Source organism: Pseudonocardia sp., assembly GCF_050246655.1.
GTDB lineage: Bacteria > Actinomycetota > Actinomycetes > Mycobacteriales > Pseudonocardiaceae > Pseudonocardia.
Genome location: NZ_JBFWVQ010000030.1, coordinates 3,204 through 55,412 on the forward strand (window position 1 = coordinate 3,204; position 52,209 = coordinate 55,412).

Annotated in this window: 43 protein-coding genes, 4 tRNA genes and 1 riboswitch; of the genes, 29 read left to right on the forward strand and 18 right to left on the reverse strand. The window is 72.7% G+C overall.

Going from position 1 to position 52,209, the window contains the following annotated elements; genetic code table 11:
- On the reverse strand, positions 1 to 795 hold a 795-nt coding region (locus tag AB7J25_RS12445), incomplete at its 3' end, for a TolB family protein (RefSeq protein ID WP_428508362.1).
- A 6-nt stretch (positions 796 to 801) separates the two neighbouring features.
- Positions 802 to 1,065, reverse strand: a complete 264-nt coding sequence (locus AB7J25_RS12450; RefSeq protein ID WP_428508364.1) for a hypothetical protein — start codon at positions 1,063 to 1,065, stop codon at positions 802 to 804.
- A 267-nt stretch (positions 1,066 to 1,332) separates the two neighbouring features.
- Between AB7J25_RS12450 and AB7J25_RS12455 the strand changes: the two genes are divergently transcribed.
- Together AB7J25_RS12455 and AB7J25_RS12460 are read left to right on the forward strand one after the other, a co-directional pair.
- Positions 1,333 to 3,267, forward strand: coding sequence for a lysostaphin resistance A-like protein (locus AB7J25_RS12455; RefSeq protein ID WP_428508366.1), 1,935 nt, complete (start codon positions 1,333 to 1,335; stop codon positions 3,265 to 3,267).
- Positions 3,268 to 3,307: 40 nt separating this feature from the next.
- Positions 3,308 to 5,338, forward strand: a complete 2,031-nt coding sequence (locus tag AB7J25_RS12460; protein ID WP_428508368.1) for an alpha/beta fold hydrolase — start codon at positions 3,308 to 3,310, stop codon at positions 5,336 to 5,338.
- Positions 5,339 to 5,473: 135 nt separating this feature from the next.
- On the opposite strand, the gene AB7J25_RS12465 is transcribed toward AB7J25_RS12460, so the two are convergent.
- Both AB7J25_RS12465 and AB7J25_RS12470 read right to left on the reverse strand, forming a co-directional pair.
- Entirely contained in the window at positions 5,474 to 8,224 is a 2,751-nt protein-coding gene (locus AB7J25_RS12465; protein WP_428508370.1) for an ATP-binding protein, read from the reverse strand.
- Positions 8,225 to 8,326: 102 nt separating this feature from the next.
- The gene (locus tag AB7J25_RS12470; protein WP_428508372.1) at positions 8,327 to 9,328 is read right to left on the reverse strand and encodes a helix-turn-helix transcriptional regulator; all 1,002 of its coding nucleotides are present in this window, start codon (positions 9,326 to 9,328) and stop codon (positions 8,327 to 8,329) included.
- A gap of 236 nt (positions 9,329 to 9,564) precedes the next feature.
- Between AB7J25_RS12470 and AB7J25_RS12475 the strand changes: the two genes are divergently transcribed.
- The 7 genes from AB7J25_RS12475 (at position 9,565) to AB7J25_RS12505 (ending at position 13,778) form a co-directional block, all read left to right on the forward strand.
- On the forward strand, positions 9,565 to 9,855 hold the full coding sequence (locus AB7J25_RS12475; protein WP_428508374.1) for a WhiB family transcriptional regulator: 291 nt from the start codon (positions 9,565 to 9,567) through the stop codon (positions 9,853 to 9,855).
- A 37-nt stretch (positions 9,856 to 9,892) separates the two neighbouring features.
- Positions 9,893 to 10,708 carry a MerR family transcriptional regulator gene (locus AB7J25_RS12480; protein ID WP_428508376.1) on the forward strand — a complete coding sequence of 272 codons (816 nt, stop codon included), beginning with the start codon at positions 9,893 to 9,895 and terminating at the stop codon, positions 10,706 to 10,708.
- Positions 10,709 to 10,723: 15 nt separating this feature from the next.
- The gene (locus AB7J25_RS12485) at positions 10,724 to 11,563 is read left to right on the forward strand and encodes an alpha/beta fold hydrolase (protein ID WP_428508378.1); all 840 of its coding nucleotides are present in this window, start codon (positions 10,724 to 10,726) and stop codon (positions 11,561 to 11,563) included.
- 40 nt (positions 11,564 to 11,603) lie between these two features.
- Positions 11,604 to 12,056, forward strand: coding sequence for a RidA family protein (locus tag AB7J25_RS12490; protein ID WP_428508380.1), 453 nt, complete (start codon positions 11,604 to 11,606; stop codon positions 12,054 to 12,056).
- Entirely contained in the window at positions 12,053 to 12,541 is a 489-nt protein-coding gene (locus AB7J25_RS12495; protein ID WP_428508382.1) for a hypothetical protein, read from the forward strand. Before AB7J25_RS12490 ends, AB7J25_RS12495 begins: the two co-directional genes overlap by 4 nt.
- A 224-nt stretch (positions 12,542 to 12,765) precedes the next feature.
- Entirely contained in the window at positions 12,766 to 13,104 is a 339-nt protein-coding gene (locus AB7J25_RS12500; protein ID WP_428508383.1) for a hypothetical protein, read from the forward strand.
- A complete protein-coding gene (locus AB7J25_RS12505; protein WP_428508385.1) occupies positions 13,101 to 13,778 on the forward strand; it encodes a hypothetical protein in 678 nt (225 codons plus the stop codon). Before AB7J25_RS12500 ends, AB7J25_RS12505 begins: the two co-directional genes overlap by 4 nt.
- A 215-nt stretch (positions 13,779 to 13,993) precedes the next feature.
- On the opposite strand, the gene AB7J25_RS12510 is transcribed toward AB7J25_RS12505, so the two are convergent.
- From AB7J25_RS12510 to AB7J25_RS12535, 6 genes are all read right to left on the reverse strand, one after another.
- Positions 13,994 to 16,825 carry a BTAD domain-containing putative transcriptional regulator gene (locus tag AB7J25_RS12510; protein WP_428508387.1) on the reverse strand — a complete coding sequence of 944 codons (2,832 nt, stop codon included), beginning with the start codon at positions 16,823 to 16,825 and terminating at the stop codon, positions 13,994 to 13,996.
- Between the two features lie 392 nt (positions 16,826 to 17,217).
- A complete protein-coding gene (locus tag AB7J25_RS12515) occupies positions 17,218 to 17,598 on the reverse strand; it encodes a UTP--glucose-1-phosphate uridylyltransferase (protein ID WP_428508389.1) in 381 nt (126 codons plus the stop codon).
- Positions 17,599 to 17,740: 142 nt separating this feature from the next.
- Complete coding sequence (locus AB7J25_RS12520; RefSeq protein ID WP_428508391.1) at positions 17,741 to 18,136, reverse strand: hypothetical protein; 396 nt, start codon at positions 18,134 to 18,136, stop codon at positions 17,741 to 17,743.
- Between the two features lie 276 nt (positions 18,137 to 18,412).
- On the reverse strand, positions 18,413 to 20,191 hold the full coding sequence (locus AB7J25_RS12525; RefSeq protein WP_428508393.1) for a helix-turn-helix domain-containing protein: 1,779 nt from the start codon (positions 20,189 to 20,191) through the stop codon (positions 18,413 to 18,415).
- Between the two features lie 588 nt (positions 20,192 to 20,779).
- Entirely contained in the window at positions 20,780 to 21,751 is a 972-nt protein-coding gene (locus AB7J25_RS12530) for a PDR/VanB family oxidoreductase (protein WP_428508395.1), read from the reverse strand.
- 5 nt (positions 21,752 to 21,756) lie between these two features.
- Positions 21,757 to 23,163, reverse strand: coding sequence for a Rieske 2Fe-2S domain-containing protein (locus AB7J25_RS12535; protein ID WP_428508397.1), 1,407 nt, complete (start codon positions 23,161 to 23,163; stop codon positions 21,757 to 21,759).
- A 914-nt stretch (positions 23,164 to 24,077) separates the two neighbouring features.
- On the opposite strand from AB7J25_RS12535, the gene AB7J25_RS12540 reads away from it, so the two are divergent.
- On the forward strand, positions 24,078 to 24,590 hold the full coding sequence (locus AB7J25_RS12540) for a site-specific integrase (protein ID WP_428508399.1): 513 nt from the start codon (positions 24,078 to 24,080) through the stop codon (positions 24,588 to 24,590).
- 96 nt (positions 24,591 to 24,686) lie between these two features.
- On the opposite strand, the gene AB7J25_RS12545 is transcribed toward AB7J25_RS12540, so the two are convergent.
- Positions 24,687 to 24,758 (reverse strand) — tRNA-Val (locus AB7J25_RS12545).
- A 242-nt stretch (positions 24,759 to 25,000) separates the two neighbouring features.
- On the opposite strand from AB7J25_RS12545, the gene AB7J25_RS12550 reads away from it, so the two are divergent.
- The 4 genes from AB7J25_RS12550 (at position 25,001) to AB7J25_RS12565 (ending at position 25,829) form a co-directional block, all read left to right on the forward strand.
- Positions 25,001 to 25,432 carry an SsgA family sporulation/cell division regulator gene (locus AB7J25_RS12550; protein ID WP_428508401.1) on the forward strand — a complete coding sequence of 144 codons (432 nt, stop codon included), beginning with the start codon at positions 25,001 to 25,003 and terminating at the stop codon, positions 25,430 to 25,432.
- A gap of 112 nt (positions 25,433 to 25,544) precedes the next feature.
- A tRNA-Gly gene (locus tag AB7J25_RS12555) sits at positions 25,545 to 25,617 on the forward strand.
- A 64-nt stretch (positions 25,618 to 25,681) separates the two neighbouring features.
- A tRNA-Cys gene (locus tag AB7J25_RS12560) sits at positions 25,682 to 25,753 on the forward strand.
- Between the two features lies 1 nt (position 25,754).
- A tRNA-Val gene (locus tag AB7J25_RS12565) sits at positions 25,755 to 25,829 on the forward strand.
- Between the two features lie 167 nt (positions 25,830 to 25,996).
- Here the strand turns inward: AB7J25_RS12565 and AB7J25_RS12570 are convergent.
- Positions 25,997 to 26,947, reverse strand: a complete 951-nt coding sequence (locus AB7J25_RS12570; protein WP_428508403.1) for an alpha/beta hydrolase — start codon at positions 26,945 to 26,947, stop codon at positions 25,997 to 25,999.
- 54 nt (positions 26,948 to 27,001) lie between these two features.
- Between AB7J25_RS12570 and AB7J25_RS12575 the strand changes: the two genes are divergently transcribed.
- Positions 27,002 to 27,694 carry a GntR family transcriptional regulator gene (locus tag AB7J25_RS12575; protein ID WP_428508405.1) on the forward strand — a complete coding sequence of 231 codons (693 nt, stop codon included), beginning with the start codon at positions 27,002 to 27,004 and terminating at the stop codon, positions 27,692 to 27,694.
- 68 nt (positions 27,695 to 27,762) lie between these two features.
- On the opposite strand, the gene AB7J25_RS12580 is transcribed toward AB7J25_RS12575, so the two are convergent.
- Together AB7J25_RS12580 and AB7J25_RS12585 are read right to left on the reverse strand one after the other, a co-directional pair.
- Positions 27,763 to 29,406 (reverse strand): flavin-containing monooxygenase, encoded by a 1,644-nt coding sequence (locus AB7J25_RS12580; RefSeq protein WP_428508407.1) that lies wholly within the window; start codon positions 29,404 to 29,406, stop codon positions 27,763 to 27,765.
- Positions 29,407 to 29,440: 34 nt separating this feature from the next.
- A complete protein-coding gene (locus tag AB7J25_RS12585; protein WP_428508409.1) occupies positions 29,441 to 30,376 on the reverse strand; it encodes an alpha/beta hydrolase in 936 nt (311 codons plus the stop codon).
- Between the two features lie 470 nt (positions 30,377 to 30,846).
- On the opposite strand from AB7J25_RS12585, the gene AB7J25_RS12590 reads away from it, so the two are divergent.
- Both AB7J25_RS12590 and AB7J25_RS12595 read left to right on the forward strand, forming a co-directional pair.
- Positions 30,847 to 32,175, forward strand: coding sequence for a cytochrome P450 (locus AB7J25_RS12590; protein ID WP_428508411.1), 1,329 nt, complete (start codon positions 30,847 to 30,849; stop codon positions 32,173 to 32,175).
- A 119-nt stretch (positions 32,176 to 32,294) separates the two neighbouring features.
- A complete protein-coding gene (locus AB7J25_RS12595) occupies positions 32,295 to 33,311 on the forward strand; it encodes an alpha/beta hydrolase (protein ID WP_428508413.1) in 1,017 nt (338 codons plus the stop codon).
- 6 nt (positions 33,312 to 33,317) lie between these two features.
- On the opposite strand, the gene AB7J25_RS12600 is transcribed toward AB7J25_RS12595, so the two are convergent.
- Positions 33,318 to 33,767 (reverse strand): nuclear transport factor 2 family protein, encoded by a 450-nt coding sequence (locus AB7J25_RS12600; protein ID WP_428508415.1) that lies wholly within the window; start codon positions 33,765 to 33,767, stop codon positions 33,318 to 33,320.
- Between the two features lie 311 nt (positions 33,768 to 34,078).
- Between AB7J25_RS12600 and AB7J25_RS12605 the strand changes: the two genes are divergently transcribed.
- The 6 genes from AB7J25_RS12605 to AB7J25_RS12630 all read left to right on the forward strand — a co-directional run bounded on the left by AB7J25_RS12605 (position 34,079) and on the right by AB7J25_RS12630 (position 38,821).
- On the forward strand, positions 34,079 to 34,249 hold the full coding sequence (locus AB7J25_RS12605; RefSeq protein WP_428508417.1) for a hypothetical protein: 171 nt from the start codon (positions 34,079 to 34,081) through the stop codon (positions 34,247 to 34,249).
- Between the two features lie 18 nt (positions 34,250 to 34,267).
- Positions 34,268 to 34,981, forward strand: coding sequence for a 4'-phosphopantetheinyl transferase family protein (locus AB7J25_RS12610; protein ID WP_428508419.1), 714 nt, complete (start codon positions 34,268 to 34,270; stop codon positions 34,979 to 34,981).
- A 29-nt stretch (positions 34,982 to 35,010) separates the two neighbouring features.
- Positions 35,011 to 36,348, forward strand: a complete 1,338-nt coding sequence (locus tag AB7J25_RS12615) for a DNA polymerase IV (protein WP_428508421.1) — start codon at positions 35,011 to 35,013, stop codon at positions 36,346 to 36,348.
- 80 nt (positions 36,349 to 36,428) lie between these two features.
- On the forward strand, positions 36,429 to 37,106 hold the full coding sequence (locus AB7J25_RS12620; RefSeq protein WP_428508423.1) for a hypothetical protein: 678 nt from the start codon (positions 36,429 to 36,431) through the stop codon (positions 37,104 to 37,106).
- Positions 37,103 to 37,702: a hypothetical protein gene (locus AB7J25_RS12625; protein ID WP_428508425.1), complete on the forward strand. Its 600-nt coding sequence runs from the start codon at positions 37,103 to 37,105 to the stop codon at positions 37,700 to 37,702. The genes AB7J25_RS12620 and AB7J25_RS12625 overlap by 4 nt, the downstream gene beginning before the upstream one ends.
- A gap of 102 nt (positions 37,703 to 37,804) precedes the next feature.
- A complete protein-coding gene (locus tag AB7J25_RS12630; RefSeq protein ID WP_428508427.1) occupies positions 37,805 to 38,821 on the forward strand; it encodes an LLM class flavin-dependent oxidoreductase in 1,017 nt (338 codons plus the stop codon).
- A gap of 11 nt (positions 38,822 to 38,832) precedes the next feature.
- Here the strand turns inward: AB7J25_RS12630 and cobI are convergent, their stop codons facing one another.
- From cobI to AB7J25_RS12645, 3 genes are all read right to left on the reverse strand, one after another.
- Positions 38,833 to 39,570 (reverse strand): precorrin-2 C(20)-methyltransferase, encoded by a 738-nt coding sequence (cobI, locus tag AB7J25_RS12635; protein WP_428508429.1) that lies wholly within the window; start codon positions 39,568 to 39,570, stop codon positions 38,833 to 38,835.
- On the reverse strand, positions 39,567 to 43,307 hold the full coding sequence (gene cobN, locus AB7J25_RS12640) for a cobaltochelatase subunit CobN (protein WP_428508431.1): 3,741 nt from the start codon (positions 43,305 to 43,307) through the stop codon (positions 39,567 to 39,569). The genes cobI and cobN overlap by 4 nt, the downstream gene beginning before the upstream one ends.
- Positions 43,308 to 43,358: 51 nt before the next feature.
- A riboswitch (cobalamin riboswitch) is annotated at positions 43,359 to 43,462 on the reverse strand.
- Positions 43,463 to 43,478: 16 nt separating this feature from the next.
- Complete coding sequence (locus AB7J25_RS12645; protein ID WP_428508433.1) at positions 43,479 to 43,913, reverse strand: DUF2000 family protein; 435 nt, start codon at positions 43,911 to 43,913, stop codon at positions 43,479 to 43,481.
- A gap of 50 nt (positions 43,914 to 43,963) precedes the next feature.
- Between AB7J25_RS12645 and AB7J25_RS12650 the strand changes: the two genes are divergently transcribed.
- The 6 genes from AB7J25_RS12650 to metH form a co-directional block, all read left to right on the forward strand.
- A complete protein-coding gene (locus AB7J25_RS12650; RefSeq protein ID WP_428508435.1) occupies positions 43,964 to 44,746 on the forward strand; it encodes an AraC family transcriptional regulator in 783 nt (260 codons plus the stop codon).
- A gap of 52 nt (positions 44,747 to 44,798) precedes the next feature.
- On the forward strand, positions 44,799 to 45,266 hold the full coding sequence (locus tag AB7J25_RS12655) for a MarR family winged helix-turn-helix transcriptional regulator (protein WP_428508437.1): 468 nt from the start codon (positions 44,799 to 44,801) through the stop codon (positions 45,264 to 45,266).
- 73 nt (positions 45,267 to 45,339) lie between these two features.
- A complete protein-coding gene (locus tag AB7J25_RS12660) occupies positions 45,340 to 46,431 on the forward strand; it encodes an NAD(P)/FAD-dependent oxidoreductase (RefSeq protein ID WP_428508439.1) in 1,092 nt (363 codons plus the stop codon).
- Positions 46,428 to 47,354 (forward strand): LLM class flavin-dependent oxidoreductase, encoded by a 927-nt coding sequence (locus AB7J25_RS12665; protein ID WP_428508441.1) that lies wholly within the window; start codon positions 46,428 to 46,430, stop codon positions 47,352 to 47,354. Before AB7J25_RS12660 ends, AB7J25_RS12665 begins: the two co-directional genes overlap by 4 nt.
- A 143-nt stretch (positions 47,355 to 47,497) precedes the next feature.
- Entirely contained in the window at positions 47,498 to 48,685 is a 1,188-nt protein-coding gene (locus AB7J25_RS12670) for a phosphodiester glycosidase family protein (protein ID WP_428508443.1), read from the forward strand.
- Between the two features lie 114 nt (positions 48,686 to 48,799).
- Positions 48,800 to 52,209, forward strand: a 3,410-nt coding sequence (gene metH, locus AB7J25_RS12675; RefSeq protein ID WP_428508445.1) for a methionine synthase, incomplete at its 3' end; no start/stop codon positions are given.

The window sequence follows — 52,209 nt, forward strand, 5'->3', positions numbered from 1 at the left end:
GGGACCACGGGCCGCCGTGCACCAGCAGCACCATCGGCAGGTTCCGCGGCGCCACACCGATGGGCAGGGTGAGGTAGCCGGGCAGCTCGAGCCCGTCCCGGGCCGGGAAGCGCACCGGAGCCATCGGGGCCAGGTCGGCGGGGTCCAGGTCCGGGAAGGGCTGGAACAGTGATGCAGCGGTCGGACGGCCCCGGTGGTGCGGTCGATCCCCGAGATGGCGATCGTCCCGTCCTCCTCGGTCACGACCTGGAACGCGGGCTCACCCTGGCGGTCGAGCAGCGTGGCGGCCAGCGGATCGGCCTCCTCGTGGTGGAGCGCGACCTCGCCGGAGGCGATGTCGACCCGGAAGACGTCGATGTGGCCGACCCGCGGGTTCATCCAGACCAGGACGGTGCCCGGCTTCGAGGGCAGCGGCTCGACGGCGAACACCCGCGACCCGGGCCCCATCGGGGTGAGGTCGACGGCGGGGGCGGTGCCGTCCCCCGCCCACCCGTCGAGGTCGACGCGGTGCAGGTGCCAGTCCTCGTTGCCGTCGGTGTCCTGCTGGTAGAGCAGGAAGCGGGGATCGTCGGTCCAGTGGTAGGTGGTGATCCCGCGGCGGGTGTCGTGGGTGACGGGGACGGCGTCGTCGTGGCTCTGGTCGACGCCGCGGACCCAGACGTTGCGCCGTCCGCGGTGCGGGGCGAGGTAGGCGATCCGGGTGCCGTCCGGGGAGATCGTGGGCACGATGAACCCCGGGTCGGTGAAGAACTCCTCGACCGGGATGTGTCTCGGCCGCGGGTCCGGGGTGGTCATGGTGGGTCAAGCCCTGCCGACTCGGACCTGGCCCCGCCAGGGCATCCGGGCGGGCCGTGGACCGTCAGGCCGACGGAGCAGGCGCGTGCTGCTGCGCCGCCACGCCCAGACGACGACCAGCGCGGCGAAGACGACGACGGGGACGGCGGAGTGGACGAACCCCGTCGGGCCGCCCATCTGGTCGAGCAGTGTCGGCTGCGGTCCAGGAGCGGGTGCCGGGCCGCCCGGCTCCTCCCCGGCCGGGTCGCGGTGGGGATCGGTCGCGGTCACGTGTCCTCCCGGGTTGCGTGCTGTGCGCCCCAGGCAAGGCCGTGCCGTCACGGCACAGTCAAGCCGCTGTGGTCTGCGCCACGTGGGTTGACCCGGCCGCGACGGCACGGTGTCTCCTGCGGCACGACGACTGCAGATGGAGCGCCCGCTGTCCGCTCGACGGTCGCTGCGCTGCGCAACCCACCCACCGACACCCGCTACACCGTGTGGAGGAACGATGTTCAGCAGATACAGGCTGCCCGACGAGTCCGGGCGCCACCCCGCGGCGTGCTGATCCCCGCGACCGGGACTCCCGCGGCGCAGCCCGCCCCGTCCGCGGTCGACACCTCGCGGCCGTTCGGCGCCCACCTGCGCATGAGCTGGTGGAAGCCGCTCGTCCTCGTCCTGGCACTGCCGCTCGTCCTCGTGGTCCTCCAGGTGCTGGCCTACCGGCTCGTCGGTGTCGTCGAGGGCAGCGACGACCCGCTGTCCCCCGAGCTCACGCCGCTCAAGTCCCTGGCCGTCAACCTGACCACCGGCGCAACCGGCCTGGTCGCGGTCCTGATGCTGGTGTGGATGACCCGGGTGCCATGGCGCGCACTGTTCAGCTCGCGGCGGGCGTTCGACCGGCGGCGCCTGGCCCACTACGCGATCGGCGCAGCGCTGCTGGTGGGCGCCGGAGCAGGAGTGGTGGGTGCCGTCGCACCGGAATCCACGGGCTGGACGACCTTCGCGGTCAGCGGCACGACGATCGCCTTCCTGACGATCACTCTCCTCGTCACGCCCGTCCAGGCCGCCGGCGAGGAACTGATCTACCGCAGCGTCATGCTTCCGGCGGCCGCGAGCTGGGTGCGCCCGGTCCGGCCGGCCCTGGCCGTCGGGCTCGTGGTCTCCGCCCTGGGGTTCGCCGCGGTCCACGGCTCGACCGACCCCTGGCTGGCCGGCTACTTCACCGTGGTCGCCGTCAGCACCGGGCTGATGGCGATCCTCAGCGGCGGCATGGAGGCGCCGATCGCCTTCCACGTCGTCAACAACGTCCTCTTCGGCATCGTCGGCAACCTGATGTCCGGTGGCGGGAACACCACCATCGACCGCGCCACCGACACCGGCGACGCGTCCCTGCTGATCCTCGTCGCCGTCAACATCGGCATGGTCGCCCTCGTCGCGACCTACGAACGACGTCGCCGACACGACAGCGAGGTTCCCGCCCACCCCGCCCGAGCACCGGCGGACGTCGAGCGGCCGTGGCGCCGGCCGAGCCGTCCGTACCGCGTCGGGGTCGGACGTGGACAGGCCACCGAGCAGGCGTCGCCGCCCGCCGAGCGCGGCCGGGGGTCCGTCCCATCCGGTGTGCCGTACCACCGCGTCCTCTCCGGGGAGCAGCGTCGGATCGGGCGCGGCGTCGTCGCCCTCGCGCTGCTCCTCGGTGGCTTGTTCGTCCTCAGCATCGCTCTGAACGTGCTCGCCGCCGGTGTCGACATCCTGCTTCTCGGCCGGCCCGACCCGGTGCTGGGCGGCCCGATGTACACGGGGATGCAGCACGCCGGGGCGATGGCCGGCATCGCGCTGCTCATCCCGTGGAGCATGCTCATCCAGCGGTGGCTCTACGGCGTGCGCGGCGCCTCGTTGCACTCGGTCCGGTCGACGTTCCGCCTCGACCTGTTCGCCCGCGCCTTGCTCCTCATCGGCCCGATCTGGGCGGTGCAGGTGGTGGTCATGGCCGTGCTGCTGCCGGCCCCGCCGGCCGCGTGGCAGCTGACGGACCTGTACGGCGTCCTGCTCGCGACCCTCCTGCTGACGCCCCTGCAGGCGGCCGGCGAGGAGTACGGGCTGCGCGGTCTCGCCTTCCGGATCACCGGGAGCTGGGCCCGGGGACCGCGCACAGCCCTCGTCGTCGGCGTGCTCGCCACCGCCCTGATCTTCACCGCCATCCACCAGTCCACCGACCCGTGGCTCAACCTGTACTACTTCATCACGGGCGTCGCGCTGGCGCTCATCACCTGGCGCACCGGCGGCCTGGAGACCGCCGTGCTCATCCACGCGCTCCAGAACACCCTCAGCTTCGTGTTCGTGCTCGTCGCCCGCGGCGACCTCAATCTCGGGCAGACGGACCGCTCCGCGGGGGTCGGGTCGGTCGCGCTGCTCGTGCCGTGCGTCGTCATCATCGTGATCACGGCCGTTGTGTGGTGGCGCACGCGGCACACGGGACCGGCGCTGACCTGACCGTGATCGGGATGTCCACGACACCTGGAGGTCTCCCGCGATGGCCCTGCCCACGCTGATCACGGTCGAGGAGTTCTTCGACCCACCCGCCCGCAGCCGAGCCCAGATCTCCCCGGATGGCACGAAGGTCGCCTACCTCGCCCCGTGGCGGGACCGGCTCAACGTGTTCGTCCGCGACCTGGACGGCCACTGGCCCGACGCCTCGCAGGACCCGGCGGCCCGGCGCGTGACCTCCGACGACCACCGAAGCATCGAGACGTTCTTCTGGACCGCCGACCCCCGGTACCTGTTGTTCACCCAGGACACCGACGGCGACGAGAACGCCCACCTACACCGGGTCGACCTGACCCGTCCCGAGGAGCCCGCGGTCGATCTCACCCCGATCGACGGGGGGCGCGTGCTCGGCACCCAGCTCTCCGCCGACCGGCCCGAGACGGTGCTCGTCCAGCTCAACGCGCGCCGTCCCGACGTGGCCGACCTCTACGAGCTCGACCTCGACACCGCCCGGCTGACCGTGCTCGCCGAGAACCCGGGCGACGTCACCAGCTGGGTGCGCACGCCGACGGGACGCATCCTCACCTTCAGCCTGGCCGACGACGGCACGCACCTGCTGTTCGACTGGAACGCCGGCGCACCCCGCCTCATCAGCCGGTTCTCCGGTCTCGACCACCTCTTCGGGGTCTCCCCCTGCGTGCCCACCCCGGACGGAACGGGCCTGTGGATCGGTTCGTCCCGAGGGTCGGACCGCACGCGGCTGGTCCGGGTCGACCTCGGCACCGGCGAGCAGGTCGGGGTCGACAGCCACCCTGTGTTCGACCTGGACACCCCCCGCCCCGAGGCCGACCCGCGCTTCCCGTCCTCGCTGATCCTGCACCCGGCGACCGGGGAGCTGCTCGGCGCCCGCTATCTCGGTGCCCGCCAGGAGATCCACGCCCTCGACCCGCACTTCGCCACGGTGCTGCCGCGACTGGCGGAACTCTCCGACGGGGACCCGGCCCACGTCTCCTGCGACAGCACGGCGCAGCGGTGGGTCGTGGACTTCACCCACGACCGCGATCCCCGCGTCACCTGGTTCTACGACCACACCACCAGCACCGCCCGGCGGCTGTTCCGCCCCTACCCGCACCTGGACCCGGCCCGCTTGGCCCCGGTCACCCCGATCACCATCACCGCCCGCGACGGCCTCGATCTGCCGTGTCACCTGACCCTGCCGATCGGGGTGCAGCAGCGCGACCTGCCGACCGTCGTCCTGCTGCACGGCGGACCCTGGTACCGCGACAGCTGGAGCTACGACCCGGAGGTGCAGCTGCTCGCCAACCGCGGCTACGCCGTCCTGCAGGTCGACTTCCGCGGCTCCACCGGCTACGGCAAGGCCCACACCCAGGCCGCGATCGGGCAGTTCGCCGGCCGCATGCACGACGACGTCATCGACGCCCTGGACTGGGCGATCGCGCAGGGCCATACCGACCGCGACCGGGTGGCGATCTACGGCAGCTCCTACGGCGGCTACGCGGCACTCGTCGGGGCCGCCTTCACCCCGGACCGGTTCGCCGCCGCGATCAGCTACACCGGGATGTCCGACCTCGTCGACATGAACAGGTCGGCGATTCCGTTCGTCCGGCGCATCATCCAGAACTCCTACCTGCGCTACATCGGCGACCCGGACGATCCGGCGCAGGAGGCCGACATGCTCGCCCGTTCCCCGATCAGCCGGGTCGACGACATCACCGCCCCGATGCTGCTCGTCCACGGCGCCAACGACCTCCGGGTCAACCGCAGCAACTCCGACCGGGTCGTCGAGGCGCTGCGGGCCCGCGGCGCCGAGGTGGAGTACCTGCTCAACGAGCGTGAGGGCCACTGGTTCATCAACCCGGACAGCAACATCGAGCTCTACCGCACCCTGGAGCGGTTCCTGGCCCGCCACCTGGGCGGACGCGCCGCGGGACAGCCCGACCCGTGCCCTACCGGTCCGCACCCGTGGCGGCCGCCGTCTCCGCCACCGCTTCCGGCGCCGCGGTGCCGTCGCTCGGCGACCGGGGCGGGTAGCGCGTCTCACAGGTCCCGACCTTGAGGATGCCGCGACGGCCTCACCTCGCGGTCCGACCGGGCCCGCAACCGGTCGCCCGGCCTCTCGTAGGACACCGTCACCACGCCCGAACCGCGAGGCCGCGCAGCCGGCCGACGCCCGGCCCGGGCCGTTCTCCGGTCAGGGAAATCGCAGATCGCGGAGCTGGCGGCGGGACGTGATGCCCAGCTTGCGGAAGATGCTGCGCAGATGGGCCTCGATCGTGCGCGGGCTCAAGAACAGCTGCGCGCCGACCTCCCGGGACGTCGCCCCGGTGGCCACCAACCGCGCGATCGTCAGCTCCTGCGCAGTCAGCGCATCCGACGGCTGGGCGGTCCGCGAACGCGGGTGCTCGCCGGTGGCGCGCAGCTCGCGAGCGGCGCGCTCGGCGAACGCCTCCGCACCCATGCCCGACAGCAGCTCGTACGCGGTGCGGAGTTGCTGGCGGGCGGCCTGGCGACGACCCTCGCGGCGCAACCACTCGCCATAGACGAGGTGGGTGCGGGCGAGGTAGACGGCCATCCGGCAGGCTCGCAGCAGCTCGATCGCCTCGCGATAGTGGTCCTCGGCGGTAGGCCCGGTGCTGAGCAGCGCTTGCGAGCGGGCCGCCAGCCCGAGCGCCCAGGGGGTTCCGCTGGCGCGGGCCCGCAAGTCGAGCTGTTCCAGCATGACGGCCGCTCGCTCGGGCTGCTCGGCGCGGGAGGCGGCCTCGATGAGCTCGGGGAGGGCCAGGCTGATGTGCGGCGGGTCGAGGGATTCGCACGCCCGCTCCGCGGCGCCCAGCGCCGCTGCGTAGTTGCCCAGACCGTTGTGGAGCACCGCCAACGCGTGCTGTGCCAGTGCGACCTCGGCAGCGTTGCCGCGGGCAGTCGCCTCCTGGACGGCGGCGGCGTGGATCTCGACGGTCTCGGAGGAGTGCCCGCGCCAGGCAGCCAGCACGAGCCGGCCGAAGCGCAGCGACACGCTCCCGGTCACCTGCTTGATCGCGGTCTCCTCGGCGATCAGCTCGGTGGCCCGGGCCGGCTCGCCGGTGAGCACCGACACGGCCGACAGGAACAGCAGCGCGGCGGGGAGCATGGCCAGCGCACCGGCTTCTCGGGCCAGCCGGACGTTCCGGTGCGCCAGCACGTAGAGCAGCTCGTCGTCGAGAAGCATCAGCGCGGTACGGCTGGCCAGCCACAGCCAGCGGCGGGTGTCACCGTCGCCCGCGGGCTCAGCGGGTAGATCGTCAGCGCAGAACGCTTCCAGCGCACGGCGAAGTTCGGGCACGCCGGCCGCATATCCTTGCGTGTACGTCGTCACCAGCCCGTCGAGCAACAGATCGGCTGGCCCCGGCGATCCGGGTGGTGCGGGTGCGGCCCGGGCGGCTTCGGCCACCTCGATCATGCCGCGGCCATCGCCGAGGCCGCCGGTGATGATGGCCGCATCCAGGGCGTGCAGGTAGGTCTCGCGGGCCAGCGCGGGGTCGAGCGGGGCGAGCGTCTTGGCGGCATCGAGCAGCATTCCCGGCACCATGGCGCCGCGCGTGGTGTGGAACGCGATCTGGGCGCGCAGCAGCTCGAGCCGGGCGCCTTGCAGGGCGTCCAGCGGCCCCGCCGCGGCGACCGCCAACAGCTCCAGAGCGGCCTCGGGCGCGCCGGCCTCGTGCTTGGCATGTGCGGCTTCCAGCGCCCGTCTCGTCCGGTGGGCGGGCTCGGGCGTCAGCTCGACGGCTTGCTGCAGGAACGCCGCTGCGGCGGCCAGCCCGCCGCGGGCGCGTGCCCGGTCGGCCGAGCGCTCCAGTTCCGCGGCGGCCTCCTCGTCGGTGCCCAGCACCGCTTGCGCGCGGTGCCAGGCGCGCCGGTCCGGGTCGACCTGCGGGTCGGTCGCGGTGGCCAGCGCGCGATGCGCGCGACGGCGGTCCGGTGGCGTGGCGGCACGGTAGACCGCCGAACGCACCAATGGATGGCGAAACCGCACCCGGGTATCGATCTCCACGAGGCCGGCGGCTTCCGCCGGTGCGGCCGCTTCGCGGCCGATCCCCAGTTGCGCGGCCGCACGCCACAGCAGCGCCACGTCGCCGGTCGGCTCGGCCGCGGCGACCACCAGCAACAGCTGCGTCTCAGCGGGCAGGCTGCCCGAGCGGCGCCGGAAGGCGTCCTCGATGCGGTGCGGCACGCTGAGCGCGTCGGGCAGCTCGAACCCGCCGGCCAGCTGTGGCGGTGGCGCGCCCCGGGGCAGCTCCAGCAGCGCCAGGGGGTTGCCGCGAGCCTCGACCACGATCCGGTCACGCACCACGTCGTCCAGCGGCACGCGCAGCGCGGCGGCCAGCAGCGCCCGGGCGTCGGACTCACCGAGCCCGCCCAGACGCAGCTCCGGCAATCCGTCGAACGGGTCCGTGACGGCGTCGTCGAGGTCGCGCAGCGCGAAGACCAGCGCCATCCGCTCGGCGACCACCCGCCGCGCCACGAACGCCAGCACCTGAGCGGACGCCTGGTCCAGCCACTGCGCGTCGTCCACCACGCAGAGCAGCGGACCGTCCTCGGCGACCTCGGCCAGCAGGTTCAGCACGGCCAGCCCGACCAGGAACCGGTCCGGCGCAGCACCCTCGCGCATCCCGAACGCCACCCCGAGAGCGGCCTGCTGCGGCTCGGGCAGCACCCCGGCCCGCTCCAGCACCGGTGTGCACAGCTGGTGCAGGCCCGCGAACGCGAACTCCGCCTCGGCCTCCACCCCGACTGCGTCCTCGACCCGGAACCCGGCCGCGACGGCGGCGTCACGAGCGTGCTGCAACACGGTGGTCTTGCCGATGCCGGCCTCGCCACGCACGAGCAGCACACCGCTGTCGCCGCCCTCAGCCCTGGCGAGCAGGTCCCCGAGCGCCGCGTGCTCGGCGCGCCGCCCCACGAACATCGCCTGGTCCTCTCGGGCGCCGATCCCTGCCCGCAGGAATCGCCTCAACCGTCGGCCATCGCCGCGAACCGTACAGGTTCGAGCCTCCCGCATGCCGGCCGGTCAGGGGAGCCGCAGGTCACTGAGCTGCCGACGGGACGTGATGCCCAGCTTGCGGAAGATGCTGCGCAGATGGGCCTCGATCGTGCGCGGGCTCAGGAACAGCTGCGCTCCGACCTCCCGGGACGTCGCCCCGGTGGCCACCAACCGCGCGATCGTCAGCTCCTGCGCGGTCAGCGCATCCGACGGCTGGGCGGTCCGCGAACGCGGGTGCTCGCCGGTGGCGCGCAGCTCGCGAGCGGCGCGCTCGGCGAACGCCTCCGCCCCCATGCCCGACAGCAGCTCGTACGCGGTGCGGAGTTGCTGGCGGGCGGCCTGGCGACGACCCTCGCGGCGCAACCACTCGCCATAGACGAGATGGGTCCGTGCCAGATGGGTGACCATCCGGCAGCGACGAAGCTGCTCGATCGCCTCGCGATAGTGCTCCTCGGCGGCCCGTCCGGTGCTGACGAGTGCCGACGAGCGCGCGGCCAGCCCGAGACCCCATGCTGTGCCGCTGGCGCGAGCCCGCCCGCTGAGCTGCTCCAGCGCGGCGGACGCACGAGTCGGCTGACCGGCGTGCACGGCGGCCTCGACCAGCTCGGGCAGGGCGACGCTGCTGTAGGCCAACTCGTCGTACTCACATGCCGCCGCCGCAGCGGCCAACGCGGCCTCGTAGTTGCCAAGGCCGTTGTGCAGGTAGGCCAGCGAGACCTCAGCCATGCCGACCGTCGCGCCCTCACCCCGTCCCGTCGCGTCCTCGATCATGGTCGCGTACAGCTCGGAGGTCTCGGTCCGCCGGCCACACCAGGACGCGAGCGTGAGCCTGGCGTTGGGAAGGCGCGGAGCTCCCGTGATTCCGGTGATCGCATGCTCCTCGGCGATCAGTTCGCGGGCGTGCTGCAGCAGGGCGGTCTTGCCGATGCCGGCCTCCCCACGCACGAGCAGCACACCGCTGTCGCCGTCCTGGGCCCGCGCGAGCAGCTGCTCGATCGCCTTGTGCTCGGCTTGCCGGCCGACGAGCACGGTCCGCTCCTCCTTGGCGCCAGCACGGGGTCGATTAGGTGATTGTCACCGATGCGAACACAGCAGGTCGGACCGGGTCGTCACAGTGCCGGCCTCCCAGTGCCGGGCTCGGCGACGGCATCAGGAACTTCCACCGACGCGGCCAGGGCGCCGTCCACGCGAATCTGACGACCGACACCAGACGCGACCCGGGAGCGAGCACACCGCGATGACCCACCGAGCCCGTCACCGTCGTCGTGCGTACCGGCCGGGCCGGGCGGTACCCCGACTGGCGGATCACCCCGGACCTCCTGCCGTCGTGGCACCGGCAGGCCCTCTGCGGCGGGATCGACACTGCGGTGTTCTTCCCCGCCGACGAGGAGTGTCCCCCGCAACGGCAGCACCGCGAGCGGGTCGCGAAGGCGATCTGCGCCGCCTGCCCGGTCCGCCGGCCGTGCGCCGTCTATGCCCTGGTCCACCGGGAGCTGCACGGCGTATGGGGCGGGCTGTCGGAGGCCGACCGCCGGCGTCGACTCGCGCGCACCTGACCACCATCACCCGCCTGGCCTCACGGAGGGATCAGCTGTGGCCTGGAGTACCCGCGAACTCGCCCAACTCGCCGGCACCACCGTGCGAGCGGTGCGGCACTACCACGACGTCGGCCTGCTGGAGGAGCCACGGCGCCGCGCCAACGGCTACAAGCAGTACCGCGTCGCGCACCTCGTCCGGCTCCTGCGGATCAAGCGCCTCGCCGATCTCGGGTTCACCCTGCCGCAGATCGCCGAACTGGGTGACGCGGACCGGCACCCCCGGGAAGCACTCCGCACCCTCGACAGCCATCTCGCCCGGGACCTGGACCGCGTGCAGCGCGCACGCGTCGAGGTCCGCCAGATCCTCCAGCAGGCCACACCGACCGACCTCCCGCCCGCGCTCGCCGCGAGGATCCGGGACGCCGGCCTGTCCGACACCGACCGCGCCCTGCTGATCGTGCTGACCAGGGTGCTGGACCTGGCGGTGGTCACCGACTTCGTCGACGCTCTGGTCGCTCTCCCACCGAGCGCGGCGGAGACCGCGTTCGATCAGCTCCCCGCCGACGCCGACGACGCAACCCGTCAGGGGCTCGCGATCAGGCTGCTCCCCGGGAGCCGGGCCCTGCCCGTGATGCTCCTCCGCCTGTGGAGTGCGACCACCGGCCTGAGCGTCGCCGCCGCCCGGACCGTCGACCAGGCGATGCGCGACCTCTACAACCCCGCGCAGCTCGACGTCCTGCGCCGGATCGGGCTCCTGCTCCACTCGCGTCCCGACCCGCTCACCGCGTGGCTCGTCGCGAACACGACCGGGGACGCCACCATCGCCGCGGCGACCGCGATCGCGGTCTGCCGGCCAGCAACAGCCAAGTGAATGCGGAAGGAAATCATGGGACACGTCATCGTCGGGAACGAGAACAGCACGCCGATCGAGCTCTACTACGAGGACCAGGGAGCCGGCCGGCCCGTCCTGCTCATCCACGGCTACCCGCTCAACGGCCACAGCTGGGAGCGCCAGACACGCGAGCTGCTCGCCGCCGGGTACCGCGTCATCACCTACGACCGTCGCGGGTTCGGCCAGTCGTCGAAGGTCGGCTCCGGCTACGACTACGACACGTTCGCCGCCGACCTGAACGCCCTGGTGGAGGCCCTCGACCTCCACGACGTCGTCCTCGTCGGGTTCTCGATGGGCACCGGCGAGCTCGCCCGCTACGTCGCCCGGTACGGCCACCAGCGGGTCGCGAAGCTCGCCTTTCTGGCCTCCCTGCAACCCTTCCTCGTCGCCCGTGACGACAATCCCGAGGGCGTGCCGCAGGAGGTCTTCGACGGCATCGAGGCCGCAGCGAAGGGGGACCGCTACGCCTGGTACGAGCAGTTCTTCTCCGACTTCTACAACCTCGACGAGAACCTCGGCCACCGCATCGGCCAGGAGGCGGTCACCGGCAGCTGGAACGTCGCCATCTCCAGCGCTCCGGTGGCGGCCCACGCCGTCGTCTCCTCGTGGATCGAGGACTTCCGCGCCGACGTCGAGGCCGTGCGCGCCAGCGGCAAGCCGGCCCTGATCCTGCACGGCACCGCCGACCGGATCCTCCCCATCGAGGCTACGGCCCGCCGCTTCCGGCAGGCCCTGCCCGAGGCGCGGTACGTGGAGATCGACGGCGCCCCGCACGGGCTGCTCTGGACCCACGCCGACGAGGTCAACGCCGCCCTGCACGCCTTCCTGAGCTGAGCCGCGGACATCGCCACAACCGGACGGAAGCGAGACCACCATGGCCGTACGACTGCTCAACCCCGACGACCACGTCACGATCCCCCTCTACCACCACGTGGCGATCGCGACCGGGAACACCCAGATCCACTTGGCCGGCCAGGTCGCCTGGGACGAGAACGGCGCGCTGGTCGCGGACGACCTGGCCGGTCAGGTCGCCCAGATCTACCGCAACGTCGCCAAGGGACTGGCCGCGGCCGGGGCGACGTTCCACGACGTCGTCCGCTTCACGTGGTACTTCGCGAAGTGGGAGCGAAGCATGTACGACGAGTTCCTCGCCGGCGTGGACCAGGCCTCGCGCGAGTTCGACCTGCCGCGGCCGCCGCTCGCGGCGATCGGCGTCGACATCCTCTTCGAGGACGGGATCCTGGTCGAGGCCGAGGTCACCGCCGTCGTCGACCGCGGGGACCCGCTCCCCGCGGGCGTTCGCCCCGGCCCGGACGAGTCGCCGTGACCACCGCCACCGGTCGCCCGACCACCGACACCCGTGGCGCCCCGCCCCGCGGCGCCGACCTCGTCGGGCGCGCGCTACTGGTGCTCTGCGCCCTGTCCACGGCAGCCGCCTTCGCCGACGGTGTCACCCGCATCGCCGAGGCTCCCGCCGAGTGGATCCTGACCGAGTCGTGGCGGACCGCGGCCTACCTGGTCTTCGCCGGCATGTGGGCATTGCTCGCGGTCTGGCCGCGTTCGCAGCGGGGGATGTGGGAACTGATCGTGCTGCACAAGGTGGTGGTCACCGTCCAGGCACTACTCGTGCTCGACCTGCCCGGCGCCGCGCGGACCGCGTGGGTCGACGGCGTCCTGGTGGCCGCGACCGTCACGGCGTGGGTGCTGTGCCGCGGCTGGCTCACCTGGCGCCGGCTGCGCGAGACCGCCTCGCCGGAATCATCCAGGCCCGAGGTGCCCGGTGAGCACCGTCAGGTCACGCACCAGCAGTGATCAGCGGCCAGGGCGGCCCCGGAGGGTCGGGCGGACAAGTCCCAGTGAGCGACCACGCGCAAGGCGACATCACGTGACCGGTAGGTGACGGGAAGGTGACGGGAAGCCCGCCGGCGGACCCTCGGCCCCGGACACCCAACGCGCCCGGTGTCCCGGCCGGATCTCCCAGGGGAATCGGCCGAATGCCCGAACCGCAGGATCCGACCACACACCGGAGCGAAGCCATGATCGACGTGATGATCAGATTGGACGACGTGAAGGCCAAGACGGAGGCGGCACTGCGCGCAACCGAGGCGGACAGCGGTGCGTCCGCCGTGACGGTCGCGGTCGTGCGCGAGTTCGACTCCACAGCCGCGAAGGCCAACCAGGTGGCCGACGCCAACGGCGCTGCCCGCGACGCCGTGATCGAACTGGAGCAGGCCGGCGACAGCGCCAAGGCCGCCGCCGAGGCCGACCCGAACCTCGACGCGGCGGCGCTGCAGGCGGTCCAGGACGCGCACCTGACGATCTGCATCCTCAAGACCGAGGTGACGGACGGCCCGCAAGCCAGGGAGAGATCATGAACCAGGCCGGGCCGCCCTACCCGCAGAACCCCCAGTACCCGCAGCAGCCGCCGGGCCATTACGGTCCGCCGCCGCCCGGTCCGGGACCGTATCCGCCCGGCGGGCCACCGTTCGCCTACCCGCCACCCCCGCCCCGCCGCTCCGGCGGGGGTGCCAAGACCGCGGCCAAGGGCTGCCTCTACACCCTCGCCGTGCTCTTCCTGCTGGCGATCGTCGGCGGCGTCATCGCGACGTCCCGGGGTCCGGAGCGCGAGCCGCAGACCGGGCAGGTCACCGCACCGGCGACGCTGTCGGCGTTCGATCTGCAGCCGGGCGACTGCTATGACGAGAGCATCACGGGGCGTCCCGCGCCGCCACCGACCGGCAGCGACCAGACCTCGAACCAGCTTGTCGTCAGCGTCGCCGTCAAGCCCTGCACCGAGCCGCACCTCTACCAGGTCATCTCGAAGATCAGCTACGCGGCGACCGACTCGTGGCAGGACGTCAGCGAGCGCCTCGGTGCGCAGGCCTGCGAGGCCGAGTTCCGCGAGAAGCTGAGCCAGGCGGTGCGCAGCGACACCACCCTGCACCCCGGCACGCTGGTGCCGGCCGACCCGCAGAGCTGGACGCGCCACCCGTCCGTCGCCTGCGTCGTCAGCAGCGACACGCCGATCACCAGGTCCCTGCTGTCCTGAGCGGGCTCCGCTGCACGGGTGAGGATCGTCGGTGGCCTGCGCTCCGGCTGCTCGTCGAACACTCGAGGGCATCAGTCCTGGCTCGCGGCGAGGTCGGGACACGCCGACGGCGACGTGCGTGATCGCGGGCAGCGTCGCTGGCGTGGTCATGGCAACCGCCGGAGGGCCGTGGGGCCGATGCCGCCGGCTTGCTCCCTGCCGCGCCCTCCCGATACCTACTCGTCCTCGTCGAGACACGCGGCCAGCTCCGCGAGGGCGGCCTCGACGGCCTCGTCGAGGGCCATCGCCTGCCCACGCTCCCGCTCCGCGGCGAACTCCTCGGGCGTCAGCGAGGCCCGTAACATGGCGGTGGCCTCGTCCACCCAGGCAGCGATGAACGGCGCGGTGAACGTTCCGGTCGCGACGCGGTGCACCTCGGCGGCCGCCAGCAACCGAATCGCCTTCGCGCGCCGGTGGCTGGCCAGCACGAAGCTGCAGGGAATCAGCGCGAAGCACACCCCGCGCGTCACTTGCAGCGCTCCGAATGTCGTCACCGCCTGCGCAACAAGGCGCACCGCGGGCCGCTCATGGCCCAGCCGCTGGAGTGCGTGTCCATGGCTGAGGTCGATCCAGGCCCGCAGCTCGACGTCACCGCGCGGGCCGAGCAGCGCCTCCGCCCCCTCGGCCAGGTCGACGGCGAGCTCCCACCGCGCCTCGGCGAGGGCGACGGTGCTGCGGAAGTAGACCGCCCAGGCACGGGCCCACGGCGCGTCCTCCGCGACCCGCTCGGCCTCCGTCATGAGCTCGCGAGCCTGGGACAGGTCCTCGGCGACGAGCGCTCCGACGCCGGCGAGGCCCAGCGCGCGCGACGTGACGGTGGGGTCGCCGCACGCCCGTCCGAGCTCGATGGCGGCCGTGCAGGCGGCCTCGCCGCCCTGGTAGTCCCCGGCCAGGACAGCCAGCACGGCGTCGGCGAACAACCCCCACCCGCGCACCGCGTCCGGCATCGATCGATCGTCGGCGAGCGCGCGGCCGAGCCAGGTACGGCCCTCCTGGTAGCGTGCGTGCAGCTCCCACAGCTTGTATGCCGATCCGGCGATCACGGCCGCGGTCTCGTGGTCGCCGCTGGTCAGCGCCCAGTCCATCGCCGCCCGCAGGTTGCCGTCCTCCGTCTCCAGCCGGTCCAGCCAGGCCGGCAGTCGGTCGGTCCGCAGCGCCACCGCCGCCTCGCGCGCCAGGCCGCGATAGAACGCCGCATGCCCGGTGCGGATCGACTCGGCGTCACCGCAACCGGACAGCACGTCGAGGGCGTAGGTGCGCAGCGTCTCCAGCTGCCCGTACCGGTAGGACCACCCCGTCGCGTCGACGGTGACGAGGGACTTGTCGACCAGCCGGGCGAGCAGCTCGACGACGTCGACCTCGAGACCGTCGCTGCAGACCGCCTCGGCGGCGCCGAGGGTGAACCCGCCGGCGAAGACTCCGAGCCGAGCGAACAGTCGCTGCTCGGCCCGGGTGAGCAGCCCAAAGCTCCAGTCGAGCACCGCACGCAGCGTCTGGTGGCGCGGCAGCGCCTCGCGGCTGCCGTGGGAGAGCAACCGGAATCGGTCCTCGAGCCGCGCCACGATCTGGCCGGGGCTGAACACGGTGGTGCGGGCCGCGGCCAGCTCGATCGCCAGCGGCAGCCCGTCGAGCCGCCCGACGATCTCGGCCACCGAGCCCGCGTTGTCGACGGTGAGCCGGAACGCGGCCTGCACGGCCACGGCCCGGTCGGTGAACAGCCGCACGGCGTCCGCCGAGGCGATGTGCCCGAAGTCGGCGTCCGCGGCGGGCACCGGCAGGCCGGGCACGGGGTGCACCACCTCCCCGGTGATGCCCAGCCGCTCCCGGCTGGTGCACAGCACGCGCAATGCCGGGCAGGCAGCCAGTAGGTAGGCGGCCAGCTCGGCGACGCCGTCGAGGAGGTGCTCGCAGCTGTCCAGCACGAGCAGCACCGTCGACTGCCCGAGGTGCGCGGCGATCGCCTCCCGCAGCGCCTGGCGGGGGCGCTCCTGCACCCCGATCCGCGCCGCGACGGTGGCCGCGATCAACCCGGCCTCCGCCACCGCCGCCAGTTCCACGACGTGCAGCCCGTCCGGGAACTTGGCGCGACAGCTGCGGGCGGCCTCCACGGCAAGCCTGCTCTTCCCCGACCCGCCGACCCCGGTGAGCGTCACCAGCCGTGTCTGCGCGAGATCCTTCGCCACCCGGCCGAGCTCGTCGCGGCGGCCGACGAAGCTCGTCAGCGGCGCGGGCAGCTCGGCGCCCCGGTGCGCCGGGCCGAGCAGCTCGGGATCCTGGCGCAGCACGGCCAGGTGCAGGTTCGCCAGCTCCGTTCCGGGGTCGATGCCCAGCTCCTCGCGCAGCACGCGGGCCGCGTCGTCGTACACCGCGAGGGCTGCGCCCTGGCGGCCGTCCCGGTACAGCGCGAGCATGAGCTGGCCGCGGTGCCTCTCGTGCAGCGGATCGGCCGTGACCAACGCCTCCAGCTCCGCGAGGACCTCCCTGTGCCGGCCGGCGAGCAGGTCGGCGTCGATCCGGTCAGCCAAGGCCTGGCGCCGCAGGTGCTCCCAACGGGCGATCTCCACCTGGGCAAAGGGCCGTTCGGCCAGCTCGACCAGCACCGACCCGCGCCAGTCGGCGAGCGCGGCCGACAGCCGCGCCGATGCACCCTCGGCATCCCCATCGGCGAGCGCGCGCCGACCCGCCGCCGCAGCGTCGGCGAAACGGTGGGCATCGATGTCGTCCGGTGTGACGTCGAGCAGGTAGCCCGGGCGTCGGGTCAGGATCAGCTCCGCCTCGGACCCCTCCCGCAAGAGCTTGCGCAGCTCGCTCACCCGCACGTGCAGTATCTCGACGGCCCGCCGCGGCGGCTCGTCCCCCCACATCGCCTCTATCAGCCGCTCCGCCGGCACGACCCGACCCGGCGCGGTCAGCAACGTCGCGAGCAGCACCCGGTGCCGCGGCCCACCCAACGAAACCTCGCCGTCGGGACCGTCCACGGCGACCGGCCCGAGGATCCGGAACAGCATCGACCGACCCCCTCAACCCCCGGCCGCGCATCACGTGCCCGGAAGGCGACGGGAAGGTGACGGGAAGCCCGCCGGCGGACCCTCGACCCCGGACACCCAACGCGCCCAGTGTCCCGGCCGGATCTCCCAGGGGAATCGGCCGAATGCCCGAAACGCAGGACGCCGACCGCAGCATCGGCCAACACCGCCGCAGCGAGGCGAACAGGGTGTCAGAGAACAACGGGTCGGCCGCACCCGCGACCAGCTGTGCGTGGTTGACACCGGCCTCGGCGAGCGTGTCGCGCAAGTCTGCACGATCCCGCCGTCAGCTCGCCCTCGACCGTCGAACGGCCATCCCGAGACGATCACCGACCAGTTCAACCGGCTCGTCGACCGCGCCGGTCTGCCCACGATTACGCTGCAGGACGTCCGGCACACCGGCGAAATCGGTGGCCACCCGCTCCGTGGGTTCCCCACATCACATCCAGAAAGCTCTTGCCCGGCTTGACGTGAAGCAGCGACTTCGCCCCCGACAGGCCCATGCTCGTGCCCAACCCGCCGTTGAGCTTGACCACCACCAGCGCGTCCAGCACCTCACACGCCCGCGCCGCAGAGGGCTCGGCCAGCCCGTCCAACTCGGGAAGATCCTCCAACGGCTCCAGGACGTCACCGGAAAGCCGCCCCGCGTCCGGGTCGTCGAGCTGCTCCAGACGGCGGGTCATCGCCGCCAGCTCGGCGGGCCGGGCACCGGCCACCTGCATCCTGTCCAGCGCGGCGACGACATGATCGGCCATGGGCCAATCTCCTTGTCTGTCCTCGAGAGCCATGGGTCGAGCACGAAGTTGCGGATCGTCGCGCCGCCGCCGGCCCACGCGGAGAACCCGGCGGGCTGTATGCGGATGTCGAGCGGCGTGTGGGGACGTGGGGTTGGCTGCGTCAGCTGACGGCTCCGCCGACCCGCTCACCGGTGCCCGGGTTGAACACGTGCTCCTCGGACTCGCGGATCCTCAGGTAGATCGTCTCGCCTTTCGACGGGGGCCAGCGGGCATCAACCCGGGCGATGAACAGCTTCTCGCCGGGGACGGTGGAGTCGGGGCCCAGGTGCACGTTGCCGTAGGCGTAGGCATCCGACCCCAGCTCCTCGACGACCGTCACCTCGAACGGGAAGCCCTCCTCCTTGCTGACGATCTCGACCGACTCGGGCCGGAACCCGAGCGTTGCCCCTTTAGCCTCCTGCCGGGCCAGCTCCGCGCGGGCGTCGCGGGGGATCGGCACGGTGTAGTCGCCGACGTGCGCGCCGTCCTCGCTCAGCGTGACGTTGACGATGTTCATGGCCGGGGAGCCGATGAACCCGGCGACGAACGTGTTTGCGCGGGCGCTCGTAGAGGTGGCGCGGGGTGTCGCACTGTTGGAGCAGGCCGTCTTTGAGCAGCGCTACCCGGTCGCCCACGCGGGCCGGCGGACGGCGACGCGGCGCTGTGGTGTCCCGGGGCCGGTGAGCTGTCGCCGATCGGTTTCGCCTTCGATCTCCGCGGAGAACCCGACGGCCCGGCGATCGAGGTCGCGGAGGACCGGAGCAACGCCTGTCTTGGCCGTCTTGCGGTCGAACTAGAATCCTGAGTCATCAACACCTTCGCGTGACCGTGCGTCGCGGACAGGGCCGTCCTCGCCCGTCATGGACCGGTCGGCCTCGAGGATGCGCAGCGCGAGGTCAGCCCGTACGCGGTCGTGGTGCTGGGAAAGGTCGAGGCCGGTGAGGTGGCGGATGCGTCCGAGGCGGTAGCGCAGTGTCTTGGGGTGGACGAACAGCAGTCTCGCTGCGGCGCGTTGCGAGCAGTTGGCGTCGAAGTAGAGGCGGAGCGTGCGAAGCAGCGCGCCGTCGGTCTCGCGGTCGTAGGTGATCAGGGGTGCGATCACGTCGTCGACGAAGGTCCGCAGGTCGGGCTCGGTGTCACCGCCCAGCAATACACGGAGGATCCCGAGCTCCTCGTACAGAGCAATGTTCTGCCGGCCGAGGCGGCGTGCCGCGGCGTGCGCCGTTCTCGCCTCGTGCATCGCGGTCGGCAGTTCGACGATGTCATCGTGGGCCTTGCTGACTCCCCAGGTGATACGCAGGTCCGGGAGCTGACGGAGAAGGGCCGCCGCGGTCTCGTCCACCACCTTGCGGACGGCTGCACCGTCGACATCGGCGGCAACGGCGACGAGCAGGTTGCCGCGCATGCCCGAGAGGACGAGATTGCCCGTGCCGCTGGCGGCGCGGACCGTCCGCAGCACCTCCCGGCGGATCCGGTCAGGTCCCGGTATGTCGCCGTAGGCGGGCACGGCGAGCTCCTCGATGTTCTCGATCTGCCCGTGCACGACGCGCAGAGACCTCGTGAGGTTGATCCCGAGCTGGTGCACCCGCGTCCGGGCGGCGAGCCGGTGATCGACCGAGCCCTCCACGAGGTCCCACAGCAGTTGCTCCAGCATCTCGGCGCGGGCGGTGCCAGCAGCCTGCTCACGGAGCAGGGCGAGGGAGCACGCCATCGCGGCGTGGCCGGAGACCGCGTCGATCAGCTCTACCGGATGGGAGCCGCGCACCAGCACGATGTTCCCAGCGCAGCCCCCGTCGACGAGGACCGGCCGGATGCGGAGGGATGTTGGGCGAGCCTGTGCAGGTTCAGGGTGCCGGTGCCCGGGTCGCTGCAGCTTCGCCGGGAGCCGGGAAGCCGATCCGCCAGCATTGTGCGATGTGATCAGCTCGCCTGCGGAGCCGTACACCCCCACCTCACATTCCAGGTCACGGGCGACGATCAGGGCGATCGCGGTCAGCCCTCCGCCGTCGAGCACGGTCGTCAGTACGAGCTGCTGCACCTGCGCCGAGCGGTTGAGGATCGCCATCTGGCGCTGCAGAGCGTCGCGCGCATGCTCCGCCTCGGCGGTGGCGGCGACCTGCTCGTCGTGCAAGCGCGCGTTCTCGATCGCGATCGTCACGAAGTCGGCGAGCGACACCATCTGCCGAACGTCACCAGCCGTGAAGGTCGAGGTGCGCCTCCGCCACACCTCGAGGACGCCGATGAACTCGTCGCGGAGGAACAATGGCACCGCGAGGGCGGAGCGGATTCCTTCGGCGGCGGCGACTGCGACGAAGTCCTGCGGGACCTTCTCGTTGCCGAGGTAGGAATCGACCTTGGTGGGCACACCGGAGACGAACACCGAACCGGCGACTCCCTGCCCGCGTCGCATGACGATGCGTCCGGTCTCGGTCAGCCGGTTGCCGACGCAGGAGCGCATCCGCAGAACGTCTCCCTCGCGCAGCAGCACACCGCAGATGTCTGCGTCGAGGAGTTGCAGGGTCTGCTCGGTGAGTGTGCGGAGGGTGAGGTCAAGGTCGTGGACGGAGAGCAACTGCTGGACGACCGCGCCGATGGCTTGCGTCTCGGCGGCGGCCGCGGCGATCTCGGCCGCCGCAGAGCTCCGGTCCAGTACCAGCGCTAGCCAGGCGCAGCCCAGCCGCAGGAGCTCGCGCCAGCCCGGCTCGAGGATGGCCGCAGGGTCCCAGCACAGGATGACGCGCCCCGCTGGAGCCGTGACCGCGCCGGGGCGCTCGTCCGGGACGGCGGCGCCGTCCGCCGGGAGACTGGCCGTGCCCGTTCCGGGCCCGGCGACCGGGGTCCACCGGTGGCCGGACCACACCGCCACCGTCACGGGCGTACCAATGAGCAGCGCGGCGCGTGCGGCGACGGCCGCAGCCGCCTCGGGGACGTCGTCGGGCAGGGTGGTGAGGAGCGCGACGATCGCCGCGACGCTGCGGCCGTCGGCGTCGGGCTCGGACCTGCCGGGGAGCGCCGGTCCCCAGCCGAGCCGTTCACCTGACATCGTGGGCTCGCTCCCAGCGATCCGGCCGCGGGCGGGTAATCGGCTGCCGGCCACCGAGTCTGCCATCGGGTCGGCCACGGTGGAAGCGTCGGCCCGAGGCCTGCCGGTGGCCGGCCGTCACAGGTCGAGGACGAGCCTACGGGTCAACGACCGCGAGCAGCAGATCGTCATCGAGTGGCCACGCTCCTCGTCGGTCAGCACGAGGTCGCGGTGGTCGGGCGCGCCGTCGAGCCAACCGGTCACGCACGTCCCGCACACCCCCGCCTCGCAGGATGAGTCAACCGCGATGCCCGCTGCGCGGAGGACATCAATGATCGACTCGTGCGGCGCCACCATGAGCCGCCGTTCGCTGGAAGCCAGGACAATCTCGAAGCCGCCGGCCCCGGTCGTGACCGCGCCGCCGTCAAGACCCGGGTTCGTGAAACGCTCGACGTGGACGTGTCCCGGGATCCAGGCTGCGGTCGCCACGCCGACTGCCCGCATCATCCCCTCCGGTCCGCAGCAGTAGAGATGCGTGCCGGGTCCGGGCGTCAGAATCGTGGCGAGATCGATGCTACGAGCTGGGTCCCCACCGTCGTGATGGAGGATCATCCGCTCAGCGGCCAGGCGGAGCAGGCGTTCGTGGAACGCGGTTTGCCCCGGCGACCTCGTGCAGTAGACGAGTGTGTAGCTCGCGGCCAGGGTCGTGAGCCGCTCGACCATCGACATGATCGGCGTGATTCCGATTCCGCCCGCGACGAGCACGTGGTGGCGCGCCGTCTCGTCGAGCGCGAAAGTGTTGCGCGGTGGCGACACTCGCAGCTTGTCCCCGCACCGCACGTCGTGATGCATCGCGTGCGAACCACCGCGGCCACCGTCGACGGCCAGCACGGAAATCTCGTACCGGAGCCGGTCGACGGGCGAGTTGCTCAGTGAGTACTGCCTGACCAGCCCGCCCGGCACCTCGACGTCGACGTGGGAGCCGGCCGTGAACTCCGGCAGTTCGGCTCCGGACGGATCAGCCAGCTCGAAGGTCTTGATCCTCTCGGCCTCCACCGAGACAGCTCGAACGACGAGTTCCAGCCGCTCGGTGGATGCGGTGTACGTCATCGACGTCAGAGCCCGCCGTCGAACTCGTCGAGACGGCTCAGCATGTGGGCCCGGCGCTGCTGTCGCGGCACCTGGTCGGTCTCCTTGAGGATCGCCAGCACCTCGCGGCACGTCGTGGCGATGAGCTCGCGGTCGGCCTCGCCGCCGACGCCCGCGACCCGGACGACGTTGTCGGACGTGTACGTCGAGAGGGTCTCGCCCTCGGCCTTGGCGAGCGGCCGGGTCGAATCGGCGGGAGTCTTCCCGGCGACGGCCTCGCGCAGCAACCGTCGGATGAGATAGACGCCGACATCCGATCGGCCGGGGTTCTCCAGATGGTGCAGCGCGACCGGACGCTGACTCGTCATGGCCTCGTAGTCGCCGGGTGCCCGCTGCTTCTCCTCGTAGGTGCGGTGCCGGGTCTGGCCCTCCAAGAAGTCGATCTTATCGTAGCCGCAGTCCTGCGCGTTGCCGTAGTGCTGCGGGTCGATCTCGTCGTTGAAATGGCGCCATCCCAACACGATCATGTTCTCGTCGTCGACGGGGACCTGCCACCGCGACATCGCGACGGTGGTGTGCCGGAGCTCGGCCGCCGTCGGCACGAGCGAGGCCGTCGCGGCGTAGTTGGGGAGAGCCAGCTCGGTGGTCCGGACCCAGACGCGGTCCGGTGCGACCCGGCGCCCGGCCGTGAAGAGCATGCCGTTGCCGTCCCGCGTGGTGTGCCACTCGATGACGGGCATCTCGCGGAAGCCCTCACCGAGGTTCATGCCCGCGGCCAGAGCCGCGTCGAGGCCATCGACAGTCATGTTGTTGTGCAGTACGGCGGAGTGGAAATGATCGATCAGATTCTCGAAGACCTGTAGCCAGTTGCATTCGTACAGGTTCGAGAACGGAACGAGTCGAGTGCCCTCCGGAATGGTGTAGGAATCATATTCGGCGAAGTCGGGCTTCTCGCTGGGCGGGCCAAAGTATCCGAACACTATCCCGTCGCGCTCGAACGCAGGGTATGCGCCGTGGAAGACGGTCTCCTTGATACGGCTGCCGGCCGGTTCGCACGGCGTCTCGAGGATCCGGCCGTCAACGTCGTATAGCCAGCCGTGGTAGCAGCACCGGATCCCGCGCTGCTGGACGATGCCGAATTCGAGAGACGTCCCGCGGTGGCTACAGTGCGGGAAGAGCAGGCCGACCTGGCCGCTGCGATCGCGGAAGGCGACCAGCCGCTCGTGCAGGATCTGCACGACCTTGGGCACGTCGGTCAACTCCTCCGACAGGCACACGGGCTGCCAGAACCGCCGCATGTACTCCCCCATCGGACTGCCCGGACCTGCGTGCGTCACGATGCGCTCCGCTGCGGAGACCTCGTTGTCGTCGCGGCGGTAGTAGCCGCCGTAGGGGATTCTCGAGGATTCCTTTGCATTGGTACCGGCAGACATGTCCGCCCCTTCTCGAGAGTTGTCGGCGCGTTGGTCGGGTGCGGTGGATCCTCCCGGGCAGCGACGAGGCGAACAACGTAGCCGGTAGACAAAGAGTCGAGCAGGCTCTTGTCTCCGTGAGCCCGCCTCGATCGCCTCATCCCCGAACTGAAGAAGCGCAGCGCGGTGAACTCCGACTCGATCCAGTTCAGCCAGGACGCGTGGGTCGGGGTGAACACCAGGTCCATGTCATCTCGACGACCACCGCGCCGAACGCGCCGCGTTCGTTCGGCAACTCCTCACCAAGACCAGCTGGATCGTCCCGCGCGACCGCTTCCACTCCTGGCTCAACGACCTCCCGAAGGGGGCCTGACCATGTCGAACATCTCCAAGACCCCCGCCGGGACCTATCGCGCGAACTGGCGCGAGCCGTCGGGCCGGCTGCGGGCCGAGACCTTCCGCACGAAGAAGGAGGCGGCCCGCTTGGCCGCTCGCGAAGATCGACCATCTCACCGTGCAGGAGTGGGTGACCGGCCTCGGGGCGCGCCGCTCCCCCGCCATCGTCGCCGAGTGCCACCGCGTCACCGCTGCGGTGCTACGGCTGGCCGTCCGGAATCGGATCATCGCCGTCAACCCGTGCGAGAACGTCCTGCTGCCGAAGCGGCGCAAGCGCGACCACGACGACCAGGTCATCAGCCGTGACGATCTCCGTGGCCGGCTGGTGCCGGTGGTCCCGCTGCGGTACCGCGCCCTCGTCGCCACGACGGCCGGTACCGGCCTGCGCTGCGGTGAGGCGGCCGGCCTGTGCCTGGACGCTCTCGACCTCGACCCTCGGCAGCGCCGGATGATCCGCACTGTCGTGGAGGTCAGCGGCACACCGCGTTCAAGCCGTTCCCCAAGAGCGCCGCCGGCCGCCGGACCGTGCCACTCCCGGCGTGGCTCCTGCCGATCCTCACCGAGCACTTCGTCACGTTCCCGAACGGCGACCACGGCCTCCTGTTCGGCAACTCGGTCGGCGAGCCACTGCGTCGGACGCTCTTCCGCTCCCGGGTCTGGCGGCCGGCCCTCGTCCGCACCGGTCTGCTCGGGCCGCTCACCGTCGTCGACGAGCACACGGTCCGGGCCGGCTGGACCGACGCGGATGGCACACCCACGCGAAGGAGTTCCCGACCGAGCGCGAAGCCGTTCAGCACATCGCGCGTTCGGCAGCCGGCGGACTGCGGTTCCACGACCTCCGCCACTCCTACGCCACCTGGCTCGTGGACGACGGCGAGCCGCCCAACATGGTCCAGCGCGTCATGGGCCACGAACGCTCAGCGACCACGCTGGACCTCTACACCCGCCGCACCAACAACGCCGACCGCATCCTCGAAGCCCTCAACGACCACGACGACCCGGGCGACGACGACCCCGACGACGGCGCCGCGGGCGTCCCGGCTCCGATCTGATCGCCTGCTCCGGAAATGCTCCGGATGCGGCCCCGACAACGACGAACGGCCTAGTCTCCGGGCTCGCGATGAGCCTCTGACCAGGCCGTTCGGTTGTGGGCGATACTGGGATCGAACCAGTGACCTCTTCGGTGTGAACGAAGCGCTCTCCCCCTGAGCTAATCGCCCGTGCGGATCCGAACCCTACAGGACCGACCCCCTCCTGCGCCCGGGGGCCCCGGAGCGCACGCCACGTCCGCGAACGGCCGGTCGCCGCAGCGTCGCACACCGCCCGTGCAGGCCGTTGGGCCGTCGGGGTGACACACAAACTTCTCGGTGGGAAGTACCGGATCGGCCGTCACATCCACGCGTCCGGGTCGTTTTTCCGCATGACGATCCACGCGGCACCATTTCCGAAAGAGGACGTACTGATGCGCGACGAGCACACGGTCATCTGCTCCCCGGCGGTCTTCGAGCTGATCGCCCCGGATGCCCAGCCCGTGCCCGTCAAGGTCGAGCTCACCTACTCGAGCCGCGACCCGTATGCGGTGCAGGCCACGTTCCGTACCGGCCAGGGCTCGGCCGTCGACTGGGTCTTCGCTCGCGACCTCCTGGCGGACGGTCTGATCGCCGCTGCGGGCAGCGGTGACGTGCGGGTGCAGCCGATGCCGACGGACCCCGACAAGGTCGAGCTGGAGCTCACCTCGCCGTCCGGGCACGCGCTCTTCACGACCTGCAGGCACACCCTCGGAGAGTTCCTGAACCGCACGTACCGGGCGGTTCCGGCGAGCACCGAGTACAGCTGGCTCGACTTCGACATGGCGCTGTCGGAGCTGCTCGACAACGACCGGGCGCGCGACTGACCTGGTCAGGGCGCGGCCCTGGAGGGTCGGCGCCCGTCGAGGGGGGTCGCGTGGCCGCCCGCGGCAAGGGTGCTAAGGTTCCACATGTCACCGCAGCGGGAACGCTGCACACGCGGACGTAGCGCAGCTGGTAGCGCATCACCTTGCCAAGGTGAGGGTCGCGGGTTCGAATCCCGTCGTCCGCTCGGAGGAAGTACGGATCTTCGCCGGGCCTCCACACCGATTCGCCGGGATTGTTCCGGCAATGTCGGCGGAGTGGCCGAGTGGCTTAGGCAAGGGCCTGCAAAGCCCTGTACGCGGGTTCGATTCCCGCCTCCGCCTCGGGCGATTAGCTCAGTGGGAGAGCGCTTCCTTGACACGGAAGAGGTCACTGGTTCAATCCCAGTATCGCCCACCAACCGACCGGCCCGGTCAGAAGCTCCGAACGGAGCGGACGACCGGGCCGTTTCGCTTTCCCGGCGGGGCGAAGTCATCGGGAGGTCATCCGACCGGGCCGGCGGTGCCGGTGGCGCGGCGCGGGCACCCGCCGGGTGGGTGCCCGCGCGACACGCTGTGTAGCCGGCCTCAGGCGAGAGCCCGCCGGAGGGCGTCGATCCGGGTGGCCCAGATCCGCTTCGTGAGCGTCGCATCGGGCGCGAACGTCTCGCTGGCGTGGTAGCTGCCCGGGTTGACGTGGAGTTCGCAGGGAACGCCTGCCTGCATGAGTCGCTGGGCGAAGGCGATGTCCTCGTCACGGAACATGTCGACGGTGCCGACGTCGATGTAGGTCGGGGGCAGGCCGGACAGGTCGGTGGCGCGTGCGGGTGCCGCGTACTGGTCGGCCTCCTTGCCGCCGAGGTACCAGGCCCACGCCTCGATGTTCCCCGCGCGGTCCCAGATCCCGACGTCCGTGATCTCCTGCGACGCGGCGGTGGTGTTGGTGTCGTCGATCATCGGGTAGATCGGCATGAGGAAGCGCAGCGCGGGACCGCCACGGTCCCGGGCCAGCAGCGCGGTGCCGAGCACGAGCCCGCCGCCGGCGCTGCCGCCGTACAGGGCGATGCGGTCGGGATCGATCCCCAGCTCGTCGACGTTCTTCGTCATCCAGAGCAGCCCCGCGTAGCAGTCCTCGACCGGCGCCGGGTGCGGGTTCTCGGGGGCGAGGCGGTACTCGACCGAGACCACGACGGCGCCCAGGGCGTCGCAGAGCATGGTGGCGACGGGGTCCTCCCCCGCGATCGTGCCGAGGATCATGCCGCCGCCGTGGACGAAGTAGACGCCGGCCAGCGGCCCGGAGGCGTCGCGCGGCCGGTAGACGCGCACGGCGACATCCGGGTCGCCGTCCGGCCCGGGGACGGTGCGGTCCTCCTTGAGGACGTTCGGGTTCTCGGGCACCTCCATCGCCGCCAGCATCTGGTCGACGGTGGCGCGGCGGGCGACGATGTCGGGGATGGCGTTGAACCCGCCGGGCAAGGCCTCGAGCAGGGCGTCGAGCGGAACGCGGGACTCCGGGTCGATCAGGTCACGGCGGGACATGCGTACTCCAAACCTTCTCGGGGCGCAGGGAGGGCTTCCTGCGATGATGGGACGGTGGATCAGGCAGGCGGCGCGTCGGCGTCGTTCGAGGCACCGCCGACGCGCCGGGAGGCGGTCGCCCAGCGGCTGCGCAGCGAGATCGTCTCGGGCGCGTTGCCGTCCGGCTCGGTGCTCAAGGACGCCGAGCTCGCGGCCCGGCTCGGGGTGAGCATCACCCCGGTCCGGGAGGCGATCACGCAGCTGGCGGCGGAGGGGCTGATCGACATCTCCCCCAACCGCACCCGCAAGGTCGCCGGGCTGAGCCAGAAGCAGGCCCTGGAGCTGGTCGACGTGATGCGGCTGCTCGCCTGCGAGGGGTTCGAGCGCGGCGTGGAGAACCTCACCGACGAGCACATCGCGAGCATGCGCAAGCGCTACACCGAGTACGTGGACGCGCTGGGCCGCGGCGACATCACGACGGCCGGGGCCGCGGGTGCGGATTTCAGCACGATCGTCATCATGGCCGGCGGCAACCGCGAGCTGCAGTCGCTGGTCGACCTCGTCGTGACGCGCTCCCTGCGGATCCAGGCGATGGGCGCCGACAGCCCGATCTGGATCCCGTGGGTGAACGGCTACCGGGAGACCCTCGAGCTCCTCGAGGCGGGCGAGCGCCACCGCGCCGTGGCGCGCTACCGCCAGATCTACGCCGACTACCGGACGGCCGTCGAGGAATGGCTCTGGTCCAGCCCCGGCGGCCGGGACGGCTGATCGCCGGCCCGGGGTGCGGACCACGCCGTCCACACCCCGGGCCGGCCGGATGGCACGACACGGCAGGCTCATGCGCTGAGCGAGAAGCCCTCGTATCCGTTGTCGGCGACCGCGTCGCACTTCTTGCGGTACTCGCCGACACCACCCGCGTACGGCATGAACACGCGCGGCTTGCCGGGCACGTTGGCGCCCATGTACCACGAGTTCGCCCGCGGGTAGAGCGTCGCGGAGGCGATCGCGTTGACGTGGTCCACCCAGCCGTCCTGCGCCTGCCGGGTCGGCTCGATCGAGGTCAGCCCGTTCGAGCGCAGGTGTTCGATCACGTCGCAGACCCAGTCGACATGCTGCTCGATCGACACGACCATGTTGGACAGCACCGAAGGGCTGCCCGGTCCCGTGATCATGAACAGGTTCGGGAACCCGGACGAGCTGATGCCGAGGTACGTGCGCGGCCCGGCGTTCCACTCGTCCTTCAGCGCCACACCGCCGCGCCCGCGGATGTCGACGTTGGTGAGCGCCCCGGTCATGGCGTCGAACCCGGTGGCGTAGACGATCGCGTCGAACTCGTACTCGCGTTCGGCGGTACGGATGCCGCGCTCCGTGACCTCGACGAGGGGTTCACGGCGGAGGTTCACCAGGTGCACGTGCTCCTGGTTGTAGGTCTCGTAGTAGTGGGTGTCCAGGCAGGGCCGCTTGGTACCGACCGGGTACTCCGGGCAGAGGTCCTGCGCGGTGACGGGATCGGCCACGATCGACTTGATCTTGCGGTGGATCCAGTCCTTGGCCGTGTCGTTGGCCGCCTGGTCGACGGCGAGATCGGTGAACGAGAGCAGCAGGTTGACCAGGCTCCCGCTCTCCCAGGCCTGCTCGAACACGACGTCCCGCTCGGGCTGCTCGACCTCGAGCGCCGAGCGCGTGGGCAGCGGCACCGGGACCCCGAAGCCGGACTCGCGCTGGGCCGTGCGCCACTCGCGGTAGCCGGCCTTCATCTCGATGATCTCGTCGACGGTGAGCTTGCGGTTGCGCGCGGGAAGGCTGTACGCCGGGGTGCGCTGGAAGACCGTGAGCTCCGCGGCCTGGGCCGCGATCACCGGGATGGACTGCACCGCCGAGGAGCCGGTGCCGATGATCCCCACCCGCTTGCCGGTGAAGTCGACGCCCTCGTGGGGCCAGTGCGCGGTGTGGTAGGTCTCGCCGGCGAAGTCGTCCAGGCCGGGGATCTCGGGCAGCTTGGACGCCGACAGGCAGCCGGTGGCCATCACGAAGTGCTGCGCGGTGACGGTGTCGCCCTTGTCGGTGCGCACGCGCCACCGGCCGGCGGTCTCGTCGTAGTCCGCGGAGGCGACCCGGGTGCGGAAGACGATGTCGCGACGCAGGTCGAAGCGGTCGGCGACGTGCTGGGCGTACCGGAGGATCTCCGGCTGGGTGGGATAGCGTTCCTGCCACTCGAAACGCTGTTCCATGTCGGGATCGAACGAGTACGAGTACGACAGGCTCTCGACGTCCACCCGGGCGCCGGGATAACGGTTCCAGTACCACGTTCCACCGACGTCCGTGCCGGCTTCGAAGACGACCGCCGACACTCCCATGCCGCGCAGCTTGTGCAGCAGGTACATGCCGGAGAAACCGGCCCCGACGACGACCACGTCGACGCTGTCGGGAACGGTGCGAACGGCTTCACGATCCGGGTCTGCTACGGGTGCGGACACCATTGACCTCCTTGTGCGAATTCCGGAACGGCGCCCGTCAGGCGGGCTGCGCGGCGATCTGCTCGTCGATCGCGGCGGCGACGTAGTCCAGGCCGGCGGCACTGCCGGGCAGCAGGTTGACCATCGTGAAGAAGCCGTGCATCTGGCCGTCGAAGCGGCGGTGCCGCACCGGGACCCCGGCCCACGCGAGCCGGCGCGCGTAGGCCTCGCCCTCGTCCTTGAGGACGTCGTGCTCGGCGGTGAGCACGACCGCGGGGGGCAGGCCGGAGAGGTCGGCGGCCTTCAGCGGCGACGCGTCGGTCTCGGCCCGCGCCCCCGGGTCGGGGGCGTAGTGGTCCCAGAACCAGATCATCGAGTCCCGGGAGAGCATGAGCTGGTTGTCCGGGTCGGTGTAGGACTCGTTGTCGACGTCGGCGTCGGTGACCGGGTACACCAGCACCTGCAGGTCGATCGCGGGGCCGCCCACGGCCTTGGCCCGCTGGGCCAGCACCGCGCAGATGTTGCCGCCCGCGCTGTCGCCGCAGACGACCAGCGGCCCGCCGGGGGCGAGGGAGTCGCGGTTCGCGGCCACCCAGTTGAGCGCGGCCCAGGAGTCCTCGATCGCGGTCGGGTAGCGGTGCTCGGGCGCGAGCCGGTAGTCGACCAGCGCGACGGTCATGCCGGTGCGCCGAGCCAGCTCCCGGGCGAGCGTGTCGAAGCCGCTCAGATCACCGAGCACCCAGCCGCCGCCGTGGTAGTAGACGAGCACGCCACGCGGCGACTCCGTCGGGGTCAGGATGCGGACGGGAATGTCGCCACCGGCCACCTCGACCGTAACGTCCTTGGTCTGGTGCATGTCCGGGCCGGAGCCGTAGAGGTCTCGGAGCGCGGCGATGAGGCCGCGCGCCTCCTCGGGGGTCATCTCGTGCAGGGCCTTGGTTCCGGCCTCGGCCATCTGGGCCAAGAACGACGCCGTGGCGCCATCCAATGCCATCGCGATCTCACCTCGTTGTGCTCGATGGGATTGTGCTCGATGTGGTTGTGCTCGATGGGGATAGAGACTTCTCGGGCAGGAGTCAGCTGGTCGGGCAGAGAGGACCTGTGCGCCACGCGTGGGTGCGCTCACCACTGCGGACGCCAGGTGTCGGACAGCGAGCCGGAATCGCCACCCGCTGTGGTGGGCAGACGGAACGGCTGCCCGGGATCACATCGAAGCTGGTTGAACCCTCAGAAATGTAGGATGCATTCTGCAGCGGGTCAAGCGGACGTCTGGACGCAGCGCCCGGAGCCGGGATTCGGAGGCCCCGCCGCGCCGTGATCGGGGACCGACCTCCCCGGACCGATCTCGCCACGGCGTAGCGTCCGGACGGCCACCCGGGCGGTCACCCTCCGGACGGGTGGCCCAGAGATGTAACCACCGGTAACGTATGGCGTACGGCAGATCACCGGGGAACGGGGAGCGCGATGGCCGGGACGAGGGGTGTGCGGCGCGTGCTCCGGTGGGGTGTGCGGCACGGGCTGATGCGGGCGCTCGCGATGCCCCGCGCACAGCGGGGCGAGTTCGGCGCCCGGATCGTGTTCGACCCGGTGCTCGCCACCGATCCGTTCGCCCTGTACGAGGAGGTCCGGGCCCGCGGGCGCCTCGTCGACACCGGCCTCGCGTTCGCCACCGCCGACCACGCGCTCTCGGTCGCGGTGCTGCGCAGCCCGGACTTCCGCACCGCCGCGAGCACCCCGCCCACGCTGCCGAGGCCGTTGCGGTGGGCGGTGCGCGCCGGCGGGCGGGGCAGCCTCGGGCCCGTCGAGCCGCCGTCGATGCTGGCGATGAACCCGCCGGACCACACCCGCTACCGCAAGCTGGTCAACCGGGCCTTCTCCGCGCGGGCGATCGCGGCGCTGCGGTCGCGCGCGGAGGAGATCGCCGAGGAGCTGCTGGACGGGATGGCCGCGCACGGCCCGCGCACCGACCTCGTCTCGGACTACGCGAGCCTGCTTCCTGCCACCGTCATCGCGGAGATGCTCGGTGCGCCGGTGGAGATGCGCGAGCAGTTCCTGCGCTGGGGGGCGGGCGGGGCGGTGTCGCTCGACATCGGGATCCCGTTCCGCGACTTCCGCGCCGCCGAGCTCGCGATCGACGAGTTCCACCGCTTCATGCTCGGCCAGTTCGAACGCGTCCGCGCCCGTGGCGATCGCGGTGCGGAGGACATCATCACCACGCTCGTCGCCGCCCACGACGCGGGGCAGCTCACCGAGGACGAGCTGAGCAGCATGGCGATGCTCGTGCTGGCCGCGGGCTTCGAGACGACCGTCAACCTCATCGGCAACGGGGTCGTGCAGCTGGCCCGCCACCCCGAGCAGCTCGCCACCCTGCGGGCGCATCCGGAGCAGTGGCCGGTCGCGGTGGACGAGGTGCTGCGCTACGACTCCCCCGTCCAGCGCACGGCCCGGATCGCGGTCCGCGACACCGAGGTGGACGGCATGCACGTGCCTGCCGGGCGCCTGGTGATGCTGCTGCTGGGCGGGGCGAACCGCGATCCCGGGGTGTTCGCCGATCCGCAGCGCTTCGACGTCACCCGCACGGATGCGGGCGAGCACATCGCGTTCTCCAGCGGCGTGCACTACTGCCTGGGCGCCGGGCTCGCCCGCATGGAGGGCGAGGTGGGCCTGCGGGCGCTGTTCCGGCGCTTCCCCGAGCTCACGCTCGACGGCGAGCCGACGCGGCGGCCGACCCGGGTGCTGCGGGGCTACGACGAGGTGCCGGTGCGGCTGGAGCCCGCGTCGGTGTCGGCGTGACGGCCTGATCACCGGGCGGGCCCACAGGCCGCTCCACAGGCCGCGATCGACACGGCCCGCCGACGCACCCGCCGCCTTGGTGGGGGTCGTATGCTGCCGCCATCGACGGCCTCGCTGCAGTGACCCTCATCTCCTGGTGGCCGGTGCGCGGCATCGTGTTGGCCGTCACCGTGCTCGTCGGGTTGCTCCTGCTGCGCTACGCGCGGCGCTACCTGACCATCCTGTTCGCGATGGTGGTCTTCGCCGCCTTCGTGACGGCCGACCTGCTGCTCGCGCAGAACGCCTACTACGGCACCTACCCGACCGTCCGGGCCTGGCTGGAGGACACCCCCGCGGACGAGGTGAAGGAGCCGCTGCCCGCGGCGCCGGACCAGGGGATGATCCTGCCGGTGCGGATCGCGGGCGAGCGGTCGGGGTTCGCGGCACGTCCGGCGCTGGTGTACCTGCCGAGGGCATGGTCCGCCCAGCCCCGGCCGGCGCTTCCGGTGCTGATGCTGCTGCACGCGAGCCCGGGCATGCCGCAGGAGTGGATCGACGGTGCCCAGGTGGCCCAGGTGGCGCAGGCCTGGGCACAGCGCAACGGCGGGGTCGCGCCGGTCCTCGTGATGCCGGACGTGACGGGGGAGGCCGGGCTCGGGGTGTGCGCCGACACGGCCGCAGGCAACGTCGAGACCTATCTGGCCGGGGACGTCCCCGCCTTCCTCCAGGAGGAGTTCGGGACGGCCGCCCCCGGCGCGAAGTGGGCGGTGGCCGGCCACGGAAGCGGTGGCACGTGCGCCGTGACCCTGGCGCTGCGTCACCCGGACCTCTTCCCCACGTTCGCCGCGTTCGGTGCCACGGCCACCGTCACGGACCCGCAGCACGACCCCGTCATGCTGCTCGCCGGCCGCACCTATCCCGACTCGGCGGCCTGGCTCGCCGACACCGATCCCCCGGCCGGCGTGACCGCCCAGCTCGTCGGCCTCGCGCGGGGCGCGGGCGTCGCCGCCTGCCAGGTCACCCGCGCCGGTGCCCCACCGGGGCTCGCGACGTGGGGCACGCAGCTGGCCGAGGCGCTGCCCTGGCTCGCGGCGCGGACGGGCCTCGTCCCCGAGACACCCGAGATGCTGGCGGTGTGCGCGCCCCTCACCGGGTGAAGGGGGTCAGCGCGCCCGGTGCCGCTCGTCGCCCGGCGCGCTGTAGCCGCGGGCGACGTAGGGAAAACCGTCCAGCTCGGTGGTGGCGGGCTCCTGCCGGTAGTAGGAGCGGATCTCGTGGATCAGGCCGCCGCGGAAGGTGAACCACTCCGCGCCGCGGGTGGCCACCCGCGGCGCGCCACCCGGCGGTGTCCAGCACATCGTCCACTCGATGACGGCCTCGTCCGGGCCTTCGAGGCAGTGGTCGACCAGCCACCGCGCGTCCAGCATGGACTGCACCTTGCGCCAGTAGCGCGCGAGGTGCTCGGCGCCGCCGACCGGTGTGGAACCGGGGTTCGGCGCGAGGAAGTAGTGGACGACGTCCGGGTGCATCGTGGCGATCATGGCCTCGACATCGCCACTGCTGCAGCCGTCGTAGTAGCGGGTGATCGTGTCGAGGTGGGACGCCCGGGTCACCCCTGCGAGGCTAGAGAAGAAATCACTGGTGCGGTGGGCCCAGGCCCGCCTAGCGTGTCGGTCATGCGCCTGCGCTGACACCTCGTCGCGATGCCGCCGGACATCCGCCGTCGCGACCTCCCGGCCGCCTTCGCCAGGGCGGCACGCGGTGTGGCCCGCTACGTGCCCGCCGCGTACGGGTGCCCGCGGCGCGCGTGTCGTGCTTCCCGTGTGTCGCGGGCACCCGTCTCCTCGTCCCGTGCCCGGTCGCCGTACCGGGCACCCACGACCCGGCCGGCCCGGTCGCCGGCCGTCCCGCACAGGAGGCGCTCATGCCTGCCCAGCCGTCCCAGCCCCAGCCCACCAACCGCGCGGAGCGCCGCGCCGCCCGTCGCGGCAAGTCCGGCCGCGCCGAGCGTCTGCAGCTGCCCGGAGCGCAGGCGGCGCAGACGCGCGGCATCCAGGGCCGCCGCGTGAACCCGATCCGGCGCACCGGATCCTGACCGTGCGAGGCTCGGGGGATGACCCCCGAGCCGTGCACCGTCCGGTGGGCGTCCCCGGTCGCGCCGGAGGACGCCCCCGGGCTGGTCGCGCTGCTCGACGAGCACGAGCGCGACCGCCTCGCCCGCTTCCGCCGCGCCGCGGACCGGGCCCGCTACCTCGCCGCCCACGCCCTCGCCCGGGTCGTCCTCGCCGAGCTCATCGACGTCGCCCCCGCGGGCGTCGAGTTCGACCGCACCTGCCGCTGCGGCGAGCAGCACGGCAAGCCGGTGGTGCAGGCGGGCTGCCCGCTCGACGCCGTGCCCGGGTTCTCGCTCACCCACGCAGGTGACGTCGTCGGCGTCGCCGTGTGGCGGGACGGGCCGATCGGGCTGGACACCGAGCACGTCCGCTCGATGACCGACCTCGCCGGCATGATCCGCCACGTCGCCTCCCCCGCCGAGACCCCGCACACCGGGCCTGCCACGCCCGACGCGTTCTTCACCGCGTGGACGCGCAAGGAGGCGCTGCTCAAGGCCACCGGAACCGGCCTGGCCGCGCCGATGGCGGCCATCACGCTGGAGGGTCCGCGCGTGGTCGCGTGGTCCGGAGAGCGCGCACCCGCGGCGCCGATGTGGCTGCGCGACCTGCGCCCCGCCCCCGGCTACACGGGCGCGGTCGCCGGGGCAGGCCCGGTCGCACCGCCGGTGGCGGAGCTCCGCGGCGACCACCTGCTCCGCGCCGCCGCCCGCTGAACGTCGGTGGTCGCGGCGATGATGGGGCCGTGACCGACCCGGCCGACCTGGAGGACCGCTCCGGGCGCTGGGTGCTGCACCTGGACATGGACGCGTTCTTCGCCGCCGCCGAACAGCTCACCCGCCCGACGCTGCGCGAACGTCCCGTCCTGGTCGGGGGGCTCGGACCGCGGGCCGTCGTCGCGGGGGCGAGCTACCAGGCCCGCGTGTTCGGGGCGCGCTCGGCGATGCCGATGGGGCAGGCGCGCAGGCTCTGCCCGCACGCCGTCGTGGTCCCGCCGCGAGGGGCGGTGTACCGGGCGCTGTCGGAGGACGTGATGGCGGTTCTCGCCGACGCCGCGCCGGTCGTCGAGCCCGTGTCGCTGGACGAGGCGTTCCTCGAGCCGCCCGCGCTCGCCGGGGCCTCCGTCGCCGAGGTGGTGGGGTTCGCGACCGCGCTGCGCACCGCCGTCCTGGCCCGCACGGGGCTGCCCGGCTCGGTCGGGGCGGGGTCGGGCAAGCAGGTCGCGAAGATCGCCTCGGATCTCGCCAAGCCGGACGGCCTGCGCGTCGTCGGCCCCGCCGAGGAACGGGCCGTGCTCGCGCCACTGCCCGTCCGGTCGCTGTGGGGCGTCGGCCCGGTGGCGCAGGCCGCACTCGGCAAGGTCGGGGTCGCGACGATCGGCGAGCTCGCCGCGATGGACCTGCGCGAGGTCACCGGCCTGCTCGGCGGGGCGGTCGGCGGCGAGCTGCACCGGCTCGCCCGCGGCATCGACGAGCGGCCCGTCGCGCCGCGGGGTGCCGCGAAGCAGGTGAGCGCCGAGACGACCTTCGACGCCGACCTCACCACCATGTCCGCCGTCCACGACGCCGTCGCCCGGATGGCCGAGGCCGCGCACCGGCGGCTCGTCGAGTCCGGGCGCGCCGCGCGCACCGTCAGCGTCAAGATCCGGTCGGCGGACTTCACCACCGCCAGCCGCTCCGAGACCGCCGCCGTCGCGAGTACCGATCTCACCACGCTCACGGCCGTCGCGCAGAGGCTGGCCCGCGGAGCCGTGCCCGAGGGCGGCGTGCGGCTCATCGGCGTCTCCCTCGCCGGGCTCTCCGACGCCGCACCGCCCACCCTCTTCCCCGCGCTCGTCGAACCGGTCGAGCCCGTGGCGCCGCAGGCGACGGCGGAGCAGCCGCACGTCGCGGCCGAGCGGCCGTGGCGGGCCGGGGACGACGTCCGCCACGCCGCGCACGGGCACGGCTGGGTGCAGGGCGCGGGGCACGGGCGGGTCACCGTCCGGTTCGAGACCCGCTCCACCGGGCCGGGCCGCGCCGTCACCCTCGCGGCGGACGATCCCGATCTCCTGCGGGCCGATCCGCTGGACAGCCTGCGCTGAGCCGATGTTTCCGAAGCGTGACGACCGGCTATCCGTGCGGCATCACTCGATCGAGTGATTCATACGAAGAGGAGGGGCAGATGGACTCCATCGTCCTCGTCGTCATCGTGGTCGCGCTCGTCCTCGTCCTCGCCGCCGCGGGCCTGCTGATGGCCCGCCGCAGGCGCTCGGACAAGCTGCGCAGGCACTTCGGGAGCGAGTACGAGCGCACCGTCGCCGAGTCCGGCGACCGCAAGGCCGCCGAGGCCGCGCTCGCCGATCGTGAGCGCCGCCACCGCGATCTCGACATCCGCACGCTGCGGCCCGAGGAGCGCGACGGCTACCGGCGCGAGTGGGAGTCGGTGCAGGCCGGGTTCGTCGACGATCCGGCGGGAGCGCTGCGCGAGGCCGACGCGCTCGTCGTCGAGATCATGCGCACGCGCGGCTACCCGGTCGACGACTTCGACCGCCGCGCCGAGGACATCTCCGTCGCGCATCCCGAGGTGGTCCACCACTACCGCGAGGCGCGCGCGGTCCACGACGCCTCGGGCGACGGCGGTGTCGACACCGAGCGGCAGCGCCACGCCCTCACCTCCTACCGCTCGCTCGTCGATGCGCTGCTCGGCCATGGCGACAGCGACGAGAGGGACGGCGACAAGAGGGACGGCGACGAGAGGGACGGCGACCGCCCCGGACACCACGCCGCCACGAGCGGGGCGGCGACCGACGGCCACCCGACCAGGAGCCGCACCACCCGCAGCGAGGAGCAGGCCCGATGAGCATCTTCAAGTCCACGCACGACGAGACCACCGGTCGCGCCGACGAGGAAGGCACGGCTACGGAGCCCACCCGCTCCGACGTCCCGCCGGACGAGCAGCTCGCCGACCCGGACGGGCAGTCCCGGAGCTCCCTCGAGGGCGACCTCGCCGCCGAGGGTGCCGCCCGCACCGAACGCGAGGGCGCGCAGGGCGCCGGCGAGCAGCCGGTCGAGCAGTCCCCGCCCGGCGGCTCCGGCGAGGAGCGTGGGGACGCCGCGGCGGGACCGGGGACGAACGGCGCAGCGGCGGGGCGCACCGCCGCCACCGGCGGGGCCCGGACGGACGACACGCCCGAACGGCTGGTGCCACGGGAACGCGCCGAGGACTACACGTCGCGCTGGGACCGGGTGAAGAGTGGATTCGTCGACGAGCCGCGACAGGCGGTCGGCGAGGCGGACGCCCTGGTCGGGGAGCTGCTCGACGAGCTGCAGGCGCTGTTCGCCGAGCAGCGCCGACGCCTGGAGCACGGCTTGGACTCCGACAGCACGTCCACGGAGGACCTGCGGCTCGCGCTGCGCCGCTACCGCAGCTTCTTCGATCGTCTCGTCGCGTTCTGACGGCACCCTTCGTTCCCCGCGACGGGCGCCACCGGGCAGACTCGGCAGGCAGGCGCAGCCCTCGACGGCGCGTGGCTGCCGAGTCCCCCGAAGGAGCGCCGTATGCCCGTCCCGTCCGTGCCGTTGGAGAAGCTCGGCTTCCTCACGATCGGCCTGTTCGACGGCGCCGATCCCGGCCCGGGCCACGAGACGACGCTGCAGGTGATCGAGCTGGGCGAGCGGCTCGGGTTCGACAGCGCCTGGGTGCGCCACCGGCACCTGCAGTACGGCATCTCCTCCCCGGTCGCGCTGCTCGCCGCGGCGACGCAGCGCACGACCCGGATCGCGCTGGGCACCGCGGTGATCCCGCTGGGCTGGGAGAACCCGCTGCGGCTCGCCGAGGATCTCGCGACCGTGGACATCCTCAGCGGCGGTCGGCTGAACCCCGGTGTGAGCGTCGGGCCGCCGATGCGCTGGGACGACGTGCGGGAGGCGCTCTACCCGGAGACCGCGGAGATCGAGAACTTCGGTGACGAGCGCCTGGACCGCCTGGTGCGGTTCGTCGGCGGCGAGCGGGCGTCCGCGTTCCGCGGCACGGAGGGGTTCGAGGTCTTCTCCGACCGGGTCGAGCCGCACTCCCCCGGCCTGCGGGAACGCCTCTGGTACGGCGCGGGAAGCGTCTCGTCGGGCCGGCGGGCGGGCGCGCTGGGGATGAACCTGTTGACCAGCAACGTCGTCAAGGCCGTCCCGGGAGCGCCGCCGGACTTCGCCCGGCTCCAGCTCGACGTCATCGAGGCGTTCCGCGCGGCCCGTCCGCAGGGACGGGTCTCGCAGGGCCTCGTCGTCATCCCGACCGACTCCGCCACTCCCGAGCAGCGCGCGAAGTACGACGCGTACGTCGCCGCGCGCACCCCGCGCACCGCCGAGCCCCAGGGTCCGGCGGGACTGCTGTTCGCGCGCGATCTCGTCGGGCCCTCGAAGCGGATCGCCGAGGGGCTGTACGCGCACGCGGCGTTCCGGGAGGTGCGTGAGGCGGTGTTCGCGCTGCCCTTCAGCTTCGCGCCCGAGGACTACGTCCAGATCCTCACCGACATCGCGACGCACCTCGGCCCGGCGCTGGGCTGGCGGCCGACCGGCTGATCAGGTCGCGGTCACAGGGCACTCCCCCGGCCGCCGCGGCGGGGCGCGACGATCAGCGTCGAGAGGTACGGTCCCGCGACATCCGGGTCGAGGTCGCAGGCGGGTCGGATCTCCTCGCCGGGCAGGCCCAGCGCGGCGCCGTAGACGGCGTCGTCGAGCCGGCCCGTCTCGCGCAGCACGGCGAGCGCCTCGGGCAGCAGCCGGCCGAACTTGTAGGCCACCACGGCGTCGAACCGCTCCAGCGCGTCCCGGAACCGCTCCGCACCGGCCGTCATCGGGAAAAGGGCCAGCGACTCGCGGCCCTCCACCAGCGGTGTCCCGGTGCGCGCGGCGAGATCCTGCATGGCGGTGATACCGGGGACGAGCTGCACGTCGAGGTCGCCCAGCAGGCCGCGCACCGTCGCGGCGAGGTAGGTGAAGGTGGAGTAGACGCAGGGGTCGCCGATCGTCGCGAACACCGCCGTGGCACCCGGATGGGCGGCGAACCAGGCCGCCACCTGGGTCGCGGCGGCGTCCCAGGCCCGCTCCCGTGCCGGCCCGTGGACGCGGTCGTGGAGGGCGAACTCGACCCGCTCGATCCGCCACGCCTCGGCGTAGTGCAGCACGGTGGCCTCGGCGCGACCGGTGCCGGGGTCTCCTGCCGCCACCGGCACGAACACGACGTCCGCCTTGGCCAGCAGGTTCGCCGCCTTGACCGTGAGCAGCTCCGGGTCGCCGGGCCCGACCCCGACGCCGACCAGGGTGTTCATGCGGTGCCCTCCTCCAGGTCGCCCTCGAGCTCGAGGTAGGTGCGCCGCAGCCGGTCCAGGACCGCGTCGTCCGGCCGGGCCCACATGCCGCGCTCGGCGGCTTCGAGGAGCCGCTCGGCGATGCCCCGCAGCGCCCACGGGTTCGACCGCTCCATGAACGCGCGGTTCCGCTCGTCGAACACGTACTCCTCGGCGAGCGTGGCGTACATCCAGTCGTCGACGACGCCCGCCGTGGCGTCGTAGCCGAACAGGTAGTCCACGGTGGCGGCCAGCTCGAAGGCGCCCTTGTAGCCGTGGCGCTGCATCGCGGCGACCCACTTCGGGTTGACCACCCGCGCCCGGAACACCCGCTTCGTCTCCTCGGCCAGCGTGCGGGTGCGCACGGCGTCCGGGACGGCGGAGTCGCCCACGTACGCCGCGGGCGAGCGGCCGGCCAGAGCGCGGACCATCGCGACCATGCCGCCGTGGTACTGGAAGTAGTCGTCGGAGTCGACGATGTCGTGCTCGCGGGTGTCCTGGTTCTTCGCGGCGACGGCGATGCGCCGAAACGACGCCTCCATGTCCGCGCGCGCCTCCCGCCCGTCCAGGCCGCGGCCGTAGGCGTAGCCGCCCCACACCGCGTAGACCTCGGCGAGATCGGCGTCGGAGCGCCAGTTGCGGGCGTCGATGAGCGGCAGCAGGCCCGCCCCGTACGCGCCGGGCTTGGAGCCGAAGATGCGGGCGGTGGCGCGACGGTGATCGCCGTGCGCGGCCACGTCCTCCTCGACGTGGCGATGGACGAGGTTGTCCGGCTCGTCGAGCTTGGCCACCGCGGCGATCGCGTCGTCCAGCAGGGCGATGACGTGCGGGAACGCGTCGCGGAAGAACCCAGAGATGCGGACGGTGACGTCCACGCGGGGCCGTCCCAGCTCCTCGCGGGAGACGATCTCGAACCCGGTGACGCGCCGCGACGCGTCGTCCCAGACGGGGCGGGTGCCGAGCAGGGCGAGGATCTCGGCGATGTCGTCGCCCTGGGTGCGCATCGCGCTCGTGCCCCACACGGTGAGCCCCACGCTCGCCGGGTAGTCGCCGGTGTCGGCGACGTGCCGCGCGAGCAGGGAGTCCGCGAGCGCCTTCCCGACCTCCCACGCGGAGCGCGAGGGGATCGCCTTCGGGTCCACGGAGTAGAAGTTGCGGCCCGTCGGCAGGACGTTCACCAGCCCGCGGGTGGGCGATCCGGAGGGGCCCGCCGGGACGAACCCGCCATCCAGGGCGTGCAGGACGTGCGCGATCTCGTCCGTCGTGCGCTCCAGGCGGGGGACGACCTCCCGGCAGGCGAAGTCGAGCACCGCCGTCACGTCCGGGACGGGCTCGCCCAGCACGTCCGCGGTGACGGTCCCGGCGTCGGTCCAGCCGCGGGCGTCCAGGCCCTCGACGAGGCGGCGGGCGACGGCCTCCAGCACGTCCACCAGGTCGGACGCGGTGGCGGCCGGGCCACCGGCGAGCGTGACCAGCCGGGCGAGGCGCTCCACCTGCTCCCCGGGTGCACCCCGAGCCGCAGTGGGGTGGCTTTGCTCCGGCCCAGGTGCAGTAAAGCCACCCCACTGCGGGGGGGCGGGCGCCGACGTCGGCACCGGTGCACCCGGCACCGCGAGCAGCGCCTGCTCGTCCATCCCCACCCACGCGGCGACCGCCGCCCGCAACCCCGGCAGCGCCGCCGTCCCACCCCAGACCTGCGTGGCCCGCAGGATCGACAGCACGATGTCCACCCGCGCGGGCCCGGCCGGCGCGCCGCCGAGGACGTGCAGCCCGTCGCGGATCTGGACGTCCTTGATCTCGCAGAGATAGCCGTCGACGTGCAGGAGGAAGTCGTCGAAGTCGTCCTCGCCGGGGGCGGCGTCGAGGTGCAGGTCCTGGTGCAGCTGGGCGGCGGTGACGACCTCCCAGATCCGGGCACGCAGGGCGGGCAGCTTCGGCGGGTCCAGCGCCTGCACGGTCGCGTACTCGTCGAGGAGCTGTTCGAGCATCGCGAGCTCGCCGTAGGAGTCCGCGCGGGCCATCGGCGGCACGAGGTGGTCGACGACGACGGCGTGCCCGCGGCGCTTGGCCTGGGTGCCCTCACCGGGGTCGTTGACGATGAACGGGTAGACCAGCGGCAGGGCGCCCAGCACGGCGTCGGGCGCGCAGTGCGCGGAGAGCCCCAGGCCCTTGCCGGGCAGCCACTCCAGCGTGCCGTGCTTGCCGAGGTGGATCACCGCGTCCGCGCCGAAGGAGTGCTCCAGCCAGCGGTAGGCCGCGAGGTAGTGGTGCGACGGCGGCAGGTCCGGGTCGTGGTAGATCGCCACCGGGTTCTCGCCGAACCCGCGCGGGGGCTGGATCATGAGCAGCACGTTGCCGAACCGCAGCGACGCCAGCACGACGTCGCTCCCGTCGACGTAGAGCGAACCCGGCGGCTCCCCCCAGTGCTCGACGATCCGCTCGGCCAGCGGGGCGGGCAGCGTCGCGAACCACGAGCGGTAGTCCGCGAGCGGCACCCGCGTCGGCGCGGCGGCGAGCTGCTCGTCGGTGAGCCATTCGACGTCGTGCCCACCCGCGGCGATGAGCGTGTGGATGAGCGCGTCGGAGTCCTCGGGGAACTCCCCGACGGCATACCCCGCGCGCCGCAGCGCCCGCAGCAGCACCACCGCGGACGCCGGGGTGTCCAGCCCGACGGCGTTGCCCACGCGGGCGTGCTTGGTCGGGTAGCTCGACAACACCACCGCCAGCTTCCGCTCCGCGACAGGCGTGCTCCGCAGCCGCGCGTGGCGCACCGCGAGCCCCGCGAGCCGCGCCGTCCGCTCGGGATCGGCCACGTAGACGGGCAGGTCGTCGCCCGGCGCGGTCTGCTTGAACGAGAACGGCACCGCGACGATCCGGCCGTCGAACTCGGGGATCGCGACCTGCATCGCCGCGTCCATCGGGGAGAGCGCCGCGTCGGAGGCCTCCCAGGTCGCGCGCGTGGTGGTGAGGCAGAGCCCCTGCAGCACCGGGACGTCCAGCGCGGCCAGCGCCCCGGCGTCCCAGGAGTCCTCGTCGCCGCCCGCGCTCGCGCCCGCCGCGACCGTGCCCCCCGCCGCGAGCACCGTCGCCACCAGCGCGTCCGCGTGCCCGAGCAGCTCCAGCAGTTCGTCGGGCGCCCCGCGCAGCGTCGCGCAGTACACCGGCAGCGCGTTCGCCCCCCGTGCCTCGACGGCGTCGCACAGCGCGTCCACGAACGCGGTGTTCCCCGAGAGCGCATGCGCCCGGTAGAACACGACACCCACGGTCGGGCGCGCCGGGTCCTGCAGCCGCGGCCCGTGCACCCCGAAGTCCGGGGCCGGCACCGGCGGGGCGAAGCCGGTGCCCGTGAGCAGCACGGTGTCGGTGAGGAAGCGGTGCAGCTCGCGCAGGTTGTCGAGCCCTCCGGCGGCGAGGTAGGCGAGCGCCTCCGACGCGACGCCCGCCGGCACCGTCGACCGGCCCATCAGCTCGGCGTCCGGGCTCGCCTCGCCGCCCAGCAGCACCACCGGCAGCCCCGAGGCCACCAGCGCGTCCACGCCCTCCGGCCAGGCCCGGCGCCCGCCGAGCAGCCGCAGCACCACGACGCCGACGCCGTCGAGCAGCGCGGGCAGCCCGGCGACGTCCACGCGGGACGGGTTCGCGGTACGCCACGGCTCGCCGCACCGCCGTGCCGCGAGCAGCTCGGTGTCCGCGGTGGACAGCAGCAGGACGGGGATCACGATGCCTCCTGAAAGAGGGTCCGCGCCCTCCTCGTCGCCGGCGAGACGACGGAGGCGAGTGTCTGGCTCCCGGCCCGCGGGCCGGTCACAGTGGCGGGACCGCTCCGGATTCGCACCGGCTTCCTCGCGCTGCCGTCGGATGAAGACGAGACCACACCGGTCCCGCGCCGGTCAACGAGAGGCGCGTCGCCCGAACAGGCGGGCTCCCTTCAGCACCTTGTCGACGCCGTTGCGCGGCCCGTGCACGGCCAGGCCGACGAGATCCAGGTCGGCGCGCGGGACGGCCCGGACGGCGGCGCGGTTCGCCTCGTCGTGGCCGGTGGCGAACAGGTCCGCGGTGAAGATCGCCACGGGCAGGCCGCGCGACACCGCACGGGCGTGCGCGGCCGTCAACACCTCCTTGGAGCCGTCGAGGACGAGGAGGGGCTGGCGGAACATGGGCAGGTAGCGGATCCCGTCGCTGTCGGAGTCCGCGTCGAGGTAGGGCTCGCCGAGCAGCTCGGGGTTCGCGGCGATGCCGCTGCTCAGGAAGGCGGTGACGTTCAGGGCCTGCCAGTCGGCGAGATCGTCCCGCAGCAGCACGGCGATCTTGGTGTCGAAGCGCACGGCCCCGACGATGCGCCCGTCGGGCCGCGCCGGTCTTGTACGTTCCTGACGTGGGCGAGAGCGTTCGCGCCTGGCGGCCCGCGGTGCCCGGTATCGCGGAGGTCTTCCACGCGCACTTCACCGAGCACGCCTACCCGGTGCACACTCACGAGGCGTGGACGCTGCTGCTGGTCGACGACGGCGCCGTCCGCTACGACCTGGACCGCCACGCCAACGCCGCCTCCCCCACCCAGGTGACGCTGCTGCCCCCGCACGTCCCCCACGACGGGCGCGCCGCCACCGCGCACGGGTTCCGCAAACGGGTGCTCTACCTCGACGCGGACGTCCTCGGCGCCGATCTGGCCGGCGCCGCGGTGGACCGCCCCGCGGTCGCGGACCCGTTGCTGCGCAGGCGCGTGCACCAGCTCCACGAGGTGCTGCGAACCCCCGGCGAGGACCTGGAGGCGCAGAGCAGGCTCGCGCTGCTCGGCGAGCGGCTGCGCGAGCACCTGCGCGGGTTGCCCGCCACCGAGCCCCGCCCGGACCGCGGCGTCGCGCGGCGGCTGCGGGAGCTCATCGACGCGCGGATCGCCGACGGGATCGGTCTGGACGAGGCCGGCCGGCTGATCGGCGCCTCGCCGACCCACCTCGTGCGCGCGTTCACCCGCGAGCACGGCGTGGCGCCGCACCGCTACCTCACCGGCCGCCGCGTCGACCTCGCGCGGCGCCTCCTGCTGGACGGCCTGCCCCCGGGAGAGGTCGCGGTCGCCGCCGGGTTCTACGACCAGGCCCACCTCGGCAGGCACTTCCGCCGGCTCGTCGGCATCACTCCCGCTCGCTACGCACGCGGCTAGACCCGATGGTTCGTGGCACGAAATATCTGGGAAGCCGGTGTAGGGTGGCCTAATGGCGAGGGTCGACGGCCCGATCGGCGTGGTCACCGGGCTCGTGCGCACGTCGTTCCTGGTGAACGCCGTCTACGCGCAGTCCAGCCGCGAGCACGGGCTCACCCCGCAGCAGGGGCAGCTGCTCTGCGTGCTGATGTCGCAGCCGTACGGAATGGGCGAGCTGGGCGCCGTACTGGGCCTGGCGAAGTCGAGCATCACCGGGCTGGTCGACCGATCCGAGCGCAACGGCCTGGTCCGGCGGGAGATCGACCAGCAGGACACCCGAGTGGTGCGGGTCGCGCTCACCCCGCACGGCCGCGCGGTCGCCGACGAGTTCTACGCCGAGACCTGCCGACGGATCGACCTGCTCCCGGTGGGGTTCAGCGGTGCGGACCGCGACGCGCTCGCCGGGCTGCTCGGCCGGATCGTGCGGGACAACGAGGTCCCGGTCGTCTTCAAGGACCTGGACGAGGCCACGCACGGATAGCCCTCCGCTTTGCAGTTCGTGCCACGAACTAATACAGTTCGTAGCACGAACTCAACGAGAGGAGCGTGCCGTCATGGGTCGTACGGTCGTGATCGTCGGCGGGGGCTACGGGGGCGCGGCACTGGCCACGGCGCTGGATGCCGAGGCGGACGTCGTCCTGATCGATCCACGTGACGCATTCGTCAACTCCGCGGGCTCCCTGCGCGGGCTGGCCCGGCCCGACTGGGCACACCACCTGTTCTTCCCTTACGACGGGATGCTGAGCCGGGGCACCGTCGTCCGCGACCGGGTCGTCGCCGCGGACCCGGGCGGGGTGACGCTGGCGTCCGGGCGCCGGATCGACGCGGACCACCTGGTCCTGGCGTCCGGTTCCCGCTACCCGTACCCGGCCAAGCCGCGGGCGGACTCCACCGACGAGGCGATCGAGGACCTGCGCCGCACGCACAAGGAGCTGTCCGAGGCCGGCCACGTGCTCGTCCTCGGGGCGGGCGCCGTCGGGCTGGAGCTGGCGGGCGAGATCGCCGAGGTCTGGCCGGACAAGCGGGTGACCGTCCTCGACCCGGCAACCGAGCTGCTGCCCGGCTTCCTGCCGCAGGTGCGCGCGGACCTGCACCGCCAGCTCGAGGAGCGCGGCATCGTGCTGCGGCTGGGCGCCGCCCTGCTCGCGCCGCCGCCCGGCGAGCCCGGCTACGCCCGGCCGTTCACGGTCACCATGTCCGGCGGCGAGGAGGTCACCGCCGACATCTGGTTCCGCGCGTACGGCGTGCAGGTCGACTGCGACTACCTCGCCGACGGCGCGCTCGTCACCCGCACGGCGCGCGGCGAGGTCCCGGTCACCGAGAGCCTGACCGTCCGCGGCTACGACCACGTGTACGCGATCGGCGACGTCACCGACGTCGCCGAGACGAAGCGCGCGGGCCACGCCATGCGGCACGCAGACGTCGTGGCCCGCAACATCGCCGCCCGGCTGCGCGGCGAGCAGCCGACGGCCACCTACCGGCCCTCGACGGAGCCCATGATCCTGCTGCCGCTCGGGCCGCGCGGCGGGGTCGGCCAGCTCCCCGGGCCGGACGGGCCGGGCGCCGTGCCCGCGGCGACGGTCGCCGAGCAGAAGGGCGCCGACCTGTTCACCGAGCGGTTCGCCCGGATGTTCGGCCGCCGATGACCGCGCCGGTCTTCGGCTTCGGCGCGCACAGCACCGTCGACGAGGCCTCCGAGCTGCTGGAGCTGGTCCGCCGCGCCGACGACGACGGGCTCGACGTGTTCTCCCTCTCCGATCACCCCTACCTGGGCGAGCGCCTCGACGCGTACGCCGCGCTCGGGTTCGTGCTCGGCCGCACCCGGCGCATCGCCGGCTTCGCCAACGTCACCAACCCGACCCGGGCACCCGCCCTGCTCGCCCGGACGGTGGCGGCGCTCTCGGCGCTGTCCGGCGGGCGGGTCGTGCTCGGCATGGGCGCGGGCGGGCTGTGGGACCGGATCGCGGACATGGGTCTGCCGCGGCTGTCCCCCGGCGCGGCCGTGGACGCCTTCGAGGAGGCGATCGTGCTGGTCCGCGCGCTCTGTGGGGGCGGACCGCCGGTCACCTTCACCGGCCGCCACCACCGGGTGCACCGGATCGACCCGGCGCCGGTGCCCGCCCCACCGGTGTGGACCGGGTCGGTGGGCAGGCGCTCGCTCGCGGCCACCGGCCGGGTCGCCGACGGCTGGATCCCCGGCCACGCCGCGGACTGGCGCAGCGCCCGGTATCTCAGCTCGCGGCCGGTGATCGACGGGGCGGCGGTCGCGGTGGGCCGCGACCCGGCCGCGGTCCGCACGATCTTCAACCTGCCCGGGCGGATCACAGACCTGCCGCTGCCTGCGCCGCGCGACGGCGACGGCCGGTGGGTCGGCGGCGATGTCGCCCAGTGGGTGGACGAGTTGACCGGCGCCGTGCTGGAGCACGGTGCGTCCGGGTTCCTGCTGTTCTCCCCCGCGGGCGGCACGCCGGACGCGAGGTCGCTCGAGCGCTGGGCCGGGGAGATCGTGCCCGCGGTGCGCGAGGCGGTGGCCACGGAATCGCCGGAGAAGGGCGAGGAGCCGGGATGAGCATCGTCGCGCACCGCGCCGGGCTATCACCCCACGATCGTGGGTCACGTCGCTCGATCCGGCGGTTCACCGCGTCGTTCCCCCACCTCGGCGCCGCCCTGTGATGGGATCCGGCACCGTCGATCACACCAGTGGGGGGACGGATGCGGGCAGGGACTTGGGCGCGCCGGGTGCTCACGGTGGCCGTCGCGATGGGCACCGCGGGGTTCGTCGCGACGGCCGCGCTCGCCACTCCAGCGGTCGCGGCACCGGCGGGCTACGACGGCGTCTCGCACCGCGAGTTCTCCACGACCGCGGGCGGTAGGCCGGTGATGGGCGACGTCGTCGAGGTCGATCTCACCAAGCCCAAGGTGCGCGTCGACCTGCTGGACTCGGGCGTCCTCGCGTCCCGGGCCACCGTCTCGGACATGGCCAACGACGTCGGCGCGGTCGCCGCCATCAACGGCGACTTCTTCGACATCGGGCGCAGCGGCGCTCCCGCGGGCCCGGCGGTGATGGACGGCACGCCGCTCAAGGCGGCCGTCCCCCAGGGCCGCCGCGCGGCACCGCCGGTGGCAGGCGCCGAGCCCGACTACGTCTTCACCGTCGGGCAGGACGGCAAGGCCCGCATCGACCGGCTCCGCCTGGAGGGCACGGTCACGAGCGCCAAGGGTGCGTGGCCGATCGTGGCGCTCAACCAGCACGCCGTCCCCGTCGGCGGGATCGGCGTCTTCACCAACGCCTGGGGCGCCTACGACCGCGCGAGGACGATGTGCGGCAGCGACGCCGACCGCACGGCCCCCTGCGCGGCGGACCGCGTCGAGGTGCTCGTCCGCGACGGCACCGTGGTGAGCAGTGGCCCGGCGAAGGGCGGGGCGATCAAGCCCGGCGACACCGTCCTGGTCGGCCGCGACGGCGGTGCGGCGAAGCTGCGCGGACTCGCCGCCGGGGACGAGGTGACCGTCGACTACGCCCTGGTTCCCGCGAGCGGCGTCGCACCGAGGTTCGCGGTCGGCGGGATGCCGATCGTCGCCGACGGCGTGGCCATCCCCAACCCGATCTCGAACCGGGAGCGCGCGCCGCGCAGCGCCGCTGGCCTCTCGGCGGACGGGAAGAAGATCATGCTCGTGACCGTGGACGGGCGGCAGAGCGACAGCGGCGGGATGACGCTGCCGGAGTTCGCCCGCCAGCTCGCCTCCATGGGCGTCCACGCCGCGGTGAACCTGGACGGCGGCGGCTCATCCACGATGGTCTACCGGGCGCCGGGCACGTCGCGGGTGTCGATCGTCAACGACCCCGCCGACAAGACCCTGAGACTCGTGGCGAACAGCATCGGCGTCTCGATCGGCTGAACCTCGGGCGGGGCGGCGGCCGGGGAAGCTCACGGCGCCCGCCGGCTGTGCAGAACGCCATCCGGCGGCGATACGAACTGTGGGAAGCCACAGATCGATCGTTAGGCTGTGAGGATGCCTGCCGCCCCGCCCGACTCCGCCCTGCTCGACGCGCTCGCCCGGCGCGTGGTCGTCGCCGACGGAGCGATGGGCACGATGCTCCAGGCCGCCGATCTCGTCCTCGACGACTTCGACGGCCTCGAGGGCTGCAACGAGGTCCTGAACGACACCCGCCCCGACGTCGTCTCCCGCATCCACCGCGCGTACTACGAGGCCGGTGCGGATGCCGTCGAGACGAACACGTTCGGGGCGAACCTGCCCAACCTCGGCGAGTACGGCATCGACGGGCGCATCCGCGAGCTGGCCGAGAAGGGCGCCGCGATCGCCCGGCGCGTGGCGGACGAGATGGGCGGCGAGCGCTGGGTGCTCGGTTCCGTCGGGCCCGGCACCAAGCTCCCCACCCTCGGCCACGAGACGTTCGCCCGGCTGCGCGACGCCTACACCGAGTGCGGCCGGGGCCTCGTCGCAGGCGGGTCGGACGCCCTGATCGTCGAGACCTGCCAGGACCTGCTGCAGGCCAAGGCCGCCGTCCACGGGATGCACCGCGCGATGGAGCTCGAGGGCAGGCGCATCCCGATCATCGCCCACGTCACCGTCGAGACCACCGGAACGATGCTGCTCGGCAGCGAGATCGGCGCCGCGCTCACCGCGCTCGAACCCCTCGGCATCGACCTCATCGGGCTGAACTGCGCCACCGGCCCGGACGAGATGAGCGAGCACCTGCGCACCCTGGCCCGCCAGGCGCGCATCCCGCTGTCGGTCATGCCGAACGCGGGCCTGCCCCAGCTCGGCCCGGACGGCGCCGTCTACCCCCTCTCGCCGGACGAGCTCGCCACCGCGCTGGCGTCGTTCGTGCGCGAGTACGGGCTGCGGCTCGTCGGCGGCTGCTGCGGCACCACGCCCGAGCACATCCGGGTGGTGACCGAGGCGCTGCGCGACGTCGCCCCGGTCCCCCGCCATCCGCGTCCCGAGCCGGGGGTGAGCTCCCTGTACTCGGCCGTGCCGTTCCGGCAGGACACCTCCGTGCTCATGGTCGGCGAGCGGACCAACGCCAACGGCTCGAAGGCCTTCCGCGAGGCGATGCTCGCCGAGGACTGGGAGCAGTGCGTCGGCATCGCGCGCGCGCAGACCCGCGAGGGCGCCCACCTCGTCGATCTCTGCGTCGACTACGTGGGTCGCGACGGCGTCGCGGACATGGCGGAGCTGGCCGGACGCCTGGCGACCGCGTCCACGTTGCCGGTGATGCTGGACTCCACCGAGCCCGGCGTGCTGCGGGCTGGCCTGGAACGCCTCGGCGGGCGCAGCATCGTCAACTCCGTCAACTACGAGGACGGCGACGGCCCGGGCTCCCGCTTCCAGCGCACGATGGAGCTGGTCCGCGAGCACGGCTGCGCCGTCGTCGCGCTGTGCATCGACGAGGAGGGCCAGGCCCGCACCGCGGAGTGGAAGGTCCGGGTGGCGGACCGGCTCATCCGCGACCTCACGACCCACCACGGGATGCGCGTGGCGGACATCGTCGTCGACACCCTCACCTTCCCGATCACCACGGGCCAGGAGGAGGTGCGCCGCGACGCGCGGGAGACCATCGAGGCGATCCGCGAGCTGAAGCGCCGCCATCCCGAGGTGCAGACCACCCTCGGTGTCTCCAACGTCTCGTTCGGGCTGAACGCCGCCGCCCGCCAGGTGCTGAACTCGGTGTTCCTGCACGAGTGCGTGGACGCGGGCCTGGACACCGCGATCGTCTCCGCGGCCAAGATCCTGCCGATGGCGAAGATCCCCGACGAGCAGCGGGCGGTCGCGCTGGACCTCGTGTACGACCGCCGCCGTGAAGGCTACGACCCCCTGTCGCGGTTCATGGAGCTGTTCGAGGGGGTCACGGCCTCCTCGGCGAAGGCGGGACGGGCCGAGGAGCTGGCGGCGCTGCCGCTGTTCGAGCGGCTGGAGCGGCGCATCGTGGACGGCGAGCGCCAGGGCCTGGAGGCCGACCTGGACGAGGCGATGACCTCCCGCCCGCCGCTGGAGATCATCAACGACACCCTGCTGTCGGGGATGAAGACCGTCGGCGAGCTGTTCGGCTCGGGCCAGATGCAGCTGCCGTTCGTGCTGGCCAGCGCCGAGGTGATGAAGACGGCGGTGGCCCATCTCGAGCCGCACATGGAGAAGACCGACTCCGAGGGCAAGGGCACGATCGTGCTCGCCACCGTCAAGGGCGACGTGCACGACATCGGCAAGAACCTCGTCGACATCATCCTCACCAACAACGGCTACACCGTGGTCAACCTGGGCATCAAGCAGCCCATCTCCACGATCCTGTCCGCCGCGGACGAGCACCGCGCCGACGCGGTCGGCATGTCCGGGCTGCTGGTCAAGTCCACGGTGATCATGAAGGAGAACCTGCAGGAGATGAACGCGCGCGGGGTCGCGCAGAAGATCCCGGTGCTGCTGGGCGGCGCCGCGCTCACCCGCTCCTACGTCGAGAACGACCTCTCCGAGGTCTACGAGGGCCGCGTCTCCTACGCCCGCGACGCCTTCGAGGGCCTGCGGCTGATGGACGCCACCATGGCCCGCGCCCGCGGGCTCGCGCCCGAGCTGGACGCCACGGAGGAGGCGAAGCGGACCGAGCGCAAGACCCGCCACGAGCGGTCGCAGAGGGTGGCGGCCCGGCGCCGGGCCGCCGAGGCCGAGGCGGCCGGGCCGATCCCGGCGCGCTCCGACGTGGCGCTCGACAACCCGATCCCGACCCCGCCGTTCTGGGGCACCCGCGTGGTGCGCGGCGTCGCGGTCGCCGACTACTCCGGGATGATCGACGAGCGGGCGCTGTTCCTGGGCCAGTGGGGCCTGCGCGGCGCCCGGGGCGGCTCCGGGCCGTCCTACGAGGAGCTGGTGGAGACCGAGGGCCGCCCGCGGCTGCGGTACTGGCTGGAGCGGCTGTCCACCGAGGGGGTGCTGGCGCACGCCGCCGTCGTCTACGGGTACTTCCCGGCCGTGTCCGAGGGGGACGCGCTGGTGATCCTGTCCGCGCCCGAGCCGTCCGCACCGCAGCTGCACCGGCTGGAGTTCCCCCGCCAGCGCCGGGACCGTCACCTCTGCCTGGCCGACTTCTGGCGGCCGCGCTCCCTCGCCGTCGACCGCGGCGAGGTGGACGTGCTGCCCCTGCACCTGGTCACGATGGGCGCGCCCATCGCGGACTACGCCGCCGAGCTCTTCGGCAAGGACGCCTACCGCGACTACCTGGAGGTCCACGGCCTCGGCGTCCAGCTCACCGAGGCGCTCGCCGAGTACTGGCACCGCCGCATCCGCGAGGAGCTGACCTGGGGCCCCGGCGAGGGCGTCGCGACTGTCGCCTCGGAGGACCCGGAGAACGTCGAGGAGTTCTTCAAGCTCGGCTACCGCGGCGCCCGGTACTCGCTGGGCTACGGGGCCTG

Bases quoted from the DNA above. Each gene is read 5' to 3' on its own strand.
- AB7J25_RS12460 (WP_428508368.1), top strand. From the start codon at position 3,308: ATGGCCCTGCCCACGCTGATCACGGTCGAGGAGTTCTTCGACCCACCC.
- AB7J25_RS12465 (WP_428508370.1), bottom strand. From the start codon at position 8,224: ATGTTCGTGGGGCGGCGCGCCGAGCACGCGGCGCTCGGGGACCTGCTC.
- AB7J25_RS12485 (WP_428508378.1), top strand. From the start codon at position 10,724: ATGGGACACGTCATCGTCGGGAACGAGAACAGCACGCCGATCGAGCTC.
- AB7J25_RS12490 (WP_428508380.1), top strand. From the start codon at position 11,604: ATGGCCGTACGACTGCTCAACCCCGACGACCACGTCACGATCCCCCTC.
- AB7J25_RS12500 (WP_428508383.1), top strand. From the start codon at position 12,766: ATGATCGACGTGATGATCAGATTGGACGACGTGAAGGCCAAGACGGAG.
- AB7J25_RS12505 (WP_428508385.1), top strand. From the start codon at position 13,101: ATGAACCAGGCCGGGCCGCCCTACCCGCAGAACCCCCAGTACCCGCAG.
- AB7J25_RS12510 (WP_428508387.1), bottom strand. From the start codon at position 16,825: ATGCTGTTCCGGATCCTCGGGCCGGTCGCCGTGGACGGTCCCGACGGC.
- AB7J25_RS12515 (WP_428508389.1), bottom strand. From the start codon at position 17,598: ATGGCCGATCATGTCGTCGCCGCGCTGGACAGGATGCAGGTGGCCGGT.
- AB7J25_RS12520 (WP_428508391.1), bottom strand. From the start codon at position 18,136: ATGAACATCGTCAACGTCACGCTGAGCGAGGACGGCGCGCACGTCGGC.
- AB7J25_RS12530 (WP_428508395.1), bottom strand. From the start codon at position 21,751: ATGACGTACACCGCATCCACCGAGCGGCTGGAACTCGTCGTTCGAGCT.
- AB7J25_RS12535 (WP_428508397.1), bottom strand. From the start codon at position 23,163: ATGTCTGCCGGTACCAATGCAAAGGAATCCTCGAGAATCCCCTACGGC.
- AB7J25_RS12550 (WP_428508401.1), top strand. From the start codon at position 25,001: ATGCGCGACGAGCACACGGTCATCTGCTCCCCGGCGGTCTTCGAGCTG.
- AB7J25_RS12570 (WP_428508403.1), bottom strand. From the start codon at position 26,947: ATGTCCCGCCGTGACCTGATCGACCCGGAGTCCCGCGTTCCGCTCGAC.
- AB7J25_RS12580 (WP_428508407.1), bottom strand. From the start codon at position 29,406: ATGGTGTCCGCACCCGTAGCAGACCCGGATCGTGAAGCCGTTCGCACC.
- AB7J25_RS12585 (WP_428508409.1), bottom strand. From the start codon at position 30,376: ATGGCATTGGATGGCGCCACGGCGTCGTTCTTGGCCCAGATGGCCGAG.
- AB7J25_RS12590 (WP_428508411.1), top strand. From the start codon at position 30,847: ATGGCCGGGACGAGGGGTGTGCGGCGCGTGCTCCGGTGGGGTGTGCGG.
- AB7J25_RS12605 (WP_428508417.1), top strand. From the start codon at position 34,079: ATGCCTGCCCAGCCGTCCCAGCCCCAGCCCACCAACCGCGCGGAGCGC.
- AB7J25_RS12610 (WP_428508419.1), top strand. From the start codon at position 34,268: ATGACCCCCGAGCCGTGCACCGTCCGGTGGGCGTCCCCGGTCGCGCCG.
- AB7J25_RS12620 (WP_428508423.1), top strand. From the start codon at position 36,429: ATGGACTCCATCGTCCTCGTCGTCATCGTGGTCGCGCTCGTCCTCGTC.
- AB7J25_RS12625 (WP_428508425.1), top strand. From the start codon at position 37,103: ATGAGCATCTTCAAGTCCACGCACGACGAGACCACCGGTCGCGCCGAC.
- AB7J25_RS12630 (WP_428508427.1), top strand. From the start codon at position 37,805: ATGCCCGTCCCGTCCGTGCCGTTGGAGAAGCTCGGCTTCCTCACGATC.
- cobI (WP_428508429.1), bottom strand. From the start codon at position 39,570: ATGAACACCCTGGTCGGCGTCGGGGTCGGGCCCGGCGACCCGGAGCTG.
- AB7J25_RS12655 (WP_428508437.1), top strand. From the start codon at position 44,799: ATGGCGAGGGTCGACGGCCCGATCGGCGTGGTCACCGGGCTCGTGCGC.
- AB7J25_RS12660 (WP_428508439.1), top strand. From the start codon at position 45,340: ATGGGTCGTACGGTCGTGATCGTCGGCGGGGGCTACGGGGGCGCGGCA.
- AB7J25_RS12665 (WP_428508441.1), top strand. From the start codon at position 46,428: ATGACCGCGCCGGTCTTCGGCTTCGGCGCGCACAGCACCGTCGACGAG.
- AB7J25_RS12670 (WP_428508443.1), top strand. From the start codon at position 47,498: ATGCGGGCAGGGACTTGGGCGCGCCGGGTGCTCACGGTGGCCGTCGCG.